General features: G+C 65.9%; 51 protein-coding genes and 2 tRNA genes (1 of these 53 running past the window's edge). 31 read left to right on the top strand and 22 right to left on the bottom strand.

The window, feature by feature from the left end; translation table 11 throughout:
* Positions 1-1,459, top strand: the final stretch of a protein-coding gene (gene gltB / locus L286_RS40030) for a glutamate synthase large subunit (protein WP_020819036.1). 3,080 nt of this gene lie to the left of the window's left edge; the window shows 1,459 of its 4,539 coding nt (coding positions 3,081-4,539); the start codon falls outside the window, past its left edge; it ends in the stop codon at positions 1,457-1,459.
* A 23-nt stretch (positions 1,460-1,482) separates the two neighbouring features.
* On the opposite strand, the gene L286_RS40025 is transcribed toward gltB, so the two are convergent.
* Positions 1,483-1,959 carry a hypothetical protein gene (locus L286_RS40025; RefSeq protein ID WP_020819035.1) on the bottom strand — a complete coding sequence of 159 codons (477 nt, stop codon included), beginning with the start codon at positions 1,957-1,959 and terminating at the stop codon, positions 1,483-1,485.
* 148 nt (positions 1,960-2,107) lie between these two features.
* On the opposite strand from L286_RS40025, the gene L286_RS40020 reads away from it, so the two are divergent.
* A tRNA-Leu gene (locus L286_RS40020) sits at positions 2,108-2,194 on the top strand.
* Between the two features lie 906 nt (positions 2,195-3,100).
* Here the strand turns inward: L286_RS40020 and L286_RS40015 are convergent.
* Complete coding sequence (locus tag L286_RS40015) at positions 3,101-4,543, bottom strand: aldehyde dehydrogenase family protein (protein ID WP_235181749.1); 1,443 nt, start codon at positions 4,541-4,543, stop codon at positions 3,101-3,103.
* A 447-nt stretch (positions 4,544-4,990) separates the two neighbouring features.
* Between L286_RS40015 and L286_RS40010 the strand changes: the two genes are divergently transcribed.
* The 3 genes from L286_RS40010 (at position 4,991) to L286_RS40000 (ending at position 8,438) form a co-directional block, all read left to right on the top strand.
* Positions 4,991-5,842, top strand: a complete 852-nt coding sequence (locus L286_RS40010) for a p-hydroxycinnamoyl CoA hydratase/lyase (RefSeq protein WP_007686781.1) — start codon at positions 4,991-4,993, stop codon at positions 5,840-5,842.
* On the top strand, positions 5,832-7,952 hold the full coding sequence (locus tag L286_RS40005) for an acetate--CoA ligase family protein (RefSeq protein ID WP_020819031.1): 2,121 nt from the start codon (positions 5,832-5,834) through the stop codon (positions 7,950-7,952). Before L286_RS40010 ends, L286_RS40005 begins: the two co-directional genes overlap by 11 nt.
* A 126-nt stretch (positions 7,953-8,078) precedes the next feature.
* A complete protein-coding gene (locus L286_RS40000; RefSeq protein ID WP_020819030.1) occupies positions 8,079-8,438 on the top strand; it encodes a c-type cytochrome in 360 nt (119 codons plus the stop codon).
* Between the two features lie 440 nt (positions 8,439-8,878).
* Here L286_RS40000 and L286_RS39995 read toward each other — a convergent pair whose 3' ends face one another.
* From L286_RS39995 to L286_RS39985, 3 genes are all read right to left on the bottom strand, one after another.
* Complete coding sequence (locus tag L286_RS39995; protein ID WP_084498534.1) at positions 8,879-10,168, bottom strand: MFS transporter; 1,290 nt, start codon at positions 10,166-10,168, stop codon at positions 8,879-8,881.
* Between the two features lie 430 nt (positions 10,169-10,598).
* On the bottom strand, positions 10,599-11,258 hold the full coding sequence (locus L286_RS39990; protein WP_020819028.1) for an RraA family protein: 660 nt from the start codon (positions 11,256-11,258) through the stop codon (positions 10,599-10,601).
* Positions 11,255-11,926 carry an RraA family protein gene (locus tag L286_RS39985; RefSeq protein WP_013038870.1) on the bottom strand — a complete coding sequence of 224 codons (672 nt, stop codon included), beginning with the start codon at positions 11,924-11,926 and terminating at the stop codon, positions 11,255-11,257. The genes L286_RS39990 and L286_RS39985 overlap by 4 nt, the downstream gene beginning before the upstream one ends.
* Before the next feature lie 108 nt (positions 11,927-12,034).
* Here L286_RS39985 and L286_RS39980 point away from each other — a divergent pair, with 108 nt between their 5' ends.
* A complete protein-coding gene (locus L286_RS39980) occupies positions 12,035-12,913 on the top strand; it encodes an amidohydrolase family protein (protein WP_020819027.1) in 879 nt (292 codons plus the stop codon).
* 12 nt (positions 12,914-12,925) lie between these two features.
* Here the strand turns inward: L286_RS39980 and L286_RS39975 are convergent, their stop codons facing one another.
* From L286_RS39975 to L286_RS39960, 4 genes are all read right to left on the bottom strand, one after another.
* Positions 12,926-13,579 (bottom strand): glutathione S-transferase family protein, encoded by a 654-nt coding sequence (locus tag L286_RS39975; protein ID WP_020819026.1) that lies wholly within the window; start codon positions 13,577-13,579, stop codon positions 12,926-12,928.
* A 49-nt stretch (positions 13,580-13,628) separates the two neighbouring features.
* Positions 13,629-14,921 carry an aromatic ring-hydroxylating dioxygenase subunit alpha gene (locus L286_RS39970; protein ID WP_020819025.1) on the bottom strand — a complete coding sequence of 431 codons (1,293 nt, stop codon included), beginning with the start codon at positions 14,919-14,921 and terminating at the stop codon, positions 13,629-13,631.
* Between the two features lie 19 nt (positions 14,922-14,940).
* Positions 14,941-15,465: a carboxymuconolactone decarboxylase family protein gene (locus L286_RS39965; RefSeq protein WP_235181752.1), complete on the bottom strand. Its 525-nt coding sequence runs from the start codon at positions 15,463-15,465 to the stop codon at positions 14,941-14,943.
* A 231-nt stretch (positions 15,466-15,696) separates the two neighbouring features.
* On the bottom strand, positions 15,697-16,449 hold the full coding sequence (locus L286_RS39960; protein WP_268745329.1) for a GntR family transcriptional regulator: 753 nt from the start codon (positions 16,447-16,449) through the stop codon (positions 15,697-15,699).
* 109 nt (positions 16,450-16,558) lie between these two features.
* On the opposite strand from L286_RS39960, the gene L286_RS39955 reads away from it, so the two are divergent.
* The 9 genes from L286_RS39955 to L286_RS39915 all read left to right on the top strand — a co-directional run bounded on the left by L286_RS39955 (position 16,559) and on the right by L286_RS39915 (position 24,339).
* A complete protein-coding gene (locus L286_RS39955; RefSeq protein ID WP_020819023.1) occupies positions 16,559-17,245 on the top strand; it encodes a glutathione S-transferase family protein in 687 nt (228 codons plus the stop codon).
* Between the two features lie 18 nt (positions 17,246-17,263).
* A complete protein-coding gene (locus L286_RS39950; RefSeq protein ID WP_020819022.1) occupies positions 17,264-18,439 on the top strand; it encodes a CaiB/BaiF CoA transferase family protein in 1,176 nt (391 codons plus the stop codon).
* Between the two features lie 79 nt (positions 18,440-18,518).
* Complete coding sequence (locus L286_RS39945) at positions 18,519-19,844, top strand: MFS transporter (protein ID WP_007686803.1); 1,326 nt, start codon at positions 18,519-18,521, stop codon at positions 19,842-19,844.
* Between the two features lie 13 nt (positions 19,845-19,857).
* On the top strand, positions 19,858-20,853 hold the full coding sequence (locus tag L286_RS39940; protein ID WP_235181753.1) for an extradiol ring-cleavage dioxygenase: 996 nt from the start codon (positions 19,858-19,860) through the stop codon (positions 20,851-20,853).
* Between the two features lie 12 nt (positions 20,854-20,865).
* A complete protein-coding gene (locus L286_RS39935; protein WP_020819020.1) occupies positions 20,866-21,255 on the top strand; it encodes a RidA family protein in 390 nt (129 codons plus the stop codon).
* A complete protein-coding gene (locus tag L286_RS39930; protein WP_013038860.1) occupies positions 21,252-22,235 on the top strand; it encodes an amidohydrolase family protein in 984 nt (327 codons plus the stop codon). The genes L286_RS39935 and L286_RS39930 overlap by 4 nt, the downstream gene beginning before the upstream one ends.
* Complete coding sequence (locus L286_RS39925) at positions 22,232-22,774, top strand: DUF4286 family protein (RefSeq protein WP_020819019.1); 543 nt, start codon at positions 22,232-22,234, stop codon at positions 22,772-22,774. Before L286_RS39930 ends, L286_RS39925 begins: the two co-directional genes overlap by 4 nt.
* A gap of 16 nt (positions 22,775-22,790) precedes the next feature.
* On the top strand, positions 22,791-23,744 hold the full coding sequence (locus tag L286_RS39920; RefSeq protein WP_025160748.1) for an SMP-30/gluconolactonase/LRE family protein: 954 nt from the start codon (positions 22,791-22,793) through the stop codon (positions 23,742-23,744).
* 103 nt (positions 23,745-23,847) lie between these two features.
* Positions 23,848-24,339 (top strand): YkgJ family cysteine cluster protein, encoded by a 492-nt coding sequence (locus L286_RS39915; protein WP_020819016.1) that lies wholly within the window; start codon positions 23,848-23,850, stop codon positions 24,337-24,339.
* A gap of 26 nt (positions 24,340-24,365) precedes the next feature.
* Here the strand turns inward: L286_RS39915 and L286_RS39910 are convergent, their stop codons facing one another.
* The 5 genes from L286_RS39910 to L286_RS39895 all read right to left on the bottom strand — a co-directional run bounded on the left by L286_RS39910 (position 24,366) and on the right by L286_RS39895 (position 31,851).
* Positions 24,366-26,309 carry a TonB-dependent receptor domain-containing protein gene (locus L286_RS39910; protein WP_021223689.1) on the bottom strand — a complete coding sequence of 648 codons (1,944 nt, stop codon included), beginning with the start codon at positions 26,307-26,309 and terminating at the stop codon, positions 24,366-24,368.
* A gap of 45 nt (positions 26,310-26,354) precedes the next feature.
* Positions 26,355-27,173 carry a TonB-dependent receptor plug domain-containing protein gene (locus tag L286_RS49360; protein WP_238559320.1) on the bottom strand — a complete coding sequence of 273 codons (819 nt, stop codon included), beginning with the start codon at positions 27,171-27,173 and terminating at the stop codon, positions 26,355-26,357.
* 311 nt (positions 27,174-27,484) lie between these two features.
* Positions 27,485-28,123: a 4-carboxy-4-hydroxy-2-oxoadipate aldolase/oxaloacetate decarboxylase gene (locus L286_RS39905; RefSeq protein WP_020819014.1), complete on the bottom strand. Its 639-nt coding sequence runs from the start codon at positions 28,121-28,123 to the stop codon at positions 27,485-27,487.
* A gap of 63 nt (positions 28,124-28,186) precedes the next feature.
* Positions 28,187-29,008, bottom strand: coding sequence for an EthD domain-containing protein (locus L286_RS39900; protein ID WP_020819013.1), 822 nt, complete (start codon positions 29,006-29,008; stop codon positions 28,187-28,189).
* A 23-nt stretch (positions 29,009-29,031) separates the two neighbouring features.
* The gene (locus L286_RS39895; RefSeq protein WP_025160747.1) at positions 29,032-31,851 is read right to left on the bottom strand and encodes a TonB-dependent receptor domain-containing protein; all 2,820 of its coding nucleotides are present in this window, start codon (positions 31,849-31,851) and stop codon (positions 29,032-29,034) included.
* Between the two features lie 727 nt (positions 31,852-32,578).
* Here L286_RS39895 and L286_RS39890 point away from each other — a divergent pair.
* Positions 32,579-33,352 (top strand): EthD family reductase, encoded by a 774-nt coding sequence (locus tag L286_RS39890; RefSeq protein WP_235181754.1) that lies wholly within the window; start codon positions 32,579-32,581, stop codon positions 33,350-33,352.
* Positions 33,353-33,460: 108 nt separating this feature from the next.
* Here the strand turns inward: L286_RS39890 and L286_RS49615 are convergent, their stop codons facing one another.
* From L286_RS49615 to L286_RS39855, 7 genes are all read right to left on the bottom strand, one after another.
* Entirely contained in the window at positions 33,461-35,425 is a 1,965-nt protein-coding gene (locus L286_RS49615) for a 3-hydroxyacyl-CoA dehydrogenase NAD-binding domain-containing protein (RefSeq protein WP_020819009.1), read from the bottom strand.
* Positions 35,426-35,445: 20 nt separating this feature from the next.
* Positions 35,446-36,237 (bottom strand): enoyl-CoA hydratase-related protein, encoded by a 792-nt coding sequence (locus L286_RS39880; RefSeq protein WP_020819008.1) that lies wholly within the window; start codon positions 36,235-36,237, stop codon positions 35,446-35,448.
* Positions 36,238-36,239: 2 nt separating this feature from the next.
* The gene (locus L286_RS39875; protein WP_007686828.1) at positions 36,240-37,385 is read right to left on the bottom strand and encodes a thiolase family protein; all 1,146 of its coding nucleotides are present in this window, start codon (positions 37,383-37,385) and stop codon (positions 36,240-36,242) included.
* 9 nt (positions 37,386-37,394) lie between these two features.
* The gene (locus tag L286_RS39870; RefSeq protein ID WP_020819006.1) at positions 37,395-37,820 is read right to left on the bottom strand and encodes a Zn-ribbon domain-containing OB-fold protein; all 426 of its coding nucleotides are present in this window, start codon (positions 37,818-37,820) and stop codon (positions 37,395-37,397) included.
* Positions 37,821-37,916: 96 nt separating this feature from the next.
* Entirely contained in the window at positions 37,917-40,031 is a 2,115-nt protein-coding gene (locus L286_RS39865; protein ID WP_020819005.1) for a PQQ-dependent dehydrogenase, methanol/ethanol family, read from the bottom strand.
* A 30-nt stretch (positions 40,032-40,061) separates the two neighbouring features.
* Positions 40,062-40,952: an amidohydrolase family protein gene (locus tag L286_RS39860; RefSeq protein ID WP_020819004.1), complete on the bottom strand. Its 891-nt coding sequence runs from the start codon at positions 40,950-40,952 to the stop codon at positions 40,062-40,064.
* Positions 40,953-41,567: a glutathione S-transferase family protein gene (locus L286_RS39855; protein ID WP_025160745.1), complete on the bottom strand. Its 615-nt coding sequence runs from the start codon at positions 41,565-41,567 to the stop codon at positions 40,953-40,955.
* 182 nt (positions 41,568-41,749) lie between these two features.
* Between L286_RS39855 and L286_RS39850 the strand changes: the two genes are divergently transcribed.
* From L286_RS39850 to L286_RS39835, 4 genes are all read left to right on the top strand, one after another.
* Positions 41,750-43,105, top strand: a complete 1,356-nt coding sequence (locus tag L286_RS39850; RefSeq protein WP_020819003.1) for an MFS transporter — start codon at positions 41,750-41,752, stop codon at positions 43,103-43,105.
* A gap of 1 nt (position 43,106) precedes the next feature.
* Entirely contained in the window at positions 43,107-44,525 is a 1,419-nt protein-coding gene (locus L286_RS39845; protein WP_020819002.1) for a CoA-binding protein, read from the top strand.
* Positions 44,522-45,043, top strand: coding sequence for a DUF4286 family protein (locus L286_RS39840; protein WP_020819001.1), 522 nt, complete (start codon positions 44,522-44,524; stop codon positions 45,041-45,043). The genes L286_RS39845 and L286_RS39840 overlap by 4 nt, the downstream gene beginning before the upstream one ends.
* An 88-nt stretch (positions 45,044-45,131) precedes the next feature.
* Positions 45,132-47,231 carry a PQQ-dependent dehydrogenase, methanol/ethanol family gene (locus tag L286_RS39835; RefSeq protein ID WP_020819000.1) on the top strand — a complete coding sequence of 700 codons (2,100 nt, stop codon included), beginning with the start codon at positions 45,132-45,134 and terminating at the stop codon, positions 47,229-47,231.
* 218 nt (positions 47,232-47,449) lie between these two features.
* On the opposite strand, the gene L286_RS48615 is transcribed toward L286_RS39835, so the two are convergent.
* Positions 47,450-47,722, bottom strand: coding sequence for a hypothetical protein (locus L286_RS48615; protein WP_152520586.1), 273 nt, complete (start codon positions 47,720-47,722; stop codon positions 47,450-47,452).
* A 42-nt stretch (positions 47,723-47,764) separates the two neighbouring features.
* Here L286_RS48615 and lptB point away from each other — a divergent pair, with 42 nt between their 5' ends.
* The 11 genes from lptB to L286_RS39785 all read left to right on the top strand — a co-directional run bounded on the left by lptB (position 47,765) and on the right by L286_RS39785 (position 57,578).
* Complete coding sequence (gene lptB, locus L286_RS39830; RefSeq protein ID WP_007686845.1) at positions 47,765-48,550, top strand: LPS export ABC transporter ATP-binding protein; 786 nt, start codon at positions 47,765-47,767, stop codon at positions 48,548-48,550.
* Between the two features lie 48 nt (positions 48,551-48,598).
* Positions 48,599-50,113 (top strand): RNA polymerase factor sigma-54, encoded by a 1,515-nt coding sequence (gene rpoN / locus L286_RS39825; RefSeq protein ID WP_020818998.1) that lies wholly within the window; start codon positions 48,599-48,601, stop codon positions 50,111-50,113.
* A 319-nt stretch (positions 50,114-50,432) separates the two neighbouring features.
* On the top strand, positions 50,433-51,284 hold the full coding sequence (locus L286_RS39820; RefSeq protein WP_020818997.1) for a D-amino-acid transaminase: 852 nt from the start codon (positions 50,433-50,435) through the stop codon (positions 51,282-51,284).
* A gap of 242 nt (positions 51,285-51,526) precedes the next feature.
* Positions 51,527-52,531, top strand: coding sequence for a MarR family transcriptional regulator (locus L286_RS39815; RefSeq protein ID WP_025161172.1), 1,005 nt, complete (start codon positions 51,527-51,529; stop codon positions 52,529-52,531).
* A gap of 86 nt (positions 52,532-52,617) precedes the next feature.
* Positions 52,618-52,693, top strand: a tRNA-Val gene (locus L286_RS39810).
* An 88-nt stretch (positions 52,694-52,781) separates the two neighbouring features.
* Positions 52,782-52,955, top strand: coding sequence for a hypothetical protein (locus tag L286_RS49020; protein ID WP_007686852.1), 174 nt, complete (start codon positions 52,782-52,784; stop codon positions 52,953-52,955).
* Positions 52,956-53,011: 56 nt separating this feature from the next.
* The gene (locus L286_RS39805; protein ID WP_013038834.1) at positions 53,012-53,239 is read left to right on the top strand and encodes a zinc-finger domain-containing protein; all 228 of its coding nucleotides are present in this window, start codon (positions 53,012-53,014) and stop codon (positions 53,237-53,239) included.
* 153 nt (positions 53,240-53,392) lie between these two features.
* Positions 53,393-54,835, top strand: coding sequence for a metalloprotease TldD (gene tldD, locus L286_RS39800; protein ID WP_021223682.1), 1,443 nt, complete (start codon positions 53,393-53,395; stop codon positions 54,833-54,835).
* A 55-nt stretch (positions 54,836-54,890) separates the two neighbouring features.
* A complete protein-coding gene (locus tag L286_RS39795) occupies positions 54,891-55,466 on the top strand; it encodes a DUF924 family protein (RefSeq protein ID WP_025161173.1) in 576 nt (191 codons plus the stop codon).
* A gap of 335 nt (positions 55,467-55,801) precedes the next feature.
* Positions 55,802-56,140, top strand: a complete 339-nt coding sequence (locus tag L286_RS39790; RefSeq protein ID WP_007686860.1) for a P-II family nitrogen regulator — start codon at positions 55,802-55,804, stop codon at positions 56,138-56,140.
* 13 nt (positions 56,141-56,153) lie between these two features.
* Positions 56,154-57,578 (top strand): ammonium transporter, encoded by a 1,425-nt coding sequence (locus tag L286_RS39785; RefSeq protein WP_020818992.1) that lies wholly within the window; start codon positions 56,154-56,156, stop codon positions 57,576-57,578.
* Positions 57,579-57,671: the final 93 nt, after the last annotated feature.

Genomic DNA, 57,671 nt, shown 5'->3' with positions numbered 1-57,671 from the left:
CGTGAAGCTGGTCAGCCAGGCGGGCATCGGCACGGTGGCGGCGGGCGTGGCGAAGGCCCACGCAGACGTCATCCTGGTCGCGGGCCATGTCGGCGGCACCGGCGCTTCGCCGCAGACGTCGGTGAAATATGCGGGCACGCCCTGGGAAATGGGCCTTTCCGAAGCCAATCAGGTGTTGACCCTCAACGGCCTGCGCCATCGCGTGAAGCTGCGCACCGACGGCGGCCTCAAGACCGGCCGCGACATCGTGATCGCGGCGATCCTGGGCGCGGAGGAATTCGGCATCGGCACGCTGAGCCTCGTCGCCATGGGCTGCATCATGGTGCGCCAGTGCCACAGCAACACCTGCCCGGTCGGCGTCTGCGTGCAGGATGAACGGCTGCGCGAAAAGTTCACCGGCACGCCGGAAAAGGTCATCAACCTGATGACCTTCATCGCGGAGGAGGTTCGCGAAATCCTTGCCCGCCTCGGCTATCGCAGCCTGGACGAGGTGATCGGGCGGACCGAACTCTTGAAGCAGGTCAATCGCGGCGCCGAGCATCTGGACGATCTCGACCTCAACCCCATCCTCGCCAAGGTGGACGCGCCCGACGACCAGCGCCGTTTCAGCCTGACCGAATGGCGCAACCCGGTCCCGGACAGCCTGGACGCGCAGATGATGAAGGACGCCCGCGCCGTCTTCGAACGGGGTGAGAAGATGCAGCTCACCTACACGGTGCGCAATACGCATCGCGCCGTGGGCACCCGCCTGTCCGCCGCCGTCACCGAACGCTTCGGCATGTCGACGCTGGCGGATGGCCACCTGACCGTGCGCCTGCGCGGCAGCGCGGGCCAGTCGCTGGGCGCGTTCCTGTGCAAGGGCATCAAGCTGGAGGTCTTCGGCGACGCCAACGACTATGTCGGCAAGGGCCTGTCGGGCGGCATCATCACGGTGCGCACCACCGTCTCCTCGCCTTTGTCGAGCAAGGACAACACCATCATCGGCAACACCGTCCTCTACGGCGCGACCAGCGGCAAGCTGTTCGCGGCGGGCCAGGCCGGGGAGCGCTTCGCCGTCCGCAATTCGGGCGCGCAGGTGGTGGTCGAGGGTTGCGGCGCGAATGGCTGCGAATATATGACCGGCGGCACCGCTGTCATCCTCGGCAGGACCGGCGCCAATTTCGGCGCGGGCATGACCGGCGGCATGGCCTTCATCCTGGACGAGGACGGCAGCTTCCCGACCCGCGCCAATCCGGAAAGCATCCTCTGGCAAAGGCTGGAAAGCGCCCATTGGGAAGCGGAGCTGAAGTCTCTGATCGCCCAGCATGCGGTGGCGACCGACAGCAAATGGTCGAACACCATATTGGACGACTGGGACCGCTGGCGCCGTTATTTCTGGCAGGTCTGCCCGAAGGAGATGGTCAGCCGCCTCGCCCATCCGCTGAGCGACGCTCCGGCGGAAGTGGTCGCCGCCGAATAAACGGCCGGTTCAGTAGGGCCGGTTCAGTAGGACATGGCGGCGTCCGCCGGGGCTTCCTGGGCGGACGTTCCGCTGTCTGGCGCCCGCGCGATCCTGACGGGTTGGAAACTGCCTTCGCCCTCCCCATCGGCGAATCTTTCGATGGAGGCGGGCAGCATCCGGACCGGCGGGGGCGGTTCGGCATGGTCGGGCGTCATTTCATCGTCCTGCGCCGCATAATCGCGCACGACAGGATCGTTCATCCCGTCCCAGCCGGCCATGTCCGCCGCCATCTGCCGGTCGGCCAGCGTCGGACCGCAGCCGTCGCAGCGGATGACGGCCGGGCCGGCCAGATTGGCCGACATCATGTCGTAATCGGCCCCGTCGGGGCTGACCGCCTGCGGCAGCACGGTTTCGGTTCCCAACCTGGGCGGCGTCGTGGCGTACAGGCCAAGGCCGAAACCGCCGGTCAGCGCAGCGCCTGCGCATGCACATGAAAACAACCAGAAGCGCGCGGACATGGGCGACCCTTCCTCCATCCTTCACTCGCTCCCCGACTTTCTCCGCCCAAAACAACGCAAATGAAGATCGGTTGTTGCATGAGGAAAAAGCCTTTGCTAAGGGCCGCCTCCTACCAAGGCACCGGCCCCGCCGGTTCCCGGAAAATGTGCGGTCGTGGCGGAATTGGTAGACGCGCAACGTTGAGGTCGTTGTGGCCGAAAGGCCGTGGAAGTTCGAGTCTTCTCGACCGCACCATTTGTATCCGGCAATAGCCTAAATCTGCGATTTTGTGAGATTTAGGTGAGCCGGGGCGAAGCTCAATCGACTTTCTAGCCCACCCTTTTATCCCCATTTATTGCCCCTATTATCGATCACCTTGGCCAAGCAGAGCCGCGCCTGTCGCACCAGTTCTCGTGCGTCGAGCTGGCCACGCAGATCGCCGAAATTGGCAATGCCGCCGAGGAAAGTAACCATGGCCGTGATCGTCCGCAGTCCCCGGCGTATCAGGAACGTGATAGGGCCGACGATGATGTCCTAGGACCGATCGACATTCAGTTCAGGGCGAGCCGAAAATGGTGATTTTCCGTGACCCGGCGCGCAGCCTACTCAAAGTAGGTGAGCACCGGAAGCACGGGATTGAAGCGAGGCACGTGACTCGCTTCAACCATTTGCAGGCCGTCAGGGCTGAATGTCGATACACCCTAGGGTGTGTGGGGATTCAGTTCAGGGCGCGGCGAAAATAGTGGATTTCGAGAACCGGCGCGCAGCGTACTTCAGTACGTGAGCACCGGAAGCGGAGAAAGCCGCTATTTGCAGCCCGCCATGGGCTGAATCCCCACACACCCTAGATCGGTGGATGACCGTTGACCCATGGTCGATGATCCCGATGAGGGGCGCATCCTCACCGATCTGCGACATCTGGCGGATCTCCGAGCGTCATGTCGATATACCTGCCGCAGCTGAGCGTATTCGCACTCAGGCGCTGGCCACCGTCCAGCCCCGCGCCAGCAAGATCTCCGCTTCGCCCTGCTTGCCGATGGTCTCCTCCGGCTTGTGCTTCTGAGCCATTCCATTCCCCCTAAGTGGCCCAGACTATGATGATCGATGGGCCACTCACACAAGGGGGGACAGATCAGAAGCACTCGCGGACCAATGTTAACGTCAGCATGGCGATACCGCTACCTGCGGGACGGAGACGATCTGCGGTTCCATGTAGTTCCGCAGCCCCAGCAGGCCGTGCTCGCGGCCGATTCCCGAAGCCTTGGCGCCGCCAAGGGGAATCCCGCCGTCCGCGCCACCATGGCGGTTGACCCAGGCGGTGCCAACTTCCAGGCGACGCGCCAGTGCCGCGGCGCGCGCGGTATCCGCGCTCCATACCGATCCGCTAAGACCGAACTGCGACGCATTGGCGCGCTCCACTGCATCATCGGCATCGTCGAAGCGCAGGATCGGCAGGATTGGCCCGAAAGGTTCCTCGTCCACCAGACGGCAGCCTTCGACGAGTCCGGTAACCACGGTCGGCCGAATGAAGTAACCGGCGCCTTCCGGCGCCACGCCGCCGGCGACGATATGTGCGCCCGGAATGGCACGTGTATCCGCCAGAAGATCGAGGAGCTTTTCATATTGGGCGCGGTTCTGAACCGGCCCCATCTCGCTGTCGGGCAGCATGCCGTCGCCAAGCCGAATCTCGTCAGCCAAACGGGCGAAGCGCCGCACTACTTCGTCGTGGATATCCGCGTGGACGTACAGCCGTTTTATCGCCATGCAGATCTGCCCGGCATTGTTGAATGCAGCGGCAAAAAGGGCTGGCACGACCTTGTCGAGATCCACGTCAGGCAGGACGATGGCGGCATCATTACCCCCCAGTTCCAGCGTCACCCGCGCAAAATTGGAGGCCGAGGCCTCGAGCACCCGTCGCCCGGTGGGACCGGAGCCGGTAAAGCTGATCTTGGCTATGGCTGGATCGGAGGTCAGCCAGGCGCCGAGTTCGTTGCCACCCGATACGATATTCAGGACACCGGGAGGAAGAATGCCGAGCGACGCTTCACCCAGCAGCAGCGTCGCCACCGGGGTGTAGGGCGATGGCTTGAGCACCATCGTGTTGCCCGTATAGAGCGCTTGGGCGATCTTCTGCGCGGCGAGAATGACCGGGACGTTCCACGCGGTAATGCCGGCTACAACACCCAGGGGCCGATAGACCAGTTCGATCTTTTCGGTCGGCGTGTCGCGCAACATTTGGGATTTCATGTCGATCGTGCAAATATCCTCGATCGCACGCACTGCATTGCCGATTTCGCTCAGCGCTCGCGACAGCGGCTTGCCCTGTTCCCTTGTCAGGGCTTCCGCGATCCTGTCGCGATCGCGGAGTATCGCTGCGGCAAAGTCCAAGAGGCATGCCCGACGCTGATCGAACGAAAGTGCCCGCCATGCCGGAAACGCCGCGCCGGCGGCGGCTATCGCCCGCGCCAGTTCCCCGCGAGTTGCATCGGGAACTATCGCGAAGGCAGCCTCGGTGGCCGGCGACAGCACCTCCATATCACGCTCTCCGGTGACGATCTCTCCTCCGACGAGTTGGCCGTAACGGGCAAGGCCGCCTGGCTGCATTTCGTTCCTCCTGATCGGGCATGTCTCCACTGGCATCGGAACCTCATGTCGGGTATTTCAAGGTTTATAGATGTGCGTTTTCCAGCCTTGTTCCCGCAGCCGTCAGCATGCGCGAAGCTGCTGGGATTGCGGCCAATTGGATCAGATAAAAACTCATATATATGTCCATTGTAGCTGGCCCAGGGCCGTACCGCAAGTCATGGAGAGGAGTTCGTGATGATCGGGTCCACGCGCACTCTTCTGGGCGACGAGTTTTGGTCGGACGATAGCATCTCCGCCGCGAGGAATGGCCGCAATGACGAAAACGCTCCGGGCCGCAGCCCCTTCAGCGGACCATCGAGCGGGCTGTCGATGCAGGAAAACTTCCCATGCCACGGGAATTCTTTATTGACTATATAACTAGCCTTTTATATTTTTCTGATAAATGAAGATGGTGGAGGGCCGGGAATGAGCGAATATCTTACCGAGGGACCGGACCTGTCGCGCACTTGTGTCGACGTGATGTTTGATGAGGGCATCGCATGGGTGACGCTCAATCGCCCTGAAAAGCGCAATGCGATGAGTCCGACGCTGAATAGCGAGATGCTGGCGATCCTGGAGCAGCTCGAACTCGATCCCCGCTGCGGCGTGGTGGTCCTGACAGGTGCGGGAGACTCCTTTTCCGCCGGGATGGATCTGAAGGAATATTTTCGCGAGACCGATGGCCTGCCGCCCGCGCAGGTCAGGCGCATCCGCCAGACGGCTCAGGCCTGGCAATGGCGTACCCTGCAGCATTTCGGCAAGCCCACGATCGCAATGGTCAACGGCTGGTGCTTCGGCGGAGCCTTCACTCCGCTGGTGGCATGCGACCTTGCGATCGCCGCCAATGAGGCTGTCTTTGGTCTGTCCGAGATCAACTGGGGCATCATTCCGGGTGGGAACGTCACCAAAGCAGTGCAGGAACGGCTGCGGCCACAGGATGCCGCGCTCTACATCATGACGGGGCGCAACTTCACCGGAGAAAAGGCGGCGCAGATGGGTCTCGTCGCCGAAGCGGTGCCGCTGACGGACCTGCGCGATCATACACGCGCCCTGGCGCTGGAGCTCCTCTCGAAAAACCCGGTTGTCCTCAATGCCGCCAAGATTGCGTTGAAGAAAGTGGCGGACATGACTTGGGACGTGGCTGAAGACTATCTCGTCGCCAAGGGCGCGCAGACCAGGGTTGCCGACAAGACCGGGGGGCGTAACAAGGGCATCACGCAGTTCCTTGACGAGAAATCATACAAGCCGGGTCTGGAAGGCTATCGGCGTGACAAATGATGTCCTGGGCCGCACAAGCGCGGGCGCCCTGAACCTGGAGCGCCTGCTGCGTCCCCGATCCATTGCCATCGTTGGCGCCTCGGCCAATCCCGGCTCGACGGGGCGACGGGTTCTCGCCAATCTCGAACGCTTTTCCTTTTCCGGTGAGATTCACCTTGTCAGCCGGCAGGGCGGCGAGATCGCGGGGCGTACCAGCGTCACCGACATCGCTGCATTGCCCATGGGCGTCGACCTGGCCGTGCTGGCCGTGCCCGGCACCGGCGTGCGGGATGCCGTCGCCCAGTGCGTCGCGCGCGGCATCGGTGCCGCGGTCGTCTATGCCTCCGGTTTTGCGGAAATGGGGCCGGAAGGGCGGCGCGAACAGGAGGAGATCGCACGTATCGCACGAGAGGGCGGCCTGGCGCTGGTCGGGCCGAACTGCATCGGCCTGACGAGCTTCGTCGACGGCACCCCTCTCTCTTTCGGCATACAGCAGCCTGCGGTCATCAACAGTCCGGCGGTCGCAATTCTGGGCCAGAGCGGCGGCATGGTCGGCAACATCCGTCTGTCCTGTACGGCGCGCGCCTTGCCTGTGTCCTATACGATTTCGACCGGCAATGAGGCCGTGCTGACGATCAACGACTTCGTGGCGCATATCATTGACGACTCCGTCACGCGCGTGATCGCGATCTTCGCGGAACAGCTTCGAGACCCTCAGCGCTTCCTTGCGCTCGCCCGGGATGCCTTCGCCGCAGGCAAGCGGATCGTCCTGATCCATCCTGGCCGGAGCATCCGGGCGCAGGAAGCCGCCGCCTCCCACACGGGGTCACTGGCTACCGACCATGCCGTGATGCAGACCCTGGTCACCAGCGCCGGCGTCATCCTCGTAAACGGCCTGGACGAGTTGACAGACGTCGTCGAATTACTCCTGCGGACCCCCGATCTGCCGCAGCAAGGGCCGGCGATTCTGACTGAATCCGGCGCATTCAAGGGCCTCGCCGCAGATATGTGCGCGGATCTGGGGCTCGACCTGCCGGACCTGTCGGTCAAGACCGGAGAGCGGCTGGCGTGCATATTGCCTGCCTTCGCCCATATATCCAACCCGTTGGATGTGACCGCTCAGGGCCTGCAACAACTGGATATCTATGGCCACGCGGTCTCGGCGCTTCTGGCCGATCCTGCTGTCGGTTCGGTGATCCTTGTTCTGATGCCCGGCTCGCCGGAATTTGGACTTAAAGTCGTCGAAGAAATCCTGCCGTCGATTGCTGGAGCCGCCAAGCCGGTGATCTACACGCTGCTTGGTGACAATAGTCCGATCGCACCTGAAATCGCCGGCAGATTGCGCGAAGCCGGAATTGCCTTTTTCCGGTCCCCGGAACGCGCCTTGCGGGCCGTGGCGAGACTATGGTCGGCAGCACGCACGCGGCCCCTCGCGCCACGCGATGACTGCATAGTCATCGATCTGCCCGCAACGACAGGGGTTCTTCCCGAGCACCGCGGAAAGGCCTTGCTGCGGGAAGCGGGCCTGCCGATCCCGGCCGGACGCCTCGCCGTTTCAGCCGCCGACGCAGCACTCGCCGCGTCCGAGATCGACGGCCCGGTCGCCCTGAAGGCCCAGTCCGCGGTTCTGACCCACAAGAGCGATCTTGGCGGCGTCAGCCTGAACTTGTCGGACGAAGCCAGCGTGCTCGCCGCTTTCGAGACCCAGACCGCGGCGATTGCCAAACACCGCCCCGATGTCGTGCTGGACGGCGCGCTGGTTGAGGCGATGGCGCCCAGGGGCCATGAACTTGTTGTGTCGGTTCGTCGCGATCCTGATTGGGGACCGGTGATGATGGTCGGTCTGGGAGGTGTTTGGATCGAAGCCCTGCATGACGTGGCGATGCTCAGTCCGGATAGCGACCGGCAGGACGTGCTTCGCGCCCTGAACGGACTAAAAGGCGGTTCGATCTTGCGAGGTTGGCGCGGTGAGCCTGCCGCAGATCTGGAGGCCGTGGTTGATACGGTAGTCCAGCTTGGACGCATCATTCGGGGCAATCCCCGGATCGAGGAAATAGAGATTAATCCACTGTCGGTCCGCGATGCAGGGCACGGCGCGACGGTCCTCGATGCACTCGTAACGCTGTCCTAGGCGGATCATGGCAGTGCGGAATCATTCTGAACCTGCCCTGGGATGTCGCCCGGCGCAGCGACATCACGACCGCATTTCCCGCCTCGCCGGTTACATCATCCAGCGCGGACAAGGAGAAACCTCCCGATGACCAAGGCTTCATTCGTTCTCGCCGCCATATTGCCACTGGTCGCCACGCCGGCCCTCGCCGCGCCGCCTGAGCCGCCCATGGCCTTCGCCGTCTGCCGTTCATGTCATTCGACCGAAGCGGGGCGTAACGGCGTCGGCCCCACCTTGCGGGGAATTGTCGGCTCCAAGGCGGGAGCGGTGCCGGGTTATGCCTTCAGCCCGGCCTTGAAGAAGTCAGGCATCCGCTGGGACCGCGCCAGCCTCGACCGCTGGCTGCAGGGGCCGATGAAGATGGTCCCCGGCACGAAGATGGTCATCCCGGTGACGGACCCGACCAAGCGCAAGGCTATCATCGACTATCTCGCCACGCTCAAATGACGAAAAGGGCCCTGCGCGCTTCGAGCGCAAGACCCTCTCATCGGGCAACAGAGTCCCACGCACGCCGTCGCGGCGCTGGGTCCGACACGTTCATTCATCAAGCCGAGAAACTCGGCGATGCTGGTCTCCACCATGCGGTATTCGATCGGGACGACGATTGGCCCACCGTGCGGCTCCACTAGGCGGCGTGGACAAATTCGGAATGTCGGGAAATGGCCAAACCAAGACATTCCCCTCCCGCAGGCGGGAGGGGCTAGGGGTGGGTGCGAGCGGAGCGAGCTTCTGACTTAGCCGTTGCAAAACAACGCGGATGTTGCGCCAGCCCACCCCCTAACCCCTTCAAACGAGTCACGTGCCTCGTTTGAACGCTTGCGGGAGGGGGGCGTCCGCTCTCCACTCAAATCACTTAGTCTGGCGAGTCTTGAATTTGGCCACGCTGCCTAGCACTTCGGTCCGAGGCTCTTCCAACTACTGAGCGGATCATGGTTGAGGTCCTCGACCCGAGGCAATGGCAAACGCAGTCCCGCCAGCACGCCCGCGACCTGAAATCCCGCCGCAATGAACAAGGATATCTCCACGCCCTGGTGATCGGCGAGAAGGCCGAAGAACCAGCTTCCCGCCGCCATGCCTCCGAAAGCCGCCATCTGGTAAAGGGCGAGCCCGCGAGCCACCACCCAGCGCGGCGCCGTCATCTGCACCGTGACATTGAAGGTGGAAAGCACCAACACCCAGCCCCCGCCTGCGCACAGCAGCGCGGGCAGGGTGATCGCCAGCGTCCCGCTCATGCCCGTCGTCGCCGTGCCGAGGGCAAGCGCGAGCGAGGCGATGCGCACGAGCCGCTCCGATGCTACCCGACGGCGCAGCCGGGTGCTGATGAAAGCTCCCCCCACAGCCCCCATGCCGAAGGCGCCGAGCAGTGCGCCGTAGACGAGCGGCCCGCCCGTTATCAACTGACGCGCCACCACCGGCATCAGCGACGGAATAGCCGAGGCCGCCGAGCCGAACAGCAGGGCGCGTATCAGCACGGTCCGGAGATTGGGCGACGTGGCGACATAGCGCAGCCCCGCCCCCATCGCGTCCCCCAGCCGCTCGCGCGGAAGCAGCCGCGGAGCGCGGACCGGTCGCCAACGCGCCAGCACCGCGATCAATCCCACATAGCTGAGCGCGTTGACGAGGAACGCCGCCGCCGATCCGGCCGCCGCGACGATCGCACCGCCGACCGCCGGGCCTGCGCTGCGCGCGATGTTGAAGCCCATGGAATTGAACGTCACCGCGCCGAGAAGCAGCGGCTTGGGCACCAAGTCGCCAACAGAGGCCTGCCAGGCCGGCGCGTTGAGCGCGGTGCCACAGCCGATCAGGAAGGTGAAGCCGAGCAACAGCCAGGGCGTAAGCACGCCCGACCAGGCGCAGAACGCCAGTGCCGTCGAAACGACCAGCATGAACCCCTGCGCACAGAGCATGACCACACGGCGATCGAGATTGTCCGCCAGCGCGCCCGACCAGAGCGAGAGCAGCATGATCGGCAAGGTGTTGGACGACTGGACCAGCGCCACCAGTTCCCGCGAGCTGGTCAGCGACGTCATCAGCCAGGCGGCGCCGACCGACTGGATCAGACCGCCGAAATTGGAGATCAGGCTGGCCGTCCACACCATCCGATAAATCGGTATGCCGAATGGAGAAGCCGGGAGCGGTGCTTCCGCCGTCCCGCCTGAAGTTCCTGGCTCATTCATGGTACCTAATCCGCGTCCCTTTCCGAATCGCTGTCTGACAATCGTCCAGTCGCCGAAAAGTCTTCTCGATCCCCGCATGCGCCGGTGTGCGATCAAGATCTGCTTCCGGACGAAAGGTAATATGCCTGCCCGAGCTTGTGCATCTCGAGGCGCTTGCGCGCCCCTCAACGCGATAGGAAGCGAGGTCGAAATCCAATGATCACTGCGAAACCGGAACGGTCCGCGTAATCCGGGAGGAGAGGCCGTTTGGTCGGCACGACGATGCCTCCAGTGATGCTCATCTTGATTGCGCCTTACGCGGAACCGAAGCGCGCCGCGGCATCAGACAAATGTCCTCAGCGGAATGTCCGGATCGGACAGCGAAGTCCGGTTGGGATCCGCCGCGCGCGCCTTCATGCCCGATCTCCCTCCCGGCCCCGGCATCCGCACCTCACTGGCGGGTCTGGAGCTGGTGATATTTGAACTGGCGCCGCGCCTCGTCGAGTCGCATCCCGCCGCGACAGGCCTCGCGGATATGCTCCTCGGCCGCGTGGATTTCCTCGGCGGCGGCGAGCACCGCCTCCTCATGCTCGCGCGGGATCACCACCACCCCGTCCGGATCGCCGCGCATCAGATCGCCCGGCGCGACCCGCGCGCCGCCGATATTGACGACGCATTCCATCCGCTCGACCTGCACGCGATCCTTGCCGGTGCGCATCCAGTGATCCTTGCTGAACACCGGATAGCCGAGCATCCGGCAGAGATGCACGTCGCGGTTGATGCCATCGATCACGGTCCCGGCGATACCACGACGGTGGGCGATCTCGGTCAGGATGTCGCCCCAGATGGTCGCATCCTCGCGCCCGCCATTGTCGATCACGATCACCGCGCCCGGCGGCACGTCGTCGATGAAGTCGCCGACCGTGCCGGGCGGGGTCGAGGCCGGGCCGCACAACAGGGTGAAGGCGCGCCCCGCCATGCGGAATTCCGGATCCCGCCCCTTGATCTTATGGCATTGTCCGACGATGCCGAGCCGGTCGAGCGCATCGCTCAGCGTCGCCGTGTCCAGCCGTGCCGCGCGGGCGACGGCCATGTCATTCGTCTCGCTCATTTCATCGGCTCCGTCAGCATGTGCTCGTAATTGCCGCCCATCACCTCGCTGATCGGGATGCCGGCCTCGATCGACTTGATCATCGCCGCCTCGCGCGCGGCGATATCCTCCGCCGCCGCCAGCACGCGCTCGACGTCCGCCGGCTTCACCACGATCACCGCGCTATTGTCAGCGACGATATAGTCACCTGGCGACACCGTCAGGTCTCCGATCGAGACATCGATGTTCGTCCCCTGATCGACGACGCGGCCGCGCGCCGTGAAGCTGGTGGTCTTGTTGGTGAAGATCGGGAATCCAAGCTCGCGCGCCTCGTCGATGTCGCGCACCGGCCCATCCGCGACGACGCCGACCACGCCGCGGTTGATGGCGCCCCGGGTCAGCAGGCCGCCCCAGCAGCCGGCCTCGACGCCGCTCCTCTGCTCCACCACGATGATGCTCAGCGAATCCGACGCCTCGATCGCGGTCGTGCCGAGGTGGCGCGCTGGCCCCGGCGGCGGATCGCCCGGCGCGACGCGGAAGGTCACGGCGATGCCGGCAATGCGCCCGGCGCCCGAGCGCTGCGGCAAATGGGTGACCGCGCCCTTGATTCGGAGGCGGTCCAGCGCGTCCGACAGCGCGCAACAATCGACGCGCGCGAGCCGTTCGACAATCTCAGCCGGTGCAATCATGGGACGGATCTCCTCTCTCCCGGCAGAACCGGGCCATGTTCTTATAACAGTCCCCTGCCTCTGGATTCAATCAATGAATTAGTCTAATGCTTTTTATAGCAAGGAGCCATGATGACCACTCACCTTCCCATCGTCACGCCGCCGCGCAGGCCATTGCCGCCGGGCGCGTGCGACGCCCATGCCCATGTCTTCGGACCCTATGCACGCTTCCCGCTGGGCGAGGTCCGCAGCTACACGCCGCCGGAGGCGACCGCCGATGATCACCAGGCGATGCTGGACATTTTGGGCTTTCAGCGGGCGGTGATCGTCCAGCCGACCGCCTATGGCGACGACAATCACTGCATCATGGATGCGGTCGCGCGCGATCCGGGACGGCGGCGCGCCATCGGCGTGGCGACCGGCGAGGCGAGCGCCGACCGTCTCGCCGCGCTCGCCGCCGGCGGGGTCGCGGGGCTGCGCTTCGTCGAACTCATCTCGCAACGCTACGCCGGCCGCCCCAAGGGTTCGAGCGGTTTCGCCGATCTCGAACGGCTCGCGCCAGTGATGCGCGCATGTGGCATCCACGCGCAATTATTCGCCAAGACCGAGACCTATGCCGAATGGATGCCGCGGCTGCTCGCGCTCGACTTGCCGCTGGTGCTCGATCATATGGCGGCGGCCGGCGCCCCGACGGTCGCGGCGGACGATCCGCTGTTCGACGCGGTGCTCGGTCCGCTGCGCGAGGGCCGCATCTGGGTTAAGCTGGCCGTGATCCGCCATTCCGCCAACCCGCCGCTCTACGCCGACGCGCGGCCCTTTCACGATGCCTTCATGGCCGCGAACGGAGACCGCCTGCTCTGGGGCACGGACTGGCCGCTGGTAAACATGGAGAACCGGCCTGACCCCGGTCGCCTCATCGATCTGTTCGATGCCTGGACGCCGGACGAGACGGCGCGGCGCAAGGTGTTCGTGGATAATCCCCTCGCCCTTTACGGTTTCAGCGCCTGAGCCGGCCGGCCCCTATTCCATCATGTATAGGGCGAATTTCTTGGGACCGGCGCCTTCGTCCGCGAAGGGAGCGGCGAGCATCGCCGGCTGTCGGGCGAAGTCCGCTTCCCACGCCGCCAGCGCCGGACGCCCCTCGCGCCAATTCTCGCCCGGCGGACGGAAATCGAGATAGGAGAGCGCCACGCCGACCGCGATCGCGCCGATCGTCAGGCCCGCATGCTCGAGCAGCGGCGCGTCCGCCTCCATCCGGTCGAGGGCGGCCCGCATCTTCGCGGCATAGGCCAGCCGGTGGGCTGGCGAGCGATGCCCCTCGCCCCGGAATTCCTCGTCACGGCGCAATATCGCCGCGTCGACCATGCCGTCCGCGAGGCTCTGCCAAGTGAGCGCCCGCCAGCGTGCGCCGGGTTCCGAAGGGAATATCGCGCCGCCGCCCGCCAGCGCGTCCAGATACTCGCAGATCACCCGGGAATCATAGAGCCGCTCGCCGGTGTCGGTGATGAGCGTGGGTATCTTGTTGAGCGGATTGTCCGCCATCAGATCGTCATTGAGCCGGGCCGGGCCGACCCGGCTGCGCACCAGCTCTATCCGGTCGGCCAGTCCCAACGCATGGGCGCAGACCATCACCTTCCGCACGAACGGCGCGCTGGGCGACCAATGGAGTTTCATCGCGTCCTTCCTCGAAGCCGCCAATGGAAAAGCCCCCCCTACCCCTTCCCTATTCCATCGGCTCAGCGTCCGTTCCGATGCCAAAATCTTCCCGCGTCACCCCAGCCGCGCGCCAGATCGATTCCAGCACCTCGGTCGGCTGGCCATATTGATAGGGATAGGCCCGGAGGTGGCGCCCCAGCACCGGATGGGCGACCAGCTTCTCGCGCGGCATGCCGCTGTGATAGCGCTCGGCGTGGACGAGCGGCAGCGGGATGTTCTTCGCCAGGGTCGGATCGCGGATGATGCCCTTGGGGTCGTCGCCCCGCGCCACCGCCTCCATGTCGGCGAACAACTGGCGGCGCATCAGGCCGATGCCGAGATCGCTGCGGCCAAGCCGTTCCTTGGTACGATCCGCGATCCGTCCCTGACCGACCCAGGCGATGAAATCCTGGTTCATCACATGACTGGAGATCCAGTTCCCCTCCGCGTCGGTCACCGGCCCGCGCCAATAGGGGATGCGCTCCTGGACGAAGGGCTCGCTCTCGATGGGCATGCGCTGGAACGACCAGGCGACCGACAGGGTATTCTCGTCGTCCACCGGCACGCGCCATTCGAAATGGTCGCCCAGGAAGATGCCCAGCGGCCAGATCATCGCGCGGCCGACCGACCAGAGATCATGCTCCTCGTCGGTATCCTCGCGGATGCGCTTGTAGAGGAAACCGTGCTCGAACTCCTCGAAGCCGATCTTGAGATGGCGAGGTGCATAGGGGCCCTCCTCGCCCTTGAGCCGGACGCTCCAGTTCGAGTGCATCCACTCGAAATGCACGGGATCGATCGAGTTCTCCTGGCACTGGGCCCAGTTGCAAGGGATGTCGGAGAGGATGATCTGCCGGAAGCCGTTGGGCCAGTTGAACGCCTCATATTCCGGCAGCTCGGGCGCGGGCGACGGGCCGAGATAGGCCCAGATCATCCCGCCCAGGGCGCGCACCGGATAAGCCGTGATCGACACCTTGTCGCGGGTGCCGCCGCCAAGGACGGTATCCTCATAGGGCTGCTCAAGGCAGGCGCCCTGCTCGTCGAACAGCCAGCCATGATAGTTGCAGCGGATGCCGCACTTCTCCACGAAGCCATAGGAGAGGTCGGCGCGGCGATGGGGGCAATGCCGATCGGTGAGGCCGAGCTGTCCGCCCAGGTCGCGATACAGGATCAGATCCTCGCCCATCAGCCGCACGGCCTTGACCGGCTTTTTATCCAGTTCGCCCTCGGCGGCGATCGGCATCCAGTAGCGGCGCAGCAATTCACCCATGGGGGTGCCAGGGCCCACCTGGGTCAACTGGCGGTTCTTCTCCTCGCTAAGCATGAGCCTCCTCGCATATGGTTTATTCGGTGGATGGATGAATCGCGGCGGCGTCAGTCCCGGCCTGTCCGGCGAAAGGATCGGTCGCGCCCTCGGGCAAATCGAAGGCGTGCGCGTTGAGCGTCATTGCCACCAACGCATAATAGCCGATCAGCGCGGTCAGTTCGACTACGCCCGTCACCCCGTAGACCGCCTGGACGGCGCGGTGCGCCGCGTCGGTGACGGAGTGGTCGCGCTGAAGCTGGTTGGTGAATTCGTAGATCGCCTCGTCGGCCGAATCGTCGAAGTCGGGCCTCTGGTCCATGCGGAGCGCGTTCACGATCCCGGCGGGAAGGCCGGCCGCCAGCGCATGCGGCTCATGCTGGAACCACTCGAACGAACAGTTCCAGACACGCGCCGTCACGAGGATGGCGAGCTCGCTATGCCGCTTGGTGAGCGAGGTGCGGAAGCGCAACAATTCGCCGAACCGCTGCCATTTGTCGGCAAGTTCGGGATTGTGCAGCGCTGCGCGGAGCGGGCCGACCAGCCCTCCGCGCGGGCCGCTCACGATCGCTTCATACACCGCGCGCTGGGCGGGATTCATGGTCGCGAATTCAGGAAACGGAATGCGCGGCACTACGCTCTCCACTCTGGGTAGGCAGTTATGGCTGCTTGTTCAGCCGCCCCGAACAACGTCCGTCGGCCGAGGTAAAAATCTCATAGGCCATCTTTATGGCCTATGTCGATAATAATTTGCGCCGCCATGGTATATCCGCGCGTTTTCGCGGAATTTCCCTATTTATTTGAGCTTGATGTCCAGCCGGACGACATCGCCCCGATAGGTGCCGTCGGACACCATCACCAGCCGGCCGCTATCGCTGATCACCGTGCGATGCACATAAGCCACGGGCACGTTGAGCGGCACCTGGAGCCCCTTTGCGGTCAGCACGTCGGCCGCGCCGATGGTCAGCGTCTGGCTGGCGCCAGCGATCTTCAGGCCGCGGATGTCTGCCACCAGGCTAAGCGCCGTCTTCGTCACCAGATCTTCATGCGAGATGCGCTTGCAGAGCGCCTCGTCGAGATAGGTGTCGGCCAGCAGGAAGGGCTTGCCCTCCCGCCAATGACGGCGGCGGAAGCGGCGATAGCTGCGCGCGCGCTCGCCATCGCTCTGGATGATGTTCGGCGGCTGATGGCCGGTTTCCTCCGAGAGCAGCTCGATGGTCGCGCCGGAACGCGAGCGCAAAAGTCCCGACCAGTCGGTCTCGACCTCGCACCAAAGTTGCTCCTGGGGCCGATAAGTAACGAAAGTGCCCTTGGCGCGATAGCGTTCGATGAGGCCTTCGCCGTTCAAGATGCCGAGCGCCTGGCGGACGGTGGCGCGCGCCACGCCATATTCGGCGGCCAGTTCCTCGACCGTCGGAATTTGCGAACCGACCTGCCACTCCCCGGACGCGATCATGCGCCGGAACAATGTACTGAGCTGCAGATAACGGGGGATCCCCGTTCCATCTGCGCCGAGGGGGCCTCCTGTGCTCTCTGTGTCTTGCAGCATTAGGTGTTTATAGCAGCCAATTGGATTAGAGCAACCGTGCGCGTTCCGCATTTCCCAGTGCGGCGCGTGAGCCTTTGACAAACACACATAAGGACAGTGTAATAGCTTAATGATCCGAATCGAGGCTCAGAGGGACGCGGAAAACGCGCCGGCGCGCGCGCCGAAGGTCGGCCTGCCATGGCCCGTGCTGCTGCACTGGAGTCCGAAATCACCCTTCGTCCGCAAGGTGGCGATCGCGATCGCGGAATGCGGCCTCGACGCCCGGATTCGGCGCCAGCGCACCGTCGTCGAGCGGCTGAACCCCGACACCGCCTATATGAAGCGCCATCCGCTCGGCACCATTCCGATGCTCGAACTGGAGGATGGCGCGATGCTCCACGATTCCGCCGTCATCTGCGAGTATCTGACGATCCTGCGGCCCGCGCCTGTCCTTCTCCCGAAAGAGGGGTGGGCGCGATTCGAGGTGCTGCGCCGGCAGGCGCTGGTCGACGGCATGCTCGACGCGCTGTTGCTCTGGCGGCAAGAACGCATCCGCCCCCAGGAGCAGCAGAGCGCCGCGTTCCACACGGCCTATGCGCTCAAGGCGCGGGTCGCGCTCGACGCGCTGGAGGCGGAGGTGAGCCGCTGGCCCGACGCGCTCGATCTCGGGCAGATCGCTGCCGGTTCGGCGCTGGCCTATCTCGACCTGCGCTTCTCCTTTCTCGCCTGGCGCCAGGGCCGCGACGCGCTCGCCGCCTGGCATGACCGCTTCGAGGCGCGGCCCAGCGCGGTCGCGAACCAACTCGCACTGGATTGATTGACAGGAAGGATTTTCGTGGCCAGCCCCCTTTCGCATCTGCGCGTGCTCGACCTCAGCCGTATCCTGGCGGGTCCATTTTGCGGCCAGATCCTCGCCGATCTCGGCGCGGACGTGATCAAGGTCGAGCGACCGGAAGGCGGCGACGACACGCGCGGCTGGGGTCCGCCCTTCCTGCCGGGCGCTGATGGCGACCGGGGCGACGCCGGCTATTTCCTCGCCTGCAACCGCGGCAAGCGCTCGATCCGCGCGGATCTCGCGACGCCAGAGGGGCAGGCGCTGGTCAAGGCGTTGGCCGCCCGCTCCGACATCGTGCTGGAAAATTACAAGACCGGCGGCCTCGCCAAATTCGGGCTGGATTATGAAGGGCTGAAGGCGGTGAAGCCCGACATTGTCTATTGCTCGATCACCGGCTTCGGCCAGGATGGTCCGCGCGCCTCCCAGGCCGCCTATGACTTCATGATCCAGGCAATGGGCGGGCTGATGAGCGTCACCGGGGAGGCGGACGGCTTTCCCGGCGCGGGTCCGCAGAAGGTGGGCGTGCCGGTGGTCGACCTGATGACCGGCATGTACGCCGCGATCGCCGTGCTCGCCGCCATCGCCCGCCGCGATGAGACGGGTCAAGGCGAATATATCGATATCGGCATGCTCGACGTGGCGGTCGGGTCGCTTTGCAACCAGGCGCAGAATTATTTTGTCTCAGGCAAGACGCCGATGCGCGCCGGCAACCGCCACCCCAACATCCAGCCGCAGGATGTCTTCCCCTGCGCGGATGGCCATGTCGTGATCGTCGTCGGCAATGACGGGCAATATGCCAAGTTCTGCGAGGCGATCGGACGGCCGGAACTGATCGAGGACGCACGCTTCCTCACCAATGGCGATCGCGTCCGCAATCTCGACCAACTCATGCCCGAACTGATCGCCGCCCTGTCGGCGGATACGATGAAGGGCTGGGTCGCGCGGCTGGAGTCGGCGGGCGTGCCCTGCGCGCCGATCAACACCGTGCCGGACGTGCTGGCCGATCCGCAAGTGAGGCATCGCGAGATGCTCGTGCATCTCGATCATCCGGTGTCGGGCCGCCTCGCCATGCTGGCCAGCCCCATGCGATTCCGGAACGCGCCGGTGGCGTACCGGCGCGCGCCGCCGCTCCTCGGCGAGCATGACAAGGAAATTCTCGCCGAACTGGGCCTCTGATACACCTTATATCATCATATAGACTATCATTATGATCTTTTTGATGGTAACAGCCTGAAAGGCAAAAGAGGGAGCGGATATGTCGCAGATGTCCAAAGGAGAAAGCGTGATCGCCGAGGCGCCGATGAACGCCTTCTCGATAGCAATCGTCCTCCTGTGCTGCATCGTCAACATCGCCGACGGACTCGATTTCGCCACCCTGGTCCAGGCGGCGCCGGTGATCAGCCACGCCTGGGCAGTGAACCCGCGGATGCTGGGCGTGCTGTTCGCCTCAACCGCGATCGGCATGGCGGTGGGCGCGTTCGTGGTGGCGCCGCAGGCGGACAGGTTCGGGCGGCGCACGATCCTGCTTTCGGCGCTGGCGCTGAACGCCGTGGTCATGCTGCTCAGCGCCGCGGCCGGCAGCGTCCATGAACTCTTGGCGCTGCGCTTCTTCACCGGCATCGGCGTGGGCTCGCTGATGGCCAATCTCAACGTACTGGTCATCGAATATGCGAACCGCAAATGGGGTAATTTCTTCCTTTCGGTGATGCACCTCTGCTATGCGCTCGGCGTCACCTTCGCGTCCCAGATCGGCTATTGGTTCGTCGCCGATCATGGCTGGCAGATATTGTTCATCGTCGGCGGCCTGTTCAATCTCGTCATCCTCGTCGCCGTGTTCCTCTGGCTGCCGGAATCGATGCAGTTCCTGCTCGCCGCCCAGCCGCGCGGCGCGCTCGAGCGGGTCAACCGCGTCCGCCGTCGCCTGGGCGTCGAGCCGCTCGACGCGCTGCCGGCGATCACCGGCGGGGGCCGGGCGCGGACGCGCATCGCCGATCTGATCGGGCCGGGGATGATCGCGGGCAGCGTGCTCCTCTGGGTGGCCTCGCTCGGCTATTCGGTCGTCGGCTTCTATCATCTGAGCTGGACGCCGAAGGTGCTGGACGACGCAGGCCTGCCGACGCGCCTCGCGCTGCTGGCGGGCACGTTCACCAGCATCTTCTCGATCCTCGGCAACCTGTCGATGGGCTATTTCTCGGCGATCGTCAGCGCGGCGCGGCTGACGGCGATCTATTTCGCCGGCGCGGCGACATCCTTCCTGCTGTTCGGGTTGAACACGGGCGATCCCTATATGATGCTGACGATCGCGCCGGTGATCAGCTTCTTCGCGCAAGGCGCGTTCAGCGGCCTGATGATCAACGCGACGCGCTATTATCCGGCGACGATGCGCGCGGCCGGCGTGGGCTTCGTGGTCGGCTTCGGCCGCTTCGGGGCGGTCGCGGGGCCGCTGGTGGGCGGCATCGTCCTTGGCGCGGGCGGCGGGCTGCTGCCGCTCTACGCCGCGCTCGCGGTGGTCGCGGCGGTCGCCGCCGCCTGTATTTTCATCGTCAGCCGGTTCCATGGCCCGGCACCGGCGACGGCATGATCCTCGGAGACAGATGATGGCACGGCTTACTCACGGTCTCGGCTCCTCGCACACCCCCATGCTCAACATGCGCGACGGCGATTGGGCGCGGTTCGAGGAGCGCGACATTCCGGGCAAGTTCCTCGACAAGGAAGGGCGTCCGGCGACCTATGCCATGCTGCTGGAACGCGCGGACAAGGCGCTGCGCGACCATATCACGCCCGCGCTGCTCGACGAGCGCATGCGCGCCGCCAAGCGGGGGGTCGAGCGGATCAGGGCGGCAATCGTCGCCTCCGGCATCGACACGCTGATCGTCATCGGCGACGACCAGGCCGAGCTTTACACCAACGACAATCTGCCGAGCATCCTCATCTATTATGGCGAGACGATCCGCAACAACCCGCGCCACAAGGGCAATCCCAACCCGCTCGAATGGTGGCAGAACGCGCGCGGCGGCTATTATGTGGACGAGGGCGAGACCGACTTCCCGGTCGACGCCGGGCTTGCGCGCCACATGATCGCCCGGCTGGTCGATGATGAATTCGACATCTCCACCGCCAACCGGCTGCGCGACGGCGAGGGCGAGGGCCATGCCTTCGGCTTCGTCCACCGTCAGTTGATGGACGAGGCCAACCCGCTGCCGATCGTGCCGCTGGCGCTCAACACCTATTATGCGCCCAACCAGCCGACGCCGCGCCGTTGCTATGCGCTCGGCCAGGCGATACGCCGGGCGGTCGAGAGCTATCCGGAGGACATCAAGGTCGGCGTCATCGCCTCGGGCGGCCTCAGCCATTTCGTGGTCGACGAAGAGTTGGACCGCGGCCTGATCGAGGCGATCCGCGCCAAGGATGTCGCCGCTCTCACCAGCATGGATCGGGCGAAGCTCAATTCAGGCAGCTCGGAAATCCGCAACTGGATCGCTACGGCGGGCGCGTGCGAACATCTCGACCTCGCCTGGTCGGAATATCTGCCCTGCTACCGCACCGAAGCGGGCACGGGCACGGGCGTTTGCTTCGCCGAGTGGCATTGAGTGGAGGAAGCCATGCGCCAACGCAGCATCAATATCGAATCGATCGGCCATCCCCAGCCGATCCCGCTCGCCTGCCGGATCGGGCCGATCCTCGCCACCGGCGGCATCATGGGCCGGGATAGCGAAACGCGCGTCATGCCGGAGGATGTCGCCGGGCAGGCCGCCAATTGCTTCCGCAACCTGGCGCTCGTGCTGGCCGAGGCCGGCATGGACATGGGAGACGTGGTGAAGATCACCTGTCATGTCCGCGACGACGGCGCCCGCGAGGCGATCAACGCGTCCTGGCTGGAACATTATCCCGATCCGGCCCACCGGCCGGCGCGCCATACCCAGATCGCGACGCTGCGCGGCGCGGTCCTCATCCAACTCGACGCCCTGGCGGTAGCAAAGGAAGCGACATGATCATCGACGCCCACGCCCATATAGTGATGACCGACGCCGACTATGCGAAGATGGCGACGCTCACGGGCGCCCGCAACAATCCGCCCCAGGCCGCGAAGCTGCCGGCGGCGGAGGTGGCTGAGAAGACCGCGCGCGGCCTGCTCGCCAAGATGGACCAGGTGGGCACGGACGTCCAGTTCCTGTCGCCGCGCCCCTATCTCCAGATGCATTCGCTGGGACCGGCGGGCGTGCCGCTGCACTGGGCGCGCTATTGCAACAACCTGATCCACCAGCAGGTCGAGATGTTTCCGGATCGGCTGAAGGGCGTCGCCGGCCTGCCGCAGTTCCGCGCCGAGAGCCCGGCCAACTGCGTCGAGGAGCTGGAGCGCTGCGTCAGGGAGCTTGGCTTCATCGGCTGCATCCTCAATCCCGATCCCACCGAGGGCGACGCCCTGCCCCCGCCAGGCCTGGGCGATCGCTTCTGGTACCCGCTCTATGAGAAGCTCGTCGAGCTGGACGTGCCTGCGTTGATCCATTCGGCCGGCTGCTGCCACCCACGCGAAAGCTACACGCTGAAGTTCATCAACGAGGGCAGCATCGCCGTGATGTCGCTGCTGCAGTCGGACGTATTCAAGGATTTCCCGACGCTGAAGATCGTCATCTCGCACGGCGGCGGCGCGATCCCTTATCAGATCGGGCGTTTCCGGGCCGGCGCGTGGCGGCGCGGCCGCGAGTTCGACCAGGAATTGCGCCAGCTCTATTTCGACACCTGCCTCTATTCCAGGGAAGGGCTGGAGCTGCTCTTTCAGGTGGTCGGCGCCGACAATTGCCTGTTCGGCACGGAGCGGCCCGGCACCGGATCGGTCCATAATCCCCATTGGGGCCATGACCTCGACGATCTGAAGCCGGTGATCGAGAGCATCGACTTCCTCACCGCCGAGGACAAGGCCAAGATCTTCGAGGGCAATGCCCGCAGGATCTATGGCAAGGCCTTCGCTTGAGCCTCGGTCTCGTCTTCGTGATGGGCGCGCCCGACGCGGGGGCGGACGGCCTGTCCCTTCCCGAAGGCGCGCTGGCGCCGGTGCCATGGGTCGGCCGGACCATGTCCAGCCGGGCGGGGGAGCCGGGTCGGCCGCGCCACATGCTGCTGGCCGACAGCGCGGCGAGGACGGACCTCGCCGGGGCGGCGGGCGCATGGCGCTGGTCGGGCGTCCAGATCCTGCCAGGCGACGAGCCGGCGCCCCGGAACGCGGGCGGCCTGCTCGTGAACTGGATGAACATCGACGGCGCGCACGAGGAGGAGTTCAACGACTGGTACGATACCGAGCATGTGCCGCGCTTCAGGGCGGTGGACGGCGTGCTCGCCGCGCGGCGCTTCCGCGCTTCGACAAGCCAGCCGAGCTACGCGGCCTTTTATCACCTGCGCGACCTGGACGTGGTGACCGGCGCCCAGTGGCGCGAGGCCGCGACGACACCATGGAGCGCGCGGATATTGACTTTCCGCCATGACAATCTGCGGATGGGTTTCACCCCCGCCTGAGGACAAGGAACGAGGCATGCGACGGGCGCGATGGATGGGGCTGGCGGTGGCGGCGGGGCTGCTTGGGGCGGCGGCCCCGCCCTCACCCCCGCCTCCGCCCGAAATCGCAATCCCCCAGCCGCGCGTCTTCCCCGAAAGCATCACCGCGACGCGCGACGGCACGCTGATCGTCGGCAGCGCGGGCAATGGGACGATCTGGCGCGCCCGGCCCGGTGACAAGGCCGCCACCATTTTCATCGCGCCGGACAGCAGTGGACTCGTGTCGGTGCTGGGCGTGTTCGCGGATGACAGGCATGGCCTGCTCTATGTCTGCTCCAACGGCCGACGCGGCGACCCGACCGAGGCGCGCGACCGCGCCGCGGCGATCCGCCTGTTCGACCTCAAGAGCGGCGCGCCGGTCAGGAATATTCCCACCCCTGGCGCCTCCCGGTCGCTGTGCAACGACTTCGCGGTCGCGCCCGACGGCACCGCCTATGTCGCAGAGACGCTGCGCGGCTCGATCATCCGCGTGCGCGGGGACAAGGCCGATGTCTGGATCGCCGATCCGCGCCTGGCGGGCGCCGACGGCATCGCCTTCGACGACGACGGGCAGCTCTACGTGACCAGCGTCACGTCCGGCCGCATGTTCCGCACCGGCACGAACGCCGATGGGAGCGCACGCCCGCTGGTCGAACTCATCCCGCCCCGCAAGCTCGACCGTCCGGACGGCCTGCGCCATATCGGCCCCGGCCGCTTCCTGCTCGCCGAGGCGGGCGATCAGGGCGGGATCACGCTCATGACCGTCAAGGGCGACACGGTGACCCTCTCCCCGCTCCCCGGCGGCCGCACCGGCACGACCTCGGCGGTGGCGCTGGGGAAGACCTCCTGGGCGGTCGCGGGCAAGCTCCGCTATCGCACCGATCCAGCGCTGGCTGGACAGGATCCCGGTCCCTTCGCCATCTATGGCACGCCTATCCGAGCAGGACGATGAGGACCGGCTTCGCCTTGATCGACGGCGCGCCGGTCGAGGGCGCGGACACCCGGCGGGCGGTCAATTCCGCCACCGAGGCGCCTTTCGCCAGGGCGGCGGGCGCATGAGGGCGACGCCGCCAGCCGATCCCCGGTTCGCGGCCAACGCCATACCGTGCGACGGCTGCACGCTCTGCTGCTTCAACGAGCAGGTGATCCTGCACCCCGAGGCGGGCGATGTGCTGGAGGATTTCGACTGGGAATATATCGCAAGCGATCTCTATCCGGGTCAGCGCGTCCCGGCGCTGAAACGCGATCCCGCGACCGGGCATTGCGTTTATCTGACGGAAACCGGCTGTTCGATCCACGAGCGCGCACCCGCGATATGCCGGCGCTATCATTGCGCCCGCACCTTCAAGGCACTCGGCCGGATGTCGCGGTCCCGGCGAGACATATTATGGGCGATGGGCAATGTGCTGGACAGGGCGCAAGTCGAGCGCGGCCGCGACCGCCTCCAGCGCGCCCGCGAACTGGGGCTCGATCATCTGATCGACACGGACGCGCAGGTCCGGGCTTTCGAGCGCATTGCCGACGCCCACAAGTCCGGGCGGCGCTAGCTCCCGGAAGCGGGGCGGCTCCCCGCTCAGAACCGCGCACGGACCCCCAATGTCCAGAACATGCCGCGCGTATCGTAGAAGGGCGAGTTCGCGATCTGCGGCTGGACGATGGCGTTCGGCGCGATCGGCGGCGCGACATTGAACAGATTGTCGATCCGCCCATAAATATCGAAATTCCCGGTCAGCTTGTAGCTCGCGTCGAGGTCGACATAACCGCGGCTGGGAATATTGTTGTTGTCGATGTCGAGCGTGGTGACGTTGAAGCGGGTGTCATATTTGCCGCCGTCGATGAAACTGTAGGTCACGCCCAGCTTGGCGCGCCCGATCTGATACCGTGCCTCCGCGTTGAAGCGCCACTGGGGGACGCCGAGCGGCGGCGGCGAGACACCCGCGAGGCCCACATAGTCATTGGTTACGCCATTGGCGATCGTCTTCAGTTCGGCCACGTAATTGGCCAGCACCCGGAAGGTCATCGTGCCCTCGCCGAAGGTTCTGAGCGGGAAACGGTACATCGCCTCGAAATCGATGCCCGATGTCTTCTGCGACTGCGCATTGAACGGCACGACGTTCACCCGCGTGAGCCTGCCCGAGGCATCCCGCACGACGCTGGCGCAATAGACGGTCTGGCCGTTGAAGCAGAAATCGACGATGTTCTGGCCGGACACGGTGGAGATCGCGTCCTTGATCTTGATCGAATAATAATCGACCGACATTCGGAAGCCCGGCAGCCAGCCCGGCTGGAACACGGCGCCGATGGCGCGCGTGTCCGCCTTCTCCGGTTTCAGGTCGGGATTGCCGCTCGTCACCTGCAGCACCTGTCCGGAGACATTGCTGGGCCGGTCGACGAGTTGGCTGATCACCTGATTGCCGCGGGAGAACAGTTCATAATTATTGGGCGCGCGGATATCGCGGGAGATCGTGCCGCGGAACCGGATATCGCTGACCGGCGCGTAATTCAGACCGACCTTCCACGTCGCCACGCCGCCGCTGGTGGAATAATCCGTGTAGCGCACCGCTCCGTTCAACTCCAGATTCTTGGCGAAGGCCATGTCGCGCGCCAGCGGCACGACCACCTCGCCATAGACTTCCTTGACGTTATACTTGCCCGAAAAGGGTTGGGCGTTGATCGAGCGCCAGCGCGCCGCGGCGGAGTCGGGGTCGGAGGTGAGCACGGTCTGCTCGGTGCGATATTCCGCGCCCGCCGCCAGTGAGACGTCGCCGGCCCAGGTCGTGAAGGGCGAACCTTTCAGGTTCAGGTAGAACACCTTCTCGCGCTGCACGGAGGATTGCCAGCTGTTCCCGAGATAATAGGCCTGAGCTGCCTGGTTGATCGCCCCCGCGCCGAACAGGTTGACCGGCACGCACCCGCTGATGTCGGGATTGCTGCTCCCCGGATTCTGCAGCGTCACGCGGCAGACGGGCTGGCCGGTGGCGGGATTGATGACCGCGTCGACCGCGTTGAAGAAGCGCGTCTGGATGCGGTTGTTGGTGCTGTCCTGCCGGTAATGGGTGCTGCCGATCTGGCCGGAAACATCCCAGCTCCAGCCGCCAAACTTGCCCTCGACGCCGATCGCGCCGCGCCGCATCGTCGTGCGCGTGGAGAAGAAAGCCGTGCCGTCCTCAAGCTGCTGGCGGCCGAGGGCGAAGCTCCTCATATTGGCGGCGGCCATCGCCGACCTCAGGGCAGCCGGGAGATAGGCGTTGTCCGCGTTGATCGTCAGCGTGCCATTGTCATAATTGGCGGTGAGATCGCTCCGGGTCTCGGTGCGGGATTGGAGATAGTCGCCGAACAGCTTGATGTCCTGCGTCAAGTCGAAATCGATCCGGCCATAGCCGGTATAGCGTTTCAGGATCGGCAGCAGATTGCCGCCATCCTCGAAGCTGCCGCCGTCGCCGCCGGTCATGTAGGTGCCGCCGACGTTCGTGCCGTAATTGAAAGGAACAGGTTGGCCGTTCGGACCGAATTGCACGCCGGTGCCGGTGGGGAAACCGAGCAGCCTGGCGAGCGCGAGCCCCTACGTACGGCCGAGCACGCCCCCCGGCGTCATCTGCGAAAAGGTGGAATTATCGGCGATGATCAGGCGCGGCTGGCCGTTGGTGGCCGTGTAGTTCGGGTTGGTCAGCAACGCCGTGCGATGCGAACCCCAGGGCCGCGACGCCTGGCTGGTCTGGCCCGAATTGCGTAGATAGTCGAAGGCGGCCTCCACGTGCAGCCGGTCGTCCATGAAGCCATGCCCATAGGCGAGCGACACCGCCGGCCGATGGAAGTCGTCATATTTGGTCTGCGCATAGGACAGGTCGCCGCGGAACCCCTCCAGGTTCCTCTCCAGCGTGAAGTTGACGACGCCGGCCACTGCGTCCGACCCATAGGCCGCCGACGCGCCGCCGGTGACGATCTCGACATTGCTGATCAGCGCGGTGGGGATGACATTGGTGTCGATCGTGCCCGCGGGATCGGTCAGCGGCAGGCGGCGGCCGTCGAGCAGCACGAGCGTGCGCTGCGGGCCGAGGCCGCGCAGATCGGCGGTGCTCGCGCCGACCGGCTCGCTCGACTTGCCGACATTCTGGTTGATGCGCAGTTGGGGGATATCCTGCAACAGCTCGGAGACGGTGTGCACCGCCTTCTCCTGCAACTGCGCCTGGCTGATGGCGGTGACGGGCGTCGGGGCGGTGAAGCCGGAGATGCGCGTGCCGGTGACGACAATATCGCTCGCGGTGGGCTGAGCCGCGACCTGCGCCGGAGCGTCCTGGGCTGGAGCACCCTGGCCTTGGGCAGCCGTTGCCAGCGCCAAACTCCCGGTGGCCGCCAGCGGCACCAGACTGGACGTGCTCAATAGCCGCCACGGACGCATGCTCCGAAGAGCCTCGACACCTCTCGCCATCATGACCTCCCTCAGCTCCCTTTACCGGGGGCGCGGTCAGGAATTCTCGGATGCGCTCGCAATAGGGCCCACGCGCCGCGCTCGGCGCGACCGGGACGCTCCCGTTCAAGATCCTTGAAGAGGCGAGGCTATTCCAATCCCTACCGCGACCTGCGGATATGTGTTTTCTTTTTCGCGCAGTGAGTGAGTGACTCATATGCTAATAAGGCAGCTTATTGACTTTTTAGAACCGTGTCAATCGCCGCACGGTGAGGCGTTGCGCATCACTTCTCGTCGAAGCCGTAGATGTCGAGCGTCCTCTCTCCGGCACGGATGCGCGCAATCTTAGCGGCCTCGTCGAGTTCCCGCGCATGGCCGCGCGCGACGGCGTTGGCCGCCTGGGCGGCGGGGATGGCGACCACGCCGTCGCGGTCCCCGACGATCAGATCGCCGGCCGCGATCACCACCTGCCCGATCGCGATCGGCTGCTGGAGCCGGGGCGGCACATCGAAACCCTTGATCGTGCCTCGGATGCATATGCCGTTCGAGAAGACCGGCAAGCCCATTTCGGCGAGGCGGGCGGTGTCGCGTACGCCGCCGTCGATCACCAGCCCCGCCAGGCCGCGCGCCATCGCCGCCTCGTTCAATATGTCGCCCCAATAGCCGCCCTCGATCCCGCCGCTGGTCGAGACCACCAGGACGTCGCCCGGCTCGGCGCGATAGAGGGCGCGGTGAATCCACAGATTGTCGAGCATCGGCACCACCACCGTATAAGCGGGCCCAGCCACTCGCATGTCCGGCGCGACGGGCTTGATCGCGGACGGCAGGGCTCCGATGCGTCCGGCCGCCTCATGCAATGTGGCGGCGCCCAGCGCGCGCGCGCGCGCCAGCATTTCCGCGTCGAATATCGGCTGTTCGGTCATTTCGTCGCCTTCCTCGGAGACTTGGCCGCTCGGCCACCGCAAATGCGTTATTGGGTCTATCGATTACGGATGTGGATCGATGACCACATGCTCCTGGGTGTAATAGCCGCGCGCGAACCCGATGCTCGCCGCGCCGTCGGCGTACCAGGCCTTGGCCTCGGGCGAGGTTACGCCCCGGTAGCTCTGATCCTTGTGCCAGGACTGGGCAATGCCATCCACCTCGCCAAGCGCGTGGCTAAAGGGCGGGATGTCGCTCCGCTTTGCCGGCGCCACGACCTCGTTCAGGATCAGGCCCGCGACTTCCGGCACCTTGCTCGCCATCGCGCCATGCACGCGGAGCCAGTGATCGACAAAAGCCGCGTGGGTCGCGCCCGGCTTGCGCTGGAGCAGCGAGAACAGCCCCTTGCCGCCGCGCTTCACCGGCACCATCACATTCTCGGTGACGCGATAGCCCTGGATCTCGCCGACGAACAACGGCCCGTCGCTATACCAGGCGCGCGCCTCTGGCGGGGCGTCGGGATTGCTGGGCGAGTTGCTCTCCAGCTTCCAGGATTCCGCGACCCCGTCGATCAGGATCGGCGTGCCGCCGGGTATGTCGTTCCGCCCCCGGCTGGGACCCAGCACCTCGTTGCAGACCATGCCCCGCATGCCCGGAATCTTGAGCGCCATCGGCGCGTGCACCCCCAGCCAATAGCGCATGAACTCCTCATGCGTGGCGCCCGGCTTGCGAATCAGCAGGGTCAGGGACTTGGCGATGCCGGGCGGCATGCGCGTATATTGCGCGCGCGCCATCGCCGGCACGGTCAGCGCCGCGACTCCCGCCACAAGCAGTTCGCGCCGCCCGATCACGGGACCGGGACGCGTGTTCGCGGGTTGCTCCGACATCGCCGTTCCTCCTGCCTGGATGCTCACAGCCGCACGCGCACGCCCGCCATGAAGCGCCGCCCGACCTTATCGTACCAGATGCCGTTGGTCGGCACGTTCAGCACCGCGTAGGGCGTCGGCGCCGGATCCTTGTCCAGCAGGTTCTCGATCGACCAGAAGAACCGGAACTGCTGCGTCGCGTCGATCGAGCCGGCCAGGTCGAGATAGGCGAACGCCGGCACATGGTTGTTGTTGATCGTCAGCGCGGGCGTGGTGTTGTAGATATTGTCCTGCTTGCCTGCCGAGATGAAGTTTAACTGCGGCGTGATCGAGAACGGCCCGCGCGTATAGGTGAGGGCCATGTTGCCGCGGAAGCGCGGCATCGCGCCGAGATTGGCCTGGCCCATCTCGCCCACGCGCTCGATCGCGCCGGCGCCGGTGCCCGGATCGACCAGCGCGTTGAAGACATAGGTGCCGCTCGCCGCGATGCTCACCCGGCCTTCCCCCAGCGGAAAACCATAGCTCAGCGTCATATCCAGGCCCTTGTTCCGGAACGAGCCCACGTTGAGGGCCGGCGCCGTGAGGCTGGTGGGATTGCCGGCTGCATCGAACGTGAACAGGCCGCAGAATTCCTGCTGCCCAAGCGTGCAGAGCGACGCGACGTTGAGGCCGGACAAGTTGGTGATCGCACCCTTCAGATTGATGTCGTAATAGTCGACCGACGCGCGCAGCCCGCGCAGGAATCCGCCCGGCTCTATGACCACGCCAGCGGTGAAGGTATCCGCCTTCTCGGCCTTCAGGTCGGGGTTCCCGGCCGAAACATTCTGCGGAATGATCTTGGTGATGCCGTTCACGGTGATCGTGTTGGTCACGAAGTTACCGGGGCTGGCGAGTTCCCAGATGGCCGGCGCGCGGATGTCGCGCGACCGCGTGACGCGCAGGCGCAGGCCGTCCACCGGCTCCCACACGCCGCCGACCTTCCAGGTCACCTGATCGCCCACCGTGCTGTAATGGGCGAAGCGAGCCGCGCCGTTGATGTTCAGCGAACGCAGGAAGGGCTTGTCCTTCGCCAGCGGCACGATCGCCTCGACATAGGCTTCCTTGACGTCGAAGCTGCCGCGATAAGGGACGGCGTTGCCCGTGGACGAAAAGCCGTTCGCCGCCGCGATCGGATCGGCGCCGACATTCTCGCTTTCGCGCCGATATTCGATGCCGACCGCGGCCGAGACTGGCCCCGCCCAGGTCGAGAACAGATTGCCCCGCAGGTTCGCCGCCGCGCTGTGCTGGATATATTTGACTGTCGTATGGCCGGTGCCGTTGACATAGTTGATGGCGGCGGCGGATGGAGAACCTGCACCAAACAGGTTCAGCGGCACGCAGCCATTGTTGGGATTCACGTCGCGCGTCGAACGGCAGACGATCTTGCCCGCGCTGTTGAAGACCGCGTCCGCGGCAAGGGGCACGTTGGCGCTGATGGTGTTGTTGAAGCTATAGCCGTCATAATTGTTCCGGCCGTAGGAATAATGGGCGTCCCAGTGCCAGGAACCGCCAAGCTCGCCCTTGCCGCCAACCTCCACGTGCCGCGTCGCGTTCACCGCCTCGGTCTTCACATTGCCGAAATCATAGCCGATCCGCGACATGGTGAAGCTGGTGATCCCGTCCTTCGCCATCGCCGCCTTCACGGCCGGCGACAGATACGCATTGTCGTCCTTGATGGTCACGGAGGTGTAGCGCGGCGGCAGCCCGCTCAATATGCCCTTCGACCGCGAATAGCCGCCCTCCACATAGGCGGTAAGGGCGGGTCCGAACTCATATTCGGCGTGCGCGTAGGTGGTGAAACGGCGCAGCGCGGGCACGAGACTGGTGCCGCGCGCGATCGACTGTCCTTCACCGCCGATCTGCGTCGTCCCGTTTGACAGGATGCCGGAATCGAACGGTCGCACGCTGCCATCGGAATTGAAGGTGTATTTGTTCAGCGAGAAGCCGGCCGGGCCGGTGATCCTGCCGCCCGCGCCCAGATTATTGTGCACCCCCTGCGTCAGGATCAGCGCCGGCTGACCGTTCGTCCTGTAGGCGGAGTTGCTATAGATTTGATATTCCTTGCGGCCCCAGTCACGCGTGTACATGTCGCCGACGCCGCTGTTGCGCTCATAGTCCGCGCTCACGACGACATGGCCGCGATCCTGCGCGAAGCTGGTGCCCGCGATGAAACCCAGGCGCTGCGTCGCATAGTCGCCTTCCTCGGATATGCCCGCCTGGGCGCGCGCCTCGAGCCCGGTGAAGTGTTTCTTCAGGATGACGTTCACGACGCCGGACACGGCGTCGGAACCATATTGGGCGGATGCGCCGCCCGTCACCGTCTCCACCCGATCGACCATCAGCGTGGGGATCAGGTTGAGGTCCACCGTGACGGGCACGCCTAGCTTGCTGGCGGGCGATGACGGCACCATGCGACTGCCATTCACCAACACCAGCGTGCGTTGTCCGCCCAGGGAGCGCAGGTCGGCCGTCGCCTGGGCCGGGCTGCCGGTATTGGTCGCGTTGGCGCCGGGGCTGCGCGTCGGCTTAAAGGCCGGGTTGAGGTTCAGCACGGACATCACCGTGGTGGCCGCGCGGCGATCGATCACCTCGGAGCCGACCACGGCGGTCGGCGACGGGGCCTGGAACCCGCTCAACGCAACGCGCGAGCCAGTGACCACGATGTCCTGCGCGTTGATGTCCTCTGCGTTGATGTCCTGTGCATTGTCAGGGGCGGCATCCTGCGCCGCGGCGGTCGCAGGCGCGGTCTGCGCGCCCGCCGCGGCAGCGAGGAAGGACGCGATGCCGATGGCGGACACCGACGCAGTCAAAAGGCGATACCGCATTAAGAGCCCTCTCTGTGTTTCCGTTTTTATTTTCTATAGGTCAGTCTATCATACTTTATGAGCTGGTCAATCATTCTCCAGCGAGTCGACCCACCAGTCAGATGGGCAGAGGGACGAAAACATGGTGGACCATAGCGCAGCTACACGAAATCCTCACGCGTCACGCGGGGCGGCGCGAGATCAGCGTCATGATCTTCAGCCTGCGGCGCCTGGGCGGCACGAAGACATGCCTGCGTCACGAACATATAATGCCGCTCATATAGGTGGGTGCCGCAGCGGCGGCGGAGAGCATCGAAGTCGGGATGGCGGCGCAGGCGCCAAGCGCAAGAACATCTCGCCCGCGCAAGCTTCCAATCCCTGGAACACTCCTAAGCCGTGTGGACAAATTCGGAATATCGGCGAATGGCCAATGGCGAGCGTCAATTCCTCCCTGCGCGCAGCGTGGGGAGGGGGATCGCCGCTGAAAGCGGTGGTGGAGGGGAAAATCGGAAGGTCGTGCCCCTTCCCCTCCACCAGCCTTCGGCCGGTCCCCCTCCCCATCTCCCGATGGGGAGGATTAAAGAGGTCCGCTCTCCGTTTAAATCACTTAGCCGGGGCGATACTCGAATTTGTCCACGCTGCCCAAGGGTCAGAGGGCATCTAGCCAGGATGCTTTTGATAAGCTAATAAATTAGGTCATTAGTGTAAATGTCGGGAAATGGGCGGCTGAGGAGTGGGCGTGAACAGCATGCGGCATGGGATGGAGCGTCGGACGCTGATCGGCGGCGCGCTGGCGACGGGACTGGCGGGCGCCTTGCCCGGCCGCCTCCTGGCCGCCGTGCCCGATGGCCGTCTGTTCAAATGCACGGAATTCCTCCGGCGCGCGCCCGGAATGACGCCGGACGCCTTCCTCGCCCATTGGGAGAAGGAACGCGCGCCGCTTCTGCTCGGACTGAAGGGTCTGCGCGGTCTCACCTTCAACCGGGTGATCCGCGAGCGATCGCCGGATGCCCCGCATGACGGCATCATCGAAATGTGGTTCGCGGACGAGGCGGCGTACACCCATGCCTTTGGCGCTGGGGACGAGAAGCTGATCGGCGCGCTGGCGGACGACCTGCCGCGCTTTGCGGCGGGCGATCCGATGGGGTTGTTCACGCGGGAAGTGCCCGTCCGGATTCCCAACCCCAAACCAGGCAACGCCAAGCGCATCGGGCTGGTCGGACGGAATCCCGGCACGACCGAGGACCAGTTCTTCCGGGAGTGGCGGACCGTCCACGCCAAGGAAGCGGCCAATCAGCCGGGACTCACCGGTTATGTGCTGAACATGCGCGCGGGGCCTCGCCTGCCCGATCTGCCCTGGGACGGCTATGCCCAATTGTGGTGGACCGACTGGCCAGCGTTCGAGGCGGCCAGCCGGGCGATCCACGCCAAGGTAGGCGCGCGGCTCCACTTCTTCCATGCGCACCAGCTTTATTATGTCGACGAGTTCGTCGCGCTGGCGCTCCAAGGCCGCTTCGGTTGACGATCCGTCAGACCCGTTCTGAGCAGCAAGGCGATGCCCTGACCGACGCTTGCGCCGTTCAGCCGACCATCAGGGAGAGGCCGGATCGCATCACAGATATAGCGTGCGTCATCCGGCCTCTCCCCGATGGTCGGCGTAATAGAGCGGCCCGCCACGCCAGCGCGGCCAGCCATAGCCATGCACCCACACCATATCGACGTCGGAGGCGCGCTGAGCGATACCCTCGGCCACGATCCGGCGGCCTTCCTCGATCATCGGATCGAGCAGGCCGGCGAGTATCGCCTCATCGCTCCAGTCGCGCTGCGGGATACCTTTGTCGGCGGCGAGTTCGGCAATGATCCGCTCCACTTCGGGCGAGGGCGTGGCCCGGCCCTTGTCGTCATAATCGTAGAAACCGGCGCCAACCTTCTGCCCGCGCCGGCCGCGTTCGTTCAGCCGTTCGCGGATGGTCGAGCCGGTGGAGGTCTCGGGCGTCCAGCCTAGGTCGAGGCCGGCAAGGTCACCGATCCGAAACGGCCCCATCGGCATGCCAAACGCCACCAGCACACGATCGATCGCGTAGGGACTCGCCCCCTCCAGCGCCATCGCCTCGGCAGCGAGGCGGCGCGCCATCAGCATGCGGTTGCCGATGAAGCCATGGGCATTGCCGGCGACGACCGCGATCTTGCCGAGCCGCTTGGCCAGATCAAGCGCGGTCGCGAGCACCTGCGGCGAGGTCCGCGCTCCGCGAACGATCTCCAGCAGCTTCATGATGTTGGCGGGCGAGAAGAAATGCAGACCGAGCACCTGCTCTGGCCGGGATGTGCAAGCGGCGATCGCGTCAACATCGAGATAGGAGGTGTTCGTCGCGAGGATCGCCGTCGGCTTCGCGACGCCGTCAAGCGCGCGGAAGATGGCCTGCTTGACCTCCATCGTTTCGAATGCGGCCTCGATCACCAGATCGACCTCGGCGAGATCATCGTAGGAGAGCGATCCGGTAAGCCGGGCGCTGGCCGCGTCCGCCGACGCCCGGTCCATGCGGCCGCCCTTCACCGCGCGCGCGATCAGGTCGCGCACCGCCCCCAGACCGGCGTCGAGCGCTTCCCGCCGCTGCTCCACCAGCACCACCGGCAGACCGGCGGCGAGCAGGGCCATGGCGATGCCCCTGCCCATCGTCCCCGCGCCGATCACGCCGGCCCGATCGATCGGAAGGCGCGGCGTGTCGGCGTCGATTCCCGCGACCTTGGATACCTCCCGCTCGGCGAAGAAGACATGGCGGAGCGCGGCGGACTGCGCGCCGTCGCGCAGCCGCGTGAAGGCCGCGCGTTCCAGCGCCAGCGCCTCGTCGAAAGGCACGCGCAGGCCCTTTCGGATCACCTCGACGCAAGCGGCGGGCGCGTCCTGACCGCCGAAGCGCCGCGGATTGGCGTTCCCATATTCGTCTAAGACGGTGTCGACGCGGTCGGGATCGGCCACTGGAAGATCCCGCGTGCGGACCGGCGCGCCTTCGCCGGCGGCCTCGCGCGCGAACTGCCGCGCCGCCTCGATCAGCGTTCCGTCGGCGACCTTGCGGTCGAGCAGACCCGCTTCCAACGCTTCTTCGGCACTGATCGGATCGCCGCCGACGATCATCGCCAGCGCTTTCCCCACGCCGACCAGACGCGGCAGGCGCTGCGTGCCCCCCGCCCCCGGCAACAGGCCAAGCTTGACTTCGGGCAGCCCAAATCGGGCGGAGGAAACCGCAATCCGCCGATGTGCGCCGAGCGCCACCTCCAGCCCGCCGCCAAGCGCCGTACCGTGGATCGCGGCGATAACGGGCTTGGCGCTGTCCTCGATCGCGGCGACCACCTCCGGCAGGCTGGGCGAAAGCGGCGGCTTGCCGAACTCACGGATATCGGCGCCCGCGAAAAAGGTGCGGCCGGCGCAGCGGATCACCAGCGCCTCCACGACGGGATCGGCGGCCGCCTCGGCGACGGCGTCCAGCAGCGCCTGTCGCACGTCGCGTCCGAGCGCGTTGACCGGCGGCGCATCGACCACACACTCGCCGATGCCTTCGCGAATGGAAAAGGAGGCAACCTCGCTGGCGAAGGCCATGTCGTTCTCCGGAGCGGTTATCAGCGGAACCGGGGTTCGCGTTTCGATGTGAAGGCGGTGACCGCCTCCCGATAATCGGGATCGAGACCCAGCCCGCCCTGCATGATCGCTTCGGCGGCGAGCGCCTCGTCGAGCGTCTGGTCAGCCGCCTCGCGCACGCGGCGCTTGATCGCGGCTATCGCAGCGCGCGGGCCTGTGGCCAGCCGCGCCGCCAGCGCCTCCGCCTCGGCGGCGAGCGCCTCGTCCGGGCAGACGCGGGACACCAGTCCCCAGGCGAACGCCTCGTCCGCGTCAAAGGCGTCGCCGGTGAGCAGCAGCGCCAGTGCCCGATTGAGCCCGACCTGCCGCGCCAATGTCCAGCTCAGCCCGCAATCGGGGCCGAGACCGACCTTGACGAATGGCAGCTGGAAGCGCGCCGAAGCGCCGGCGAGCACGATATCCGCCGCAAGCACCAGCCCCACGCCCGCCCCTGCCGCCACGCCGCCGACCGCGGCTATCACCGGCATCGGCAGCGCGATCAGCCGGCGGATCAGCGGGCTGTAATTCTCGACCAGCGAGGCCTGGAGATCCACCTCTCCCTCCGCGACCATGTCGCGGCGTTCGGCCAGATCCTGACCGCTGCAGAACGCCCCACCCGCGCCGGTGATCACCAGCGCGCGCATAGCCCGGTCCGCCTCGACCGCCGTCAGCGCCTCGCGCAACGCAAGGTGGGTCGCCGCGTCGATCGCGTTGCGCCGGGCCGGACGGTCGAGCGTCAGCCAGCCGACTGCCCCCCGACGCTCGAACAGGATAGGGGAGGCCGCCTCGGCCATAGTCACTTCCGCAGGATGGTGATGGCGCAATTGCCGCCCGCACCCAGCACATGGGCGAGGCCGACCCTGGCGCCTTCCACCTGCCGCGCGCCGGATTCGCCGCGCAGTTGGGAGACGATCTCCACCACCTGGCCGAGATGCGATGCGCCGACCGGCTCGCCCTTGCTGATGAGGCCGCCGCTCATGTTCACCGGATGCTTGCCGGTGATCTCGGTGACGCCCTCGTCGATCAGGCGCCCGCCCTCGCCGACCGGGCACATCTGCAGCTCCTCATATATCTCCAGCTCGCAAAAGGCGTCGGTATCCTGCACCTCGAAGCAATCGACGTCCTCCGCGCCAAGCCCGGCCTGCTCATAGGCCTTGCGGGCGGTCACCTCGGTCGGGCCCTCATTATTGGCGGTGGCGCTCATGCTGTCGGCGGGGCAGCGGAAATCGGCCGAATAGCGCGCGATAGTGTGGACGCTGCCGGCGATGGTGATCGGCGCGCGCGCGCCGATCTTGCGGGCATAATCCGCGGACGCGATCACGACCGCCGCGGCGCCATCGTCCGGCGCGCAGATTTCCAGCCGGCGGATCGGATCGCATACGAGCGGCGAGCCAAGGATTTCCTCCAGGCTGAATTCCTTGCGATACATCGCGTTGGGATTGTGGACGCTGTTCCGGTGGTTCTTGTAGGCGATCTTGGCGATCTGCAGGTCGGTGGTGCCATATTCGTGCATGTGGCGCATCGCGCGCATCGACCAGTAGGACGGGTTCAGCGATAGCCCCATCTCGATCTGCCAGTCGGCGTAGATCATGCGCGGATCCATGAAGCCGCGCGGCATCTTCTCCGCGCCCAGCACCATCACCACGTCGCACTCGCCGGACCGGATCGCCAGCACGCCCTGGCGAAGCGCCGCGCCGCCGCTGGCGCAGGCTGCCTCGATATCGACGATCGGCATGTCCGTGCCACCCAGCTTGCGCAGAATGCGCGCGCCGGATGTCGCCGGCAGGTACATGCGCGAAAGATAGGAAGCCTGGATGTCCGACCAGGCCAGCCCCGCATCCGCCAGCGCCATGCGCGCCGCGTGGGAGCCGATCTCCTCAGCCGTCTTGTCGAAACGGCCGAACGCATGAATGCCCGCGCCGATGATAACCACGTCCTTCATGGGAACTCCTTAGGCGGCAGGATTGTAGACGAAATCGACGACGCCATCGGCGCGCGCCCGGGCCGTGAACCGCACCGTCATGCCGATGCGCACAGCATCCGGATCGCCGCCCACGGGCGCCACGACGCGCAGCCCTTCGGGCAGTTCGACCAGCCCGATGGCGAAGGGCTGGAACGGTTCCGCGCCCTTGTAATCGCCCGGCGGGCGATAGCGCACCACCGTGTAGGTCCACACCTTGCCCTCGCCGGAGAGCGCGATCGGGAAGACATCGTCGCTGCCGCAATTCGGACAGAGCGTGTTGGCGCCGAGGGTCGTCTCTCCACAGGCCCGGCAGCGGCTGCCGGCCAGCCCGACCGAGGCGAGGTCGTCCAGCGCCCCAGTCATCAGGGCGCTCCGCACCGGGCGGAAGTCCGAGAGCGGTGTGGAATCAGTCATGGGCGAAACGTCCTTCCGAGTCAGCATATTTGAGTCGTTAGTATGGTTTAATGCACTATATCAACCCTCCGCATGCTGATTCCTCTGCCCCGGGTGTCATTTCACCTCATGGCCGTCCCAATCCTGATTGGCGCGATGGACAAGATAGGCGTGGATCGCCTCGGCGTCGGCGCGGGAAAGCTTATCGGCGAAGCTCACCATTCCGTTATCGGCGCGGATGCCGCCCAGCACGATGTCGTAGAATTGCGCGCGCGTCTCTGGCGTCAGCTTGCGCAGATCCTTGATGCCGCCCCGCGCCTCGTCGCCATGGCAGCCGGAGCAATTGGTGGCGTAGAGCGCGCGGCCCCGATCGACCTGCGCCGCCGGCGCGCTGTCGGGCGGCGGCGGCGCGACCGTGGCGGCGGTCGCGACCGGGAGCGGCGGCAGCGTCGCCTTGCCGTCCAGTCGGAACACCAGCAGCCGGGCGGTCGACAGCCGCATCCCTGAGTCGTTGCTGTTCGGGCCATGGGCGAGGCCGCCGCCCCAGCCGGCGTTGACAGCGACATATTGCACGTCATCGATGAAATAGCTCATCGCGCCGGCGATCGGCACCTGCCGGACCGGCATCTCCCAAAGCTTCGCGCCGGTGTCTGCCCGATAGGCAGCGAAATTGGCGTCGATCGTCCCCTGGAAGACCAGGTTTCCGCCTGTCACCAGCGCGCCACCGCTGCCGCGGCGCGCGTACGGCACGCGCCAGACTTCCTTCTGCTTCACCGGATCCCAGGCGGTGAGCCAGACCTTCGTCATCGCCGCGATCTCGGCGGCGTGGCGCTTGCGCAGTTCCTCATGACCCGTGGAGGCGATGCCAAGCTGGTGCATCTCACCGGGCTGAACCTTGAACTTCGGATCGAACGCATATGTCATCGCGCTCTGGAGCACCGGGAAATAGGCTAGGCCCGTCTTCGGACTATAGGCCATCGGGTTCCAGTTATGCCCGCCGCCCGCGCTCGGCGATACCAGCACCGGCGTCTCGCCGTAGCGCGCCTCGGGATTCACGATCGGGCGGCCGGTTTTCCTGTCGATGCCCTTGGCCCAGGTAATGCCGGGCACATAGGGCTCGGCCGAAAGCAGCTCTCCGGTGCGGCGGTCGAGCACGTAGAAGAAGCCGTTCTTCGGCGCGTGCAGCAGCACCTTGCGGTTCCGCCCGCCGAACTTCATGTCCGCGAGGATGATCGACTGGGTCGCGGTATAGTCCCATTCGTCGCCCGGCGTTTCCTGATAGTGCCAGACATAGGCGCCGGTATCGACGTTCACCGCGACGATCGAGGACAGGAAGAGATTGTCGCCGCCGCCCGGGCTACGCACCGCTTGCGCCCAGGGGCCGCCATTGCCGGTGCCGATATAGACCAGCCGCGCTTCAGGATCGTAGGCGAAGCTGTCCCATGCGGTGCCGCCGCCACCCTGCTTCCACCATTCGCCCTTCCAGGTCTTGGCGGCCATCGCCTCGGCCTTGCTTTTGTAGCCCTTGGCGGGATCGCCGGGGACGATGTTGAAGCGCCAGAGCTTCCTGCCGGTTTCGGCGTCATAAGCGGAGACATAACCGGGCGCGGCCGCCTCGGCGCCGGCGTTGCCGATGATGACCTTGCCGTCATAGACGCGCGGCGCGCCCGTGATCGTATAGGCCCAACCTGGATCGAGCGTCTGCTGGCTCCACATGGGCTTGCCGGTCCTGGCGTCGAGCGCGATCAGCCGGCCGTCGAGGGTGGCGATAAAGATCTTACCCTTCCACGCCGCGACGCCCCGGGAAACGATATCGCAGCAAGCGAAGCCGCCAAAGCGGCGCGGCACCTGGGGATCATAGCGCCAGAGCTCCCTGCCGGTGACCGCGTCATAGGCGGTGGTCACGTTCCAAGGCGTGATGTTGTAGAGTATGCGGTCGACGACGATCGGCGTCGCCTCCACGCCACGGTCAGTGCCGAGGTCGGCGTACCAGGCGAGGCCCAGCCGCTTGACGGTATCGACATTGATCTGCGCGTGCGGGCTGAAACGCTGCTCGCTGTAACCGGCGGCGGGGACGATCCACTCGCCCGACCCGCGATCCACCGCGCGCAATCGCGCGTCGTCGACAGGTCGCCCCTCGCCCTGGAACGCAAGGGCGGCCGTGCCGAGGAGCAGGATTGCCGCGACTGCCCCTTTCCGCGCCCAATGGAACCGCCCACTACGCTTCGCCATCACATCCACCCTATTGTTTCTGCAAATATTTTAGGCCTGGGCCGGAAAGCCGTAGAGCCGCTCCGGATTGTCGACCAGGATGCGCCGCCGCAGCACCGCGTCGCCTTCGATCCACGCGTCGAGCAGATCGAGCAGCGCGCCTGGGTCCGGCGGCGGCGCCACGTTGAGCAGCGGCCAGTCGGTGCCCCAGACGAGCCGGCCCGGGTTCGCATGCGTCATCGCCTCATGGAAGGGCCGGACATCCGCATAGCCGGTCTCTGGCGCGCGGCTGTTGCGGAAAACCATCAGCTTCACCCAGACCCGCCCCTCGCGCAGCAGCCCGAGCAGGCGCTGGAACCGGGGATCGTCGACCGTCCGGTCCGACGGCCCGACCCGCGCCAGATGATCCAGCACCAGCGGCACGTCCAACGCCAGCAGGTCGTCGATCCAATCCATCAGCAGGTCGAACGGCGCGAACAGCTGCGCGTGCAGGCCCACGGCGCGCATCCGGGGGGCGATGGCGCGCAGCGTGTCGAAGCCGCTGGCGCCGGCGAGGCGCTTGCCGCTATCCTTGCCGATGATCTCGGTGAAGCGCAGCCCGCGGATGCCGCCCGCCCGGAGCGCCGCAAGCTGCGCTTCGTCGAAGCTCTCGTCCGCGACGCCGACGCCGCGCCGCGCCACGGGATCACGGGCGACGGCCTCCAGCGTGCAGCGATTGTCGGAGCCATAGGCCGAGGCCTGAATGATCACGGCGCGGTCGAAGCCCAGCCGGGCGAGTGCCTCTGCGTGCATGTCGGCGGTCGCCAGCGGGGGCGTATAGGTGCGTCCCTCCGGCAGCGGGAAGAGGTCGAACGGACCGAAAACATGGGCGTGAGTGTCGCACGCGCCCGCCGGCAAGGCTTTGCGCGGCGGCGTGATTGACAGCGACCGGGGATCCGTCATCTAATTCTCCGCGAAAGCGGTCGCGATCGCCGAGGGGCGCGCGGCGAAGCTGTCCTGGAATTTTGCGAGGGCCGGCCTGCCGTCGCGCCAGCCGCGCTCGGCGAACCGGAAATCGAGATAGGCGAGCATCACCCCCACGGTGAGATCGCCAATATCGAAGCCGGCGCCACAGGCCCCCCCGGCCGCCTGTTCCTCAAGCCGATCAAGCGAGGCATCGAGCCGGCCCGCAAAAGTCGCGAGCAGAGTTGCCGAGCGGCACGCCTCCGCGCGCCGCAACTCGGCACGCCACAGCAGCAACTGGTCCATCAGACCATCGGCCAGCGCCTGACGCCCCAAGGCCCGCCACCGCGCGGGGCCGGGCACGGGGAAGAGACTTCCGCCGCCGAGATGATCGAGATATTCGCAGATCACCGGGGAATCAGCGATCGCCGTGCCATCGTCGGCGATCAACGTCGGCAGCTTGGCGATCGGATTGGCCCGATGCAGCTCGACGCACGGAACGGGACTCGGGATCGGCAACGGGATGAGCGCGACACGATCATGCAGGCCGGTTTCATGCGCCACCATCACAACCTTGCGCGCGAACGGAGAGCGCGACGACCAAAAAAGCTTCATCGCCCAAGCCTCCGGGTTCCCGCGCCGAACATTCCGCTTGTCGCGCACTGGCCATATGCGTATTCCATTATCAATAGTTCCATTCAGCTAGTCATTTGGTTTAAACAGATTCGGCGCCTCTGTCCAGATCGCGTATGCCTGCGGGCGGACCGAAAGCGGGAACAAACAGGAAGAAGGATGTCATGGCGAATTCGTCCGTCAAGGTAAGGCCGCTCCTGGCCGACGCGCCGCTTTCGGCCTTCCAGATCGCGGTGGTCGCGCTGTGCGTGCTGATCAACATCTGCGATGGCCTCGACACCACGGCCACCGCCTATGCGGCGCCCGCGATCCTGAAGGACTGGCGTCTCGCCCCCCAAACCATGGGCCTGATCCTGAGCGCCGGGGCGGCGGGGCTGATGCTCGGCGCGATCCTGATCGCGCCACTGGCAGACCGCTTCGGCCGGCGCCCGATCGTGCTCGCGGCGGCCACCACCAGCGCGGTGGCGATGATCGCGATCTCGGCCAGCACCAACTGGGAGACGCTGCTCCTGTTCCGCTTCCTGGCGGGGCTGGCGATCGGCGCGCTGGTGCCGTCGCTGAGCGTGATCGTCGTCGAATTCTCCAACGAGACGCGCGGCAATTTCTTCCTCGCCTGCGTCCATATCGGATTCGCAATCGGGGCGATGATCGGCGCGGCGATCGGCGCGGCGCTGCTCGGCGCCCATGGCTGGCGCAGCATCTATCTCGTCGCCGGCCTGATCACCGGCGCGGTCGCAATCGCGGCCTTCGTCCTGCTGCCGGAATCGCTGCATTTCCTGCTGAACCGCCAGCCGGCCAACGCCCTCGCCCGCGCCAACGCCATCCTGCGACGCCTGAAGCAGCCGGAACTCGCCGCGCTGCCGCCAATGCCGGAGCGGCCGAGCCGCTCGCCGCTCGCTATCGGCGCGATCCTGTCCGGACCGCTGCGCTCGGCAACGCTGTTCCTCTGGCTGGCGTCGTTCATGCGCTATTTCGTCAGCTATTTCCTGACCAGCTGGAAGCCGCAGGTGCTGGTGCTCGCCGGCTTCAAGGGACAGGCGGCGGTGGCGGTCGGCATGGCGACCAGCTTCGCCGCGATCCTTGGCGTGCTCGCCATCGGCACCCTGGCGGCGCGGCTGGGCGCGCGCCGCGCCACGGCGGGCGCGCTGCTGCTCTGCGCCGTTGGGCTGATGGGGTTCGCCTGGGTCAGCTCGCCGGTGACGCTCATCCTGTTCGCGATGCTCAGCATGTTCTCGATCGAGGCGGCCTTCACCGGCATGCTGATCACCAGCAACCGGCTCTACCCGGACCATGCGCGCAGCACCGGCGTCGGCCTCGCGGTGGGCATGGGCCGGTTCGGGGCGATCGCAGGCCCTTATGCCGGCGGCGTTCTGATCGGCCTTGGCCTCGACAAGTCCGCTTATTATCCCCTCTACGCGGTGGCCGCCCTGATCGGCGCGGGCGCGATCCTGCTGGCCCGCGCGCGGGGGCAGGGCAGCGCGGACGACCGCGTGGCCCGGCAGTTGAGCGGCGCCCGCTGACATGTCCGATCACGCCGACAGCATCGCGCGCTTCCTGCGCCCCCGCTCCATCGCGATCATCGGCCTCGCGCCGCCCGACGCCGACGCGCCCCAGACCCATTGGGAAATCATGGGAATGCGCGTGCTCGCCAATCTGCGGCGCTTCGGCTTCGATCCGGCCGCGCTCCATTTCGTCAGCCGCTCCCAGTCCATCGACGGCCACCCCGCCCATGCGACGATCCTCGACCTGCCGGAGAGGATCGACATCGCCCTCCTCACGATGGATGCGGCCATGGTTCCGGCGGCGATCAGCGAATGCGGCGCGCGCGGCATCTGCGCCGCGATTGTCTACGCCTCAGGCTTCGCGGAGGAAGGGGAGGCCGGAAAGCAGCGCCAGCGCGACCTCGCCGACGCCGCCGCCCGCGCCGGCGTGGCGGTGCTGGGGCCAGGCACCGTGGGGCTGAGCAACTTCGCCGACGGCCTCTCCCTGTCGTTCGGCAACCATAAGCCGGTGCCGCTCGAAGGTCGGCGCGCGGTGGGGCTGATCACCCAGACCGGCGGCGTCAGCGGACAGACGCGGCTCGCGCTGGAAGCGCTGCGCACGCCGGTCTCCTATTCGATCTGCACGGGCAACGAGGCGGTGCTCTGCGCCGCGGACTTCCTCGATTTCATGATCGATGACGCGGCGACGGACGTGATCCTCGTCTTCGCCGAGCAGGTCCGGAAGCCGGAGACCTTCTTCGCCGCGATCCGCCGCGCGCGTGGCAAAGGCAAGCACGTCGTCCTGCTGCATCCGGGCCGCTCGCCTCGCGCGCGTCAGGCGGCCGCCTTCAACAGCGGCGCCGAGACCGGCGACCACGCCGCGACCATCGCGGCGGCGCTGGACGCGGGCTGCGTCGTCACCGAAACGCTGGAAGAATTCTGGGACGCGGGCGAGTTGCTGCTGCGCTTCGGCGACCTGCCGCGCGGCGGGGCGGTCCTGCTCACCGATGGCGGCGTCAAGGGCATCCTCGCCGATATCTGCGAGAGCGAGGCGTTGCCGCTCACTTCCCTGTCGCCGGAGACGACGCAGGGCCTGCGCGAAGCGGCGCGCCACGCGGTCCCGGAGGGCAATCCGGTCGATCTGTCGGGCGCGGGCCTCACCGACTGGCAGGTCTATGGCCGCGCCGCGCGCGTGCTGCTCGACGATCCGGCGGTGGGCAGCCTGCTGATCGCGATCATGCCCGGGCCGCCGGATATCGGCCTCCGCAACGCGCGCGCCACCCTTCCCGCGCTCGCGGGCACGACCAAGCCGGTGGTCTATACGCTGATGGGCGGGAGCAGCCCGCTCGCCGCCGAACTGGCCGAGGAGATGCTGGCGGCGGGGATCCCCTTCCGCCGGTCGCCGGAGCGCGCGATCCGCACGCTCGCGCGCCTGACGCGGCAGGGGCTGCCGGATTGAGCGCCGAGGCGATTCATCTGCTGATCGCGGCGGAGACGCCCCGGCCCGCGGCTGGCGAGACGGCGTTGACAGGCCGGGCGCGGGTCGGCAGCGGGGGAGGCGAGGGCGCGCCAGTCACGCGCATGCTGCTCTCCCCCCGTCCGATCGCCGCGCCCCCCGTCGAAGGCGAGATGCGGTGGAGTGGCGCACGCATCGCCCGTGTCGGCCTTGTCGAGATTGCGAACGCCACGGCGCTCCTCTGCAACTTCCTCGAAGTCGCGGACGAGGCAGAGGAGGAATTCAACGCCTGGTACGACACCGAGCATCTGCCGCGCCTGGACGCGCTGCCGGGCGTGAGCGGGATCGCGCGCCATCGGTCCGACGCGTCGCCGCGCTATCTGGCGCTATTCACGCTCGCGGGATCCGACATTCCGGCCGGCGAGGCTTGGCGCACCGCCGCCCGAACACCCTGGACGGCGCGGATCAAGCGCTTCACCCGCGGCTATCGCAGCTTCCTCTTCACGCCCGCCCCGCTGTAACAATCAATATTATGGCTTATAGGTTTATAGATTGACACGCTAATCCCCTTGGTTATCCTGCGCGAAAAGCAGGAAAACGGGGAATATAATGAATCGCATAATCCGGATCATTATCTTAACCTGCGCCGGTGCACCCCTGCTTGCCGCGACGGTGGCAGGTGTCCACCCCGGCGCCGTCGACGATGCCCGGATGATCGCCGCCGCCTCCGAACCGGCGAATTGGCTGGTCAATGGCGGCACCTTAAACGGCGACCATTATTCGAAGCTCGATCAGATCAACGTCAACACGGTCAAGGACCTGAAGCCCGCCTGGAGCTTCGACTTCGACACGGTCCGGGGGCAGCAATCCGAGCCGCTGGTGGTCGACGGGGTGATGTATGTCTCCACATCGTGGAGCAAGGTCTACGCGCTCGACGCGGCCACCGGGCGACAGATATGGTTCTTCGATCCGATGGTGCCGGGCGACACGGGGGTGAAGGTCTGCTGCGACACGGTCAATCGCGGCGTCGCAGTCTACAAGGGCAAGGTTTATGTCGGCACACTCGACGGGCGGCTGATCGCGATCAGCGCGCGCACCGGCACCCAGCTTTGGAGCACCCAGACGGTCGATCCGAAGAGCGCGCTCACGATCACCGGCGCGCCCCGCGTGATCCATGACAAGGTCATCATCGGCAACGCCGGCGCCGATTTCGGGGTCAGGGGCTATGTCTCGGCCTATGACGCGGCCACGGGCAAGTTGGTGTGGCGCTTCTACACCGTGCCCGGCGATCCCGCGAAGGGGCCGGACCACGCCGCCTCGGACGCGATCATGGAGAAGCTGGTGCGCCCGACCTGGTCCGGCGACTATGCCAAATATGGCGGCGGCGGCACGGCCTGGCACGCGATTTCCTACGATCCGGAACTGAACCAGCTCTACATCGGCACCGGCAACGGCTCGCCGTGGAATCCGAAATACCGCACCGCGGGCAAGGGCGACAATCTGTTCCTCTGCTCGGTGATCGCGCTCGACCCCGACACCGGCAAATATATCTGGCACTATCAGGAGAATCCGCAGGAGGCCTGGGACTATAATTCCTCCCAGCCGATGATCCTGGGAAACCTGACCATCGACGGCAAGGTCCGCAAGGTGCTGATGCACGCGCCGAAGAACGGGTTTTTCTATGTGCTGGACCGCACCAACGGGAAGGTGATCTCGGCCAAGCCCTATGTCCCCGTGACTTGGGCATCGGGCATCGACACGGTGACCGGCCGCCCGATCGAGACACCCAATTCCCGCTATACCGATGGACCCTTCCACCTGCGGCCCAACAGCTCCGGCGCGCATAACTGGCATGCCATGGCCTACAGCCCAAAGACCGGCCTCGTCTATCTCAACGCTTTTGAAAACAGCGCGGAGGTACGTGACGATCCCAATTTCAAGACCTATACGCGCGGCCCCTTCAACACCGGCCTGCTGAGCAAGCTCAAGGGCGGCCCGACCCATCTGCTCGCCTGGAATCCGGTGACCCAGACCGAGGCGTGGCGCGTGCCGGCGGACCGCGCGGGCGTGCTGGCGACGGCGGGCGGATTGGTGTTCCAGGGCCAGGGCGCCGTGACCGGCCGCTTCACCGCTTTCCGCGCCGATAATGGACGGGAGGTCTGGAACTACAAGATGCCCAACGGCGTCCAGGCGGCGCCCATCGCCTACAGCGTCCGCGGCGTGCAATATGTCGCGATAGCTACTGGTAACGGCGCCAGCCCCGCGGCCGGCGACGCCGACGAACGCGAACGCCAGCCGGGCCGGATGGTCGCCTTCCGCCTGAACGGCAAGGCCAAGCTTCCCGCCGAACCCGGCGCGCCGCCGCCGCCCAATCCAACCGCGGACCCATTCACCGACAAGCAGATCGCCCAAGGCGGAACGAATTACGGCAGGTACTGTTCGCGCTGCCACGGCCCGGCAGCGATATCCTCGAACGTCATTCCCGATCTGCGCCGCTCAGCTTTCCTCTCCGACGGGCAATCCTGGCGCGCGGTGGTAATCGACGGCGCGCTGGAGGGCAACGGCATGGTGGGCTGGAAGCAGCATCTCAACGAGGCGGAGGCAGAGGAAATCCGGGGCTATGTGTCCGCTCAGGCGGTCGCGCTGAAAAAGCGTGGATCAGGTGCCGCAACATCAAAGCCGCCGGAATCCGCTTCCCCTGAGCAATAGGCAAGAAGTAGCGGTATCCGTCTCTCGTGACGCACGCTTCCCATTAGGTGTTTAGTGCCGGCATCGATGGTGGATCATTCAGCCGGAAGCTGCCGGTTGGCGGAAGGCCGGGCGCGACCTATCCCCGCAGGGCATCCTCAATCAGTTCGCTCGATCCATCGCCGAGCAGCTCAGCGCATCCCCTCCGCTGTCACTGGCATACAGGGGATCTTAAAGGATTAAACTGACAGGATTTTGAGACGCCATGATACATGTTGGAACACCGAATTCGTGCCTCTCGACCGCACCATTTCTTCCGACCGGAACAGGCCTTCGCCGTTGGGCGCCCCGGCATTTCCCTCTTTCTTCCCTGTCGGACGTGCATTGAAAGCACCTGCGCCAACACCAATCTTGTCGCGGATCATGGCCCCAAAAAGGTCCGAAACACCATTTTCCCCTTGCCCCGGCGGCGTTCCCATGCACAAAGCTTGCCAATTGCCGCGCGGGGTCATGGGTTGGACCCGCGACAAGCATTCGGCAGCAAGGATGACGTGATGGACGACGTGATGATGCAGGACCGGACAGCGCCGGCATCGCCCCTTCCCCCGCAGGAAGTGGGAGAAGGCCTGTCCGTCATCTCCATCGCCAAAAGCTATGATAAGCGGGTCGTTCTGGCCGACGTGTCGCTGACCGTAGGCAAGGGCGAGGTGGTCGGGCTGCTCGGTCCCAACGGCGCGGGCAAGACGACCTGTTTCTATTCGGTGATGGGGCTGGTGCGGCCCGACCATGGCCGCATCGTGCTGGACGGGCAGGACATTACCGGCCTGCCCATGTACCGGCGGTCGATATTGGGGTTGGGCTATCTGCCGCAGGAAACCTCCATCTTCCGGGGCCTGACCGTGGCGCAGAATATCGGCGCGGTGCTGGAACTGGCGGAGCCGGACAAGGCGGCGCGGCAGGCGCGGCTGGAACAGTTGCTGGAGGAATTCGGCCTTACCCGGCTGCGCGATTCCTCCGCCATGGCGCTGTCGGGCGGCGAGCGGCGGCGGTGCGAGATCGCCCGCGCCCTGGCGGCCAATCCGTCGATCGTGTTGCTGGACGAGCCGTTCGCGGGCATCGATCCGCTGTCCATCGCGGATATTCGCGACCTGGTGAAGCAGTTGAAGACGCGGGGCATCGGCGTCCTCATCACCGACCATAATGTCCGCGAGACGCTGGAGATCGTGGACCGCGCCTGCATCATCTATGACGGCAAGGTGCTGTTCGCGGGCAGCCCGACGGAGCTGGTCGCCAATGCCGACGTGCGGCGGCTCTATCTGGGCGAGAATTTCTCGCTCTGACATGGGCGGCGGACGGGCCTTTCCTGACGGCGGCGGCGGGAAGGACTGATGACGCTCGCGCCCCGTCTCGACCTGCGGCAGAGCCAGTCGCTGGTGATGACGCCGCAGTTGCAGCAGGCGATCAAGCTGCTGGCGCTGTCCAATCTGGAGATCGAGGCGTTCGTCGCGGGCGAGCTGGAAAAGAATCCGCTGCTGGAGGCGGGCGGGACGGATGATTTCGCGCCGCCCGCCGACGGGGTGGACCGGGCGGCGGGGCAGCATGACCTGCGCGCCGAAACGGGCGATGCGGACCAGTTGATCGGCCAGGGACTGGGCGCGGCCGATTCCCCGCTGGACGTCGATTATGGCGCGGAGACCTTCATCGACGACGGGCCGGGCGACCGGATGGCGGGCGCCATCGGCTCCGGCGGCGGGATGGACATGCTGTCGGGCGGCAGCGGCGAGGCGCCGGACTTCGACAGCTTCGCCAATCCGGAACAGGGGCTTCAGGAACATCTGATGGATCAGGCGCGCAGCGCGCTGTCGGGCATGGACCTGATGATCGCCGCGCAATTGATCGGGCAGATCGACGAGGCCGGCTATCTGGAGGCCAATCTGCTGGAGACCGCCCATGGCATGGGCGTGCCGCTTTACAGGATCGAGCAGGTGTTGGGCGTGATCCACGGTTTCGACCCGACCGGGGTGGGGGCGCGGTCGCTGTCGGAATGCCTGGCCTTGCAGGCGAAGGAGGCGGATCGTTACGACCCCTGCATGGCGAAGCTGCTGGCCAATCTGGACCTGCTCGCCAGGGGAGCGCTGCCTCAGTTGCGCCGGATCTGCGGCGTGGACGAGGAGGATATGGCGGACATGATCCGCGAATTGCGCGGTTACGATCCCAAGCCCGGCCTGCGCTTTTCCACCGAGAGCGCCGCGCCGGTGACGCCCGACCTGTTCGTGCGGCCGACGCGGGAAGGATGGGCGATCGAGGTCAACAGCGCCACCCTGCCCCGCGTGCTGATCAACCGGACCTATTATGTCGAACTCGCCTCCGGGCCGCAGGACAGGACGTCCAAGGCGTGGCTGGCCGATTGCCTGGCCAGCGCCAACTGGCTGGTGAAGGCGCTGGACCAGCGGCAGAAGACCATCGTCAAGGTCGCGAGCGAGATCGTCCGCCAGCAGGAGGATTTCTTCCGCAAGGGGGTGGAGCATCTGAAGCCGCTGACGCTGAAGGCGGTGGCCGACGCGATCCAGATGCATGAATCGACCGTCAGCCGGGTGACGTCGAACAAATATCTGTCCTGCCCGCGTGGGCTGTATGAACTCAAATATTTCTTCACCAGCGGCGTGGCGGCGGCGGGCGGCGAGGGCGCGGTGTCGGCCGAGGCGGTCAAGAGCCACATCAAGGCGCTGATCGCGGCGGAGACGGCCGACGCCATATTGTCGGACGACACGCTGGTCGACCTGCTGCGCGCCAAAGGCATGGACATCGCCCGCCGCACCGTCGCCAAATATCGCGAGGCGATGGGGATCGGCTCTTCGGTGCAGCGGCGGCGGCAGAAGGCTCTGCGGGGGCAGGCGGCTTAGGGTGTGTGGACAAATTCAAGGCTCGCTGGACGGGGTGATTTGGGTGGTTTGCGGACCTACCCTATTCCTCCCCATCGGGAGATGGGGAGGGGGACCAGCCGAAGGCTGGTGGAGGGGAAAAGGCGCGACCTCCGAATCTTCCCCTCCACCACCGCTTTCAGCGGCGGTCCCCCTCCCCACGCTTCGCGTAGGGAGGAATTGATGTCCACCATTGGCCATTCCCCCGACATTCCGAATTTGTCCGTTCATATGCTTGACGCCGCCGGGATGAGCGGCGACATCGGGCATCTCTTCTCCCCCAAGGATTTCCTCCCGCCCCATGTCCATCGCCTATCTGAACGGCCGGTTTTTGCCGCTGGAACAAGCCCAGGTCTCCGTGCTGGATCGGGGTTTCCTGTTCGCGGACGGCATTTATGAGGTCGCGGCGGTGATCGACGGCAGGCTGGTCGACAGCGCGTCCCATCTCGCCCGGCTGGAGCGGTCGACCGGGGCCATCGGCATCGCCCTGCCCCTCTCCCTGCCGGAGATCGAGGCGGCGCAGAAGGAACTGGTGGCGCGCAACGGGCTGACCGAGGGGCTGGTCTATCTCCAGATCACGCGGGGGGCCGACGCGACGCGGGATTTCCTGCCCTCGCCCGGCATCGCGCCGACCCTGGTGATGTTCGTGCAGGCCAAGCCTTTCCTGGACGTGCCCGCCGCGCGCAACGGGATCGCAGTCGCGACCATGCCCGACCTGCGCTGGGCCCGGCGCGACATCAAGAGCGTCGGCCTGCTCGCCCAGGCCATGGCCAAGCGCGCCGCCGCCGACGCGGGCGCGCAGGAGGCGTGGATGGTGGAGGACGGCTTCGTCACCGAAGGCGCGTCGTCCACCGCCTTCATCGTGACGGAAGAGGGGATCGTCACCCGGCCCTACAGCCAGGCGGTGCTGGCGGGCTGCACCGGGACGGCGCTGAACGCGCTGGCGGAGGAAAGCGGGATTGCGATCGTCCGCCGCCCCTTCACCGTCGCGGAAGCATTGGCGGCCAGGGAAGCCTTCAGCGCCAGCGCCTCCACCCTCTGCCAGTCGGTGGTGCGGATCGACGGCCAGGCCATCGGCGACGGCAGGCCCGGCCCGGTCGCGACGCGGCTACGCGCCCTCTATATCGACTTTGCCCGCCGCACGGCGGTTTGAGCAAAAGAGTGCGCAAAACTTGATCCGTTTCGGATGAAGCGAGGGAAGCCGCCATTCGCGCCATTTCGGCGGGGATCGAAGGCTCCATTTTGGCGGTCCGCTATGGCGAGACCGGAAAAGAGCCGTTTACAGGGCGGCCTATGGCGGCGATGGGCGGCCCATATATCCATAATGGAGAATGGTCTGGCTGCGTAACAACGGCGTTGCGATTAGCTGGAACAAACAGGACGGGAGATTTCGGCGTGGGTTTGGATCATGATGAGATCGGTTTCGGCGCATCCCTGGACCAACCCTTCGGCGAGCGGGACGACCGGCCGGGCCTGCTGATCCTGGCGGACGACATCTATCTGGACGACGCCGCGATGCTGAGCCGGGCGGCGGGGCTACGGCTGCTGGGCACGGTGCCGCTGGACCTGGCGCCGACGCGGCTGGACGTGCAGATCGACTGCGACATCATCCTCTGCTTCTGCCCGACGCCCGACGCGATGATCGAGCGGTTGCTGGTGCAGATCGAGACGATGGCGTTGCAGAACGACATGCCGGTCATATTGGTGGCCGATCTGGAGACGGTCGACCTGGCCTATGCCTGCCTGCGCAGCGAGCGGACGCAGTTGCTTTGCAGGCCGGGGCATACCGACCTTGCGGCTGCCCTCCTGGCCGCCGCGAGGCAGACGCCGTCCCGATCGCTGCATGAGGCGAACCGCGACAATGAGGGACTGAGGCTCCAGCAATTGAGCGACGAGGTGAGCCGCCTTGCCCGCACGCTGGAGGCGCTGACGCTGCGTCCCCGCCACGCCACCCCCTCCTTCGACCTCGGCCCGCGCATATCGGACGAGCCGAGCGATTATATCGGCATGCCCGCCCTGGAACCCATCGGCAGCGCGGACAAGCCTGCCGACGCCGCGACCCTGGAGTCGGCGCAGGTGCGCGACCTGTTGCGGGCGCGGCGGCTGCGCGACGATTTCCTGCCCGCCGACCTGTTCGCGGACCCTGCCTGGGACATGCTGCTGGACCTGCTGGCCGCCCGGCTGGAGCATGAGCGCGTGTCCGTCTCCAGCCTGTGCATCGCATCCGCCGTGCCGCCGACCACCGCGCTGCGCTGGATCAGGACGCTGACCGAAAAGGGTTTCGTCGACCGGCAGGCCGACCCGCATGACGGGCGCCGCGTCTTCATCGCGCTGGCCGATCACGCGGCGGAGGCGCTGACCCGCTGGTTCATCGCGAGCCGCCGTTTCCTGTGCGCCTGACGACCCTGCGCGCATCGCCGCTTGACCGGCGGCCCGATTGCCGTAGATAGGCCCCCACCGGACGCCTGGACATCGGGACAGGCATCGGGCGATTAGCTCAGTTGGTAGAGCGTCTCGTTTACACCGAGAATGTCGGCGGTTCGAGCCCGTCATCGCCCACCATGTCCTGCCCCTGGAGAAATCTGTTCCCGCGGCGGCGCGAATGGCGTAAGGTTCCGGCGACGGAACGCTTTTGTGAGGCACTCGCATCATGGCTCTCACGCTTCTTCTTGCCGGGACGGTGGCGCCCTTTCTGCTGATGTTTTCGCCGGTTTCGCTGGCGACGGCCCGCGATTGCCTGGATTGGGAGGCGCCGGCCAAGGCGGTCGACCTGGGCGTGGAGAAGCCCTGTCCGAAAAAGAAGCCGCCGCTGCTGCTGATGTAAGGCCCCTTCTCCACGGATATTGCAGCGCAACGCCGGCGCTGCTAATCCATGACGCCATGATCCAACCGCCTGAAATCATCCGAGTCACCAAGCCCCGCGTTTCCTGCGACGGTTCGGGGGAGATTCCCGCCGCGCTAGGCCATCCGCGCGTCTTCCTTGAGATCGATGAGCATGGCTATGTCGACTGCGGCTATTGCGACCGCCGCTTCGTGCTGGCCGGCAGCGTTGCGGACACGCCGGAAATCGCAGGCCTGCCGGATATTCCCTCGGGCGCCAGCCTTTAATCCTGAAGTGACGTGCTCCTGCGAAGGCAGGAGTCCAGTCCCGCCGCTGGAGCTGGGCTCCTGCCTTCGCAGGAGCACGTCGCACTTCGACCTCTGTCGCGAGCGCCAACAAATCGGTTGGGCTTGCCGCCCGCCGCTCCTATATCGGACGGCATGACCGAAGCTGCTCCCCAGTTCACCGATGCCCGCGGCCTGCTCTATCGGCCCGAACTGCTCGATCCCGACGGCGCGCGCCGCCTGACCGCCGAGGCGCTGAAAGGCTGCGACGATGGCGAGCTTTACCTGCAATATCGGGCGAGCGAGAGTTTCGGCTTCGATGACGGGCGGCTGAAGACCGCCGATTATTCGACCGATGCGGGCTTCGGCCTGCGCGGCGTGTCGGGAGAGATGACCGGCTTCGCCCACGCAAACGACATCAGCGAAGCCGCGATCCGCCGCGCCGCCGAGACGCTGACCTTGCTCGATCCGGCGAAGGGCCAGCCCGCGCCGCCGCCGCAGCGCACCAACCGCCATCTCTATACCGACGTCAATCCGCTGGAGATCGTGCCCTTTGCCGAGAAGGTGACACTCTGCGCCGCCATCGACGCCGCCGCCCGCGCCCGCGATCCCCGCGTCGCGCAGGTGTCGGTGAGCCTGGCGGGAAGCTGGTCGGTGGTGGAGATCGTGCGCGCCGACGGCTTCACCGCGACCGACATCCGGCCGCTGGTGCGGCTCAACGTCTCCGTCATATTGGAGGAGAATGGCCGCCGCGAGACGGGCGTGTTCGGGATCGGCGGTCGCTATCTCTATGACGAGGTGATGGACTCGGGCGCATGGAACCGGGCGATTGACGAGGCGCTGGCGCAGGCGCGGGTCAATCTGCGCTCCGTGGCCGCGCCTGCGGGCGAGATGACCGTGCTGCTGGGGCCGGGCTGGCCGGGCGTGCTGGTGCATGAAGCCATCGGGCATGGGCTGGAGGGCGACTTCAACCGCAAGGGCACCAGCGCCTTTTCCGGGCGCGTCGGCCAGCGGGTCGCGGCGCCGGGCGTCACCGTGGTGGACGACGGTTCGATCATGAGCCGGCGCGGCTCGCTCTCCATCGATGACGAGGGCACGCCGACGAAGGAAAATGTGCTGATCGAGGACGGCATCCTCAAGGGCTATATGCAGGACCGGCTGAACGCCCGGCTGATGGGCGTGGAGCCGACCGGCAACGGCCGCCGCGAAAGCTATGCCCATGCGCCGATGCCGCGCATGACCAATACCTTCATCAAGGGCGGGCAGGACGATCCCGAAGAATTGCTGAGCCGGATGAAGTCGGGCATTTTCGCCAAGAGCTTCGGCGGCGGGCAGGTGGACATCGTGTCGGGCAAGTTCGTCTTTTCCTGCACTGAGGCCTACAAGGTCGAGAACGGCAAGCTGGGCGAGCCGATCAAGGGCGCGACGCTGATCGGCGACGGGCCGACGGCGCTGACCAAGGTGGTCGGCATCGGCCATGACTGGGCGCTGGACGAAGGCATCGGCATGTGCGGCAAGGGCGGGCAGAGCGTGCCCGCTGGCGTAGGCCAGCCGACGCTGCTGATGGAGGGCCTTACGGTCGGCGGCACGGCGACCTGAGGCGCAGGCGCCATGGACGGAGGAACCCCAAGCGCCCTCCGTCTTTATTTCCATGATGAACATGCTGACCGACAGCCATGACGCCGTGACCGCCGACTGGGCGGCGGCCCTGCTGGATTTCTGGTTCAACCAGGTCGGCGAGCAGGGATGGTGGAGCCACGATCCGGCGCTCGACCGGACGTGCCAGGCGCGATTCCGCGCCCTGTGGGAAGAAAAGCGCCATCTGCCCGCCGAGGAATTTCTGGAGCGGGCCGACGACGCGCTGGCGGCGGTCCTGCTGTTCGACCAGTTGCCGCGCAACATGTTTCGGGGATCGGCCGCGGCTTTCTCCACCGATGCGCTGGCCCGCGACGTCGCGCGAGGGGCAGTGGCCCATGGCTATGACATACAGATTGGCGGCGCCGGGCGGCTGTTCTTCTACATGCCCTTCCAGCATAGCGAGGCGCTGGACGATCAGAAATTGTCGGTCAGCCTGTTCGAAGGCGCGGGCGACGCGAAGTCCCTGGCGTTCGCTCGGGAGCATCATGCGATGATCGAGCGCTTCGGCCGCTTTCCCCATCGCAACGCCGCGCTGGGCCGCGCAAATGCGCCGGGAGAAGAAGAGGCGGCGGAGGAAAGTGGGGGTTGGTGAGGCTTGCCCCATCCGCTTCCGTCATGCTGAACTTGTTTCAGCATCCATCGTGCCCCACAAGCCAAGGCTCAATTCGGAGAAATGGATGCTGAAACAAGTTCAGCATGACGGCTTGGGGGATGGTTACGTTACACGAGGGTAGTCTAGTGGCGGCTGACGGCTGGTTGTTCTTTCCGTAACGGCTGTGCCTAATTTTTGAGCATCGCCCCGGCACTGCCCATTTTTTCAGCGGGCCGTTTTGACGCGTCAGGGAAAAACCCCGCATTAACCCGCCTTTTACGAATTGGCACGGCTTTTGCTGAGTATGTCGCCGCACACCAGTAACAGGGGGCGACATGAAACTTGTCATGGCTATCATCAAGCCGTTCAAGCTTGACGATGTCCGCGAGGCACTTTCCTCGCTCGGCATCGCCGGCATGACGGTGAGCGAAGTGAAGGGCTTTGGCCGCCAGAAGGGGCAGACCGAAATCTATCGCGGCGCTGAATATTCGACGAACATGGTTCCGAAGATCAAGATCGAGGTGGTCTGCGACGACGATCTCGCGCCCCGCGTGATCGAGGCCGTTCAGGCGGCCGCGAATTCGGGCGCCATCGGCGATGGCAAGATCTTCGTTCTCGATGTCGAGCAGGCGGTGCGCATTCGTACCGGCGAAACCGGCGAAACCGCACTGTAAGAAGGGGGAATTAATGTCCTTTTCCAAGAAGCTTTGCGGCGTGATGGGGGCGGTCGGCCTGTCCCTGCTCGCAGCCGCACCGGCGCTGGCCGCGCCGATCAAGGCGCCAGACGCCGCCGCCATGGCCGGCATGGTCAACAAGGGCGACGTCGCCTGGATGCTGGTTTCCGCCGCATTGGTGCTGATGATGTCGGTTCCGGGCCTGGCCCTGTTCTACGGCGGCCTGGTCCGCACCAAGAACATGCTGAGCATCCTGATGCAGGTGTTCATGATCGTTTCCGTCGCGGGCCTGGTCTGGTGCTGCTGGGGCTATTCGATCGCCTTCACCAGCGGCGGCGACAACCACTTCTTCGGCGGGCTTTCCAAGGCCTTCCTGATGGGGGTCGACGGCACGACCTATGGCGCCACGTTCAGCAACAACGTCTATCTGCCCGAATTCGTGTTCGTGGTCTTCCAGATGACCTTCGCCATGATCACCCCGGCGCTGATCGTCGGCGCCTTCGCGGAGCGCGTGAAATTCTCTTCGCTGATCGTGTTCGTCGTGCTGTGGCTGACCTTCATCTACTTCCCGATGGCGCACATGGTCTGGTACTGGGCCGGCCCGGACTTCCTGGTTGACGCTCCGACCGACTACGGCCTGCTCTGGGGCTGGGGCGCGCTCGACTTCGCGGGCGGCACCGTGGTGCACATCAACGCCGGTATTGCCGGCCTGGTGGGTGCGCTCATGGTCGGCAAGCGCGTCGGCTTCCCCAAGGAACCCATGCCGCCGCACTCGCTGACCATGACCATGATCGGCGCCAGCCTGCTGTGGGTCGGCTGGTTCGGCTTCAACGCCGGGTCCAATCTGGAAGCCAATGCCGTCACCGGCGTCGCCTTCATCAACACCATGGTCGCCACCTGCGCGGCGGCGGTGAGCTGGTCGCTGGTCGAGCAGGTCCACCATGGCAAGGCTTCGCTGCTGGGCGCCGTCACCGGCGCGGTGGCAGGGCTGGTCGCGATCACCCCGGCCGCGGGCTTCGCGGCGCCGATGACCTCCATCGCGCTCGGCTTCATCGTCTCGCCGATCTGCTACATATTCGTGGCGTTCGTGAAGGGCAAGGTCGGCTATGACGACAGCCTGGACGTGTTCGGCGTGCACTGCATCGGCGGCATCGTCGGCGCCATCGGCACCGGCATCGTCGCGGCTCCCTCGCTGGGCGGCCAGGGCGTGTTCGACTACACCGTCTTCCCGGCGGCCTTCCATCCGGAAGCCTACAGCATCCCGACCCAGGTCTGGATCCAGGTCAAGGCGGTGGTCTTCACCCTGCTCTTCTCCGGCATCGGCAGCGCGATCCTCTACTTCATCATCGACAAGACGATGGGTCTGCGTCCGAGCAAGGAAGCCGAAATGGAAGGTCTTGACCTCTCCAGCCACGGCGAGCGCGCCTACAACTACTGAGATTGGCAGGGCGGGCCGATCAACGGCCCGCCCGCCTCACCTTGTTCCTCCTGCGAACATGCCTCGGGACCGATACGCAAGTATCGGTCCCTT

This window comes from Sphingobium sp. HDIP04 (assembly GCF_000445085.1).
Lineage (GTDB): Bacteria > Pseudomonadota > Alphaproteobacteria > Sphingomonadales > Sphingomonadaceae > Sphingobium > Sphingobium indicum.
The sequence above is the reverse complement of the archived record's forward strand: the minus strand, read 5'-3'. Positions and strand labels throughout refer to the sequence as shown.

Bases quoted from the DNA above. Each gene is read 5' to 3' on its own strand.
- L286_RS40025 (WP_020819035.1), bottom strand. From the start codon at position 1,959: ATGTCCGCGCGCTTCTGGTTGTTTTCATGTGCATGCGCAGGCGCTGCG.
- L286_RS40015 (WP_235181749.1), bottom strand. From the start codon at position 4,543: ATGCAGCCAGGCGGCCTTGCCCGTTACGGCCAACTCGTCGGAGGAGAG.
- L286_RS40010 (WP_007686781.1), top strand. From the start codon at position 4,991: ATGAGCGAATATCTTACCGAGGGACCGGACCTGTCGCGCACTTGTGTC.
- L286_RS40000 (WP_020819030.1), top strand. From the start codon at position 8,079: ATGACCAAGGCTTCATTCGTTCTCGCCGCCATATTGCCACTGGTCGCC.
- L286_RS39995 (WP_084498534.1), bottom strand. From the start codon at position 10,168: ATGAATGAGCCAGGAACTTCAGGCGGGACGGCGGAAGCACCGCTCCCG.
- L286_RS39990 (WP_020819028.1), bottom strand. From the start codon at position 11,258: ATGAGCGAGACGAATGACATGGCCGTCGCCCGCGCGGCACGGCTGGAC.
- L286_RS39985 (WP_013038870.1), bottom strand. From the start codon at position 11,926: ATGATTGCACCGGCTGAGATTGTCGAACGGCTCGCGCGCGTCGATTGT.
- L286_RS39980 (WP_020819027.1), top strand. From the start codon at position 12,035: ATGATGACCACTCACCTTCCCATCGTCACGCCGCCGCGCAGGCCATTG.
- L286_RS39975 (WP_020819026.1), bottom strand. From the start codon at position 13,579: ATGAAACTCCATTGGTCGCCCAGCGCGCCGTTCGTGCGGAAGGTGATG.
- L286_RS39970 (WP_020819025.1), bottom strand. From the start codon at position 14,921: ATGCTTAGCGAGGAGAAGAACCGCCAGTTGACCCAGGTGGGCCCTGGC.
- L286_RS39960 (WP_268745329.1), bottom strand. From the start codon at position 16,449: ATGCTGCAAGACACAGAGAGCACAGGAGGCCCCCTCGGCGCAGATGGA.
- L286_RS39955 (WP_020819023.1), top strand. From the start codon at position 16,559: ATGATCCGAATCGAGGCTCAGAGGGACGCGGAAAACGCGCCGGCGCGC.
- L286_RS39945 (WP_007686803.1), top strand. From the start codon at position 18,519: ATGTCGCAGATGTCCAAAGGAGAAAGCGTGATCGCCGAGGCGCCGATG.
- L286_RS39940 (WP_235181753.1), top strand. From the start codon at position 19,858: ATGATGGCACGGCTTACTCACGGTCTCGGCTCCTCGCACACCCCCATG.
- L286_RS39935 (WP_020819020.1), top strand. From the start codon at position 20,866: ATGCGCCAACGCAGCATCAATATCGAATCGATCGGCCATCCCCAGCCG.
- L286_RS39930 (WP_013038860.1), top strand. From the start codon at position 21,252: ATGATCATCGACGCCCACGCCCATATAGTGATGACCGACGCCGACTAT.
- L286_RS39920 (WP_025160748.1), top strand. From the start codon at position 22,791: ATGCGACGGGCGCGATGGATGGGGCTGGCGGTGGCGGCGGGGCTGCTT.
- L286_RS39915 (WP_020819016.1), top strand. From the start codon at position 23,848: ATGAGGGCGACGCCGCCAGCCGATCCCCGGTTCGCGGCCAACGCCATA.
- L286_RS39905 (WP_020819014.1), bottom strand. From the start codon at position 28,123: ATGACCGAACAGCCGATATTCGACGCGGAAATGCTGGCGCGCGCGCGC.
- L286_RS39900 (WP_020819013.1), bottom strand. From the start codon at position 29,008: ATGTCGGAGCAACCCGCGAACACGCGTCCCGGTCCCGTGATCGGGCGG.
- L286_RS39895 (WP_025160747.1), bottom strand. From the start codon at position 31,851: ATGCGGTATCGCCTTTTGACTGCGTCGGTGTCCGCCATCGGCATCGCG.
- L286_RS39890 (WP_235181754.1), top strand. From the start codon at position 32,579: ATGCGGCATGGGATGGAGCGTCGGACGCTGATCGGCGGCGCGCTGGCG.
- L286_RS49615 (WP_020819009.1), bottom strand. From the start codon at position 35,425: ATGGCCTTCGCCAGCGAGGTTGCCTCCTTTTCCATTCGCGAAGGCATC.
- L286_RS39880 (WP_020819008.1), bottom strand. From the start codon at position 36,237: ATGGCCGAGGCGGCCTCCCCTATCCTGTTCGAGCGTCGGGGGGCAGTC.
- L286_RS39875 (WP_007686828.1), bottom strand. From the start codon at position 37,385: ATGAAGGACGTGGTTATCATCGGCGCGGGCATTCATGCGTTCGGCCGT.
- L286_RS39870 (WP_020819006.1), bottom strand. From the start codon at position 37,820: ATGACTGATTCCACACCGCTCTCGGACTTCCGCCCGGTGCGGAGCGCC.
- L286_RS39865 (WP_020819005.1), bottom strand. From the start codon at position 40,031: ATGGCGAAGCGTAGTGGGCGGTTCCATTGGGCGCGGAAAGGGGCAGTC.
- L286_RS39860 (WP_020819004.1), bottom strand. From the start codon at position 40,952: ATGACGGATCCCCGGTCGCTGTCAATCACGCCGCCGCGCAAAGCCTTG.
- L286_RS39855 (WP_025160745.1), bottom strand. From the start codon at position 41,567: ATGAAGCTTTTTTGGTCGTCGCGCTCTCCGTTCGCGCGCAAGGTTGTG.
- L286_RS39850 (WP_020819003.1), top strand. From the start codon at position 41,750: ATGGCGAATTCGTCCGTCAAGGTAAGGCCGCTCCTGGCCGACGCGCCG.
- L286_RS39845 (WP_020819002.1), top strand. From the start codon at position 43,107: ATGTCCGATCACGCCGACAGCATCGCGCGCTTCCTGCGCCCCCGCTCC.
- L286_RS39835 (WP_020819000.1), top strand. From the start codon at position 45,132: ATGAATCGCATAATCCGGATCATTATCTTAACCTGCGCCGGTGCACCC.
- L286_RS48615 (WP_152520586.1), bottom strand. From the start codon at position 47,722: ATGACCCCGCGCGGCAATTGGCAAGCTTTGTGCATGGGAACGCCGCCG.
- lptB (WP_007686845.1), top strand. From the start codon at position 47,765: ATGGACGACGTGATGATGCAGGACCGGACAGCGCCGGCATCGCCCCTT.
- rpoN (WP_020818998.1), top strand. From the start codon at position 48,599: ATGACGCTCGCGCCCCGTCTCGACCTGCGGCAGAGCCAGTCGCTGGTG.
- L286_RS39820 (WP_020818997.1), top strand. From the start codon at position 50,433: ATGTCCATCGCCTATCTGAACGGCCGGTTTTTGCCGCTGGAACAAGCC.
- L286_RS49020 (WP_007686852.1), top strand. From the start codon at position 52,782: ATGGCTCTCACGCTTCTTCTTGCCGGGACGGTGGCGCCCTTTCTGCTG.
- L286_RS39805 (WP_013038834.1), top strand. From the start codon at position 53,012: ATGATCCAACCGCCTGAAATCATCCGAGTCACCAAGCCCCGCGTTTCC.
- tldD (WP_021223682.1), top strand. From the start codon at position 53,393: ATGACCGAAGCTGCTCCCCAGTTCACCGATGCCCGCGGCCTGCTCTAT.
- L286_RS39795 (WP_025161173.1), top strand. From the start codon at position 54,891: ATGAACATGCTGACCGACAGCCATGACGCCGTGACCGCCGACTGGGCG.
- L286_RS39790 (WP_007686860.1), top strand. From the start codon at position 55,802: ATGAAACTTGTCATGGCTATCATCAAGCCGTTCAAGCTTGACGATGTC.
- L286_RS39785 (WP_020818992.1), top strand. From the start codon at position 56,154: ATGTCCTTTTCCAAGAAGCTTTGCGGCGTGATGGGGGCGGTCGGCCTG.